We start from the raw sequence: 57,019 nt of genomic DNA, 5'->3' as shown, positions 1-57,019 counted from the left end.
CATTTTATATATGTTTCTGCTGTTGCTTTTAGTGGACTTAATGGCTCTCCACCAAACACATAGTCTAATGCTTGTAATGGATTACTTGTTCCTTTTACTATTACCTTACAATATTCATATTTTAGAGCCTTACTTTCATTATATGCTATAGGATTGAAAACCCATATTTCATGACTTTTTAAGATTTAAATTTAATTAAAATAAGGATATATATTTGTGAAAGAGTCCTTGATTGAAAAATTAAAAAAAGATATTGTGGACCTACTAGGAACGACAGATTATTTGAGCATACTCATCGAAATTAAAAAGCTTGTTGAAGCTGATAATATTGATAATGCAGAATTAAAGAGAGGTTTATTGTCCTTAGAGCAGGTTTCAAAAGAAGTAAAATATAATAACGAAGCTGCTACAAAAGCTAAAGAAATATTAGATTTACTAACTCAAGATTTAACGGCGACTAAAAGTGATTCATTAAAAACAGCAATATTTCACGTACTACTAAATGATTGCAGCGACTATTATAGAAATAATGAAGATGTTAAATGGCTTAAAGAAATTGACGTAAGATGGAGTAGTGTCTTACCCCTAGAATCAGGTGAAGAAGTATTTTTACAGTAAAATAAATCGATATCAAAATATTTTACAGAAGTTAATGAACAAGTTATATTAGCGTCAATAGGAATAGAGCTAACTCAAATATTAAAAATGTTAGGTTTTGTTGAAAATAATTCTGATATTAACGATTTAAGCGTATCATAACTTCCCTTGCTTCATAAGATAAGTTATGATACGCTGATTTATCTTATTTATAACTTAAGTTATTTTAGCGTATCGCTATGGTTTGGAAATTGTACCAAATTTTCCTATGTCATTCCCGCGAAAGCGGGAATCCAGTTCTAAAAAAATACAAATATTATAAACGTAGATTATTTTATGTTTTTCTAGATTCCCGCTTTCGCGGGCATGGCATAGAGGCAAAGAATAACACAGTGACCGTCCTAATCCTGTTATTTTCCTTCCTCTTCTTTTCAAATTCGGCTATTGCCGATCCTGAAATAACTGAATCCTTTAAATGCTCTAAACTTTTCCCTTATTTTGAAAAAAAATTTAATATTCCCTCTAATACGCTACATTCAATAGCTTTAAAAGAATCCGGTAAAAAACACAAAACTCGTAAAATTAGAGTAGTATGGCCTTGGACTGTAAACGTCGAAGGGAAAGGCTATTATTTTAACAGCAAAAGAGAAGTCGTAAGTTTTGTTAGAATAGAGCTTATAAAAGGGCGAGAGAGTATTGATGTCGGATGTATGCAGATTAATTTAAGACATCATTTAGGAGCTTTTAATTCCCTTGAACAAGCATTTGATCCAAATAATAACGTTCATTACGGTGCAAAATTCTTGCGTTCAAAATATGATCAGCTAGGGAGTTGGCACAAAGCGATAGCACATTACCATTCAGCCACTCATTCTTTAGGGTTTAAATATAAGCAAGATGTAGTTAAAATAGCAAATAACATGGTACTTTATAAAGCATCCTTACATAGTTATCTAAATAATAATGAAGGGGTTTTAGAAGATAAAATTTCGGTAAATAATAACAAAGTTCAAAAAAAGTCACTTTTTAGTGGTAATAAAAGATACAGAAGTAGTATTATGATACCGATTCCTGCTAAAATTAATTAAATTTATGAATATTAAATTAATGACATGTTTTTTAATATTAGTAAGTATGGTAAAAGCAAATGCCGATTTTAACAATATTCAAGATAATTTTGAATATCAGGAAGAGCAGCTAACAATAAAATTACCTTGGAGTGATTGTACTGAAATTCATAAATTCTTAGAAGAAAAATTATCTTTTTCAGAACAACAAATAAAAAAAGAAAATAAAATTCACGAGAAATATAAGCAATTTTATTTAAAACATAACAATCCTACTAATTTTTCTATGCAATTTCTTGAGAAAAAATCCGAGACTAATAGAATAGAAACCTTAATATCAGGTCTTTTTAAATTTTGTGAAGATAATTTTCAAACTAGCAAAAGCAAATCTAACTCTCTAAATTATTATATTAAAAAACAACAAGACCAGTGGTTTAATGATATAAGAAATGAGAAATATAAAATATATTACAAAAAGAAATATGGAGATGGTATTTTTGTCTTTTCGCCAAGAAGAAATTAATATTTGTATATTATATTATATTATATTATATTATATTATATTATATTAACTATATAATAATATACAGGTTTATTTGTGTTAAAGAAATTTATATTAGTATTGTTGTGTATAAGTAGTTATAAATCTCTAGGGGAATCTAATAATATAGAAAAAAGGGAATAGTAATCTTGTAGATTTTCAAGAAAATTTAAGTGATACAAATTATGATCTAGGGAAACCTTCAATTTTTATTAAGGATGAATAATTAAAAGAATATAAAGAACTTTATATTCTAAATAAAAATCAGTGGGATTCAAATCTTTTATCGCCTAATAAAAATACGAAGCCTATAGTTATCGGTATTCAGGATAATTTCGGAGAGCTACATAGAGCTAAAGGGGATGATATTCACACCGAAAGACAGAGAAAATTTATTCAAAATAGCTGGCTAAAAGATGATTCTTTTAATTATCGGCCAGTAAAAGATGGAAAAACTATAGGAATAGAGGACTTAATTAAGGATTTTAATTCTAAACAACAAATGAGGGAATTATATATTCAACAGATTAAAGCTAAAAAATCATCGAAATAGTGCAGTAGAGGGGATAAGTAACAGCTTATTTATAAAACATGCAGTTGATGATATAATAAATCGTTTGAGAATGGTTGATAAAAACTTTGATTCTATTTTAGAAATATCTGCAAAGTGCGGTTATCTTACAAATTTACTAAAAACTACCTACAGAAATGCCGATATTACTGCAACCGATATGTCGCCTTTATTGCTTGATTCTTTTGAGCATAATCATAAATTATTAATTGATGATGAAGATTTAGAATTTCCTCCGAATTCTTTTGATTTAATTGCTTATTCATTAGGATTGCACTGGATAAACGATGTGCAGCGTTTTCTATCTAATATAAGAACATTTTTAAAGCCTGACGGTATTTTTATCGGTAATTTTGTCGGCGGAAATAGCCTAAAGAAGTTACGAAAATCCTTAATAGATACTGAAATAGCAAGCAATTTTAAACACTCTCCACATATCTCTCCTTTTATTCATTTTGACCATGTCCCAATACTATTATCACAAGCAGGATTTGCTGAAGTAATTGTTGATTATGAAAATATTAGCCTTAAATTTGATAACCCTTTAGTTTTAATGAGAGAAATAAAAAATATCGGTGAATCAAATTCACTGAATCTTCGGCATAATTACGCCGTTTCTAAAAAGATGTTTTTTTTACTACAAAATTATATAGTTGATTCAGCCCCATTTGGTGACAGACATGAGGAGCGAATCTTATATACTAATAAGCGAGACGACGAGCAACGAAGCACCAAGTGGGAATCAATTGACTACACAAACGGTTTTGAAGATAATATTACTTTAATTAGTTTTATTGCTTCACCAAATAAGAATAATATAAGATTAAAGTTGTTATAGGGGTGATAGTGGTGTATTTTTAGCAGTATTACGTCATTGCGAGCTATTCATATGTCTTCTATGTTGTTCCCGCGTAGGCGGGAATCCAGTAAAGCATATAAAAAATTTTATCAAATATGTAGCTTCCGTAATATATTGAAGTTATTTTTCTGGATCCCCGCTTTCGCGGGGATGACATATGAACGATGCAATGACGATCCAACAATTTATTAAGGTCAAACAAATATGCAAGAATTTGATTTAGTGGTAATAGGTAGCGGTCCGGCTGGTTATACAGGCAGTATTAGAGCAGCTCAACTAGGTATGAAAGTAGCGTGTATTGAGAAAAATGATACTCTTGGCGGTACTTGTTTAAATATCGGTTGTATACCGTCGAAAGCTTTACTTAATTCCTCCGAAAAATATGAGGAAGCTCTAAAGCATTTTGAGAGTATAGGTATTACTACAAATGTAAAATTAGACTTACAAAAAATGCTCGCTAATAAAGATGAGGTAGTTCTTGATCTTACAAAAGGTATAGAAAGCTTATTTGTTAAGAATAAGGTTACTAGGATAAAAGGCGCAGCTAAAATTATCGCGAGCAACATCGTTGAAGTAAATAATGAGCAAATTAAAGCTAAAAATATCTTAATTACTACAGGCTCTAGCGTCATAGAAATGCCGAATATCAAAATAGATGAGGAGTTTATTGTTTCATCAACCGGTGCTTTGAAGCTTTCTAAAGTACCTGAAAACTTAATAGTAGTCGGCGGGGGATATATAGGTTTAGAGCTTGGTTCAGTTTGGCGTCGTTTAGGAGCTAAAGTAACGGTTATTGAGTATGCCGAAAGCATTGTACCTATGCTTGATAAAGAGATTGCTATGCAATTTATGAAGTTACAGCAAAAGCAAGGGATAGAGTTTAAACTAAGTACCAAAGTATTATCAGCAGAAGTAAAGTCAGGAAAAGTAAATCTGACAATAGAGGGGGGTGGTAAAAGCTTAGTAATAACTAGTGATGTTGTTTTAATGGCAGTGGGCAGAAAAGCCTATACCCAAAACCTAGGGCTTGAGTCTGTCAGTATTGCTACGGACAAGCAAGGTAGAATTGAGATTAATGATCATTTTCAAACAACAGTTTCTAATATTTATGCAGTCGGTGACGTTGTAAAAGGAGCGATGCTTGCTCATAAAGCCGAAGAAGAAGCTGTAGCTGCCGTGGAAATTATGGCAGGGCAGGCAGGGCATGTTAACTATAACTTAATCCCAAGCGTGATATATACTTATCCTGAAGTAGCAAGCGTCGGTGAAACGGAAGAACAGTTAAAGGAAAAGGGTATTAATTATAAAGTAGGTAAGTTTCCATTTTTAGCAAATAGTAGGGCAAGAGCTATCGGTAGTACGGAAGGGATGGTTAAGATTCTTGTAGATAGTAAAACCGATAGGGTTTTAGGAGCACATATTATAGGAACTGATGCAGGTACACTAATTGCCGAGCTTATCGCTTATATGGAATTCGGAGCAGCGGCTGAAGATATAGCTCGAACCTGCCACGCCCACCCGACTTTAAACGAAGCTATAAAAGAAGCGGCTCTTAGTGTAGATAAAAGGACAATCAATATGTAAATATTCAAATTGTCATGCCGTGGTCATGCCTGCGTTGTTGCATGGCTCGCAAAACCCACTCGATGTCATTCCCGCGTAGGAGGAAATCCAGCGTAAAGCGAGATAAATCGAGCTATTAAAAAATATTTTAGATCAGGATTTTATTCAAATAAAGCTTTTTAAAAGCTTTAAAGTACTGGATTCCCGCCTACGCGGGAATGACATAAACGAGCCATGCAACAAGCTGGGTCAAGCCACGGTATGACAATGATATGACAAAACAAGCACTACGTCTTTATTTCAAAGATTTTTTAATCAAAAACCAAGATAAGATAAATTCCGATTTAGTAAGAAGCTCCTTAATAAATAAAATTAGTCGGTTATTAAAGAAGTTAAAAATACAGACCGTTGGTCTCTATTATCCTCTAAAATACGAAATTAATTTACTTGAAATATCAAACTTACATCCTGAAATAAAATTTTTCCTACCAAAAGTTATACAACTAAATTCAGAAAGCTTCAGACAAGATGAATTTAAGAGTAAGCTTGCGGAGCGTACAAAAGTACGCGAGCATAGACTTAACTCTAAAAATTTGCTTGTATCAAGCTTTCTGAATGACGCTGTAGCAGATGAAATCAAATATTGTTCATATAAATTCAATGATGAGCTGGTGCTAGGTGGTTTTAAAACCTATGAGCCTATAAATAATAATTTTTATAAACCGGAGTTGATTATTATTCCAGGATTTGCGTTTAGTAAGGACGGTTATAGACTTGGATACGGCAAAGGACATTTTGATAGATATTTAAATAATAACCGAGATATATTAACAATCGGAGTTTGTTTAAAAGAACAATTAATAGATAATTTTCCGATTGAATCACATGATCGTAAGCTTAATTTTATGATTTCAGTATCAGCATAATTCAAAAAGCTTGATACAAGAGAATTTTGCAGGATTCGCCTGTGTTCACGTATTTTTAACGGCTTTCGCAGGCTAACCTTTAAATTCACCCTGTCTAAAACTTTTTGATTATGCTGTACGGTTTTCTTAATTTTTCTTAACTTTTTTATTTGATAAAAATATAATATTTGCATAATATTATTCTGATAATCAGACAAAAATAAGCTTCAAAGTGAGTTAAAGGCTAGTAAGATATGGTTAATATAATAAAGAGAATTGTCGTATTGAGCGGTGTACCCTTTGTATTTTTTTTTTTTTTTTTTTTGCACAAGCAGTTGGAGATTTGCTAGAAACAGGACAAGTATCCGGCGATACCCAGACTGGAAATATCGCTTTCAGTTAGCATTTTTTTGTAAAAGTCAAGATCTAATCCTACAGACACTATAAAAACTATATCTGAATGTCTGATAAGTTATGACTGTCAGATGAGTATTCAAGATATAAGATTTCGTTATTCTTTTCAACATCTAACTTTTTACTATCCATAAAAGTCTGCATAGGCGTTTTACCATAGCGATATTTACCGGAATGTGATCTTTCGTTATTGTAATGCTCTAACCAAATATCAAGATCTAGTTGTAGATCATCAAGATCAGTATAAATCTTTTTACGCATAGCTGTATCAAAGAATTCTTGTTTCATAGTTTTATTAAAGCGTTCACACATACCATTTGTTTGAGGAGAATATGCTTTAGTAGTAGTATACTCAATACCCTCAATGCTTAAGAACAATTCAAAAGCATGATACTCTATATTGCCCTTATATTTACCACCTCTATCAGTTAGAATACGAAGTACTGGTATTTGCTGACTCTCATACCACGGCAGTACTCTATCATTAAGCATGTCAGTAGCGGTAAGAGCTGTTTTATCAGTATATAATTTAGCATCTGTAACCCTAGTATAGCTATCAATAAATACCTGAGAATATACCTTGTCTATACCTTTAAAATTACCTACATCATATGTGTCTTGGCATCCTAGATAATCTGGATGCTGTGTATCTATTTCTCCATGAGCTTCTTTCTCGCTACGCCGTTTCTCTAATACTTGTAACTGAGCTTCGGTAAGAACAATACCATCCTGAGCCATTTTTACTTCTAATGCTTTAAGTCTTTTATTGATATTATTTAAATCATTACGTAGCCAAATTGATCTAACCCCCCAGGTGATACAAGAATACCAGTCTTTTTAAGCTCATTTGATACTCGCATCTGACCATAAGCTGGGTATTCTACCGCCATATCTAATACTGCTCTCTCTACCGCAGGATCAACTCTATTTGCTATAATTAGCTTCTTCCGGCTAATCTCATATAACGCCTCTTCTCCCCCAGTTTCATATAGCTCTTTGAACCTATAATAACTGTCCCTGCTGTATCCCATAGCTTTACACGCTGACGATATACTTCCAAGACTCCTAGCTAATCCCAGTAATCCTATTTTTGGCTTTATTATTTTTTGATTTAGATTCATTTCTAATCCTCTATTTAATACTTATCTTATTTTACTAAATGTAAGATTGAATCTCAGCTATTACAGATTATGCTCTATGAAGATTTCTAAAAAGATTTAATTTTGGCTCTTTTTTGCTGCAAATTATAAGATTTTTCTGAAATATGAATAACTACCCCAGCAAAATCTTATTAATTTTCGCTAAAAAATATCTCAAAATAAAAGATCAATTAGAAATCTTCACAGAACCTAGACTACAAGTTATCTAATTTGTAGCTTTTTTCATATAAGTTATTGCACAAACTTATTATTTCATCCCTATATTTTTGTTTGTGTAAATATTTGCTTTTTAAATTTAGATTTTTAAAATCTTTATCTGTTAATGGCAGATATTTACAAATTTTCATTAAATCTTCGTCTAAAATAAAATGTTTTCTAGGAATATTTAAAACTTGAGTATTCTTTTCACGATAAGCTGCAAGTATTTGAATTTTGCGGTTAAAGCTCTCATCATCACTCCTATATTTTATTTTTCTCCAAGCATCTCTTGGTTCAACCTTATAATTTCTAATATCTAGCAAAGAGCTAAGAGTAGTTTGATATTTATTAGTTAAATTATTTCTAATAATTATACTATTTAGTTCTTTATATATCTTATATAAATATTCTACGTCTAACATAGCATAATTTAACATATCACTAGTGATAGGGCGTTTTAGCCAGTTAGATTTTTGATGAGTTTTATCAATAGTAATACCACAGAGCTTATAACAGAGATCATCATAGCTTAGCTGTTTACCGAATCCGCAAATATTTGCGGCAGTCTGTATGTCAAAAACATTAGAAGGTAGTGTTTTAAACAAATTATAGAAAATCTCTAAATCTTCACGAGGAGCGTGGAATATTTTAATAATATTATTATCTGCAAGCAGCTTATTAAAAATATTTAGATCCAAGTTACTTAGTACATCAATTATTCCGCAATAACTTTCTGCTTTAACTTGAATTATACTAAGCTGAGCATAATAGGTATAGCGACGCTCAAATTCCGTATCTATACTTAAGCATGCCTTACTTGCTAACCGGTTACAAAATTCTTCTAATGTTTTTTGATTATCGATAATTTGCATAGAAGAGATTTTATAAAGCTCCTATAATTTTTAAGAAAAGATTAGTATGAGATAAAGATAAAACCACTTCAAGACCTATTAAAATAATAATGATCCACTCAAGTTTGGTAGAATGCTTATAATTAAGATCGTTTGAAAGAATGTCTAAAAGCTCATGAATCATATTAAGACGATGATTCATTATATTTTGCCGTATTTCTATATCTTGAAATTCTGCCGTCATGAGATATAGAGGTTCATAGCTCGGACGACGCCAAAAGAATTCCGGAGTATCAAATATATCGCTATGCAAGCTAATAGAATAACGTTCGGTGAATAATATACCTATTTGTTGTAATATCTCCTTTTTAGAAAGTGAGACACTACCGGTTCTAGCTAGTTCCTGCTGTATAGGAGTTGTCTGAACAATCAAATTACTAACGGATTGCTCAAGAACACTAAGTTTAACCGATTGTGCAAGAGCATGAGAAATAGAGAGTTTGACAAAAACCGATTTATCAGCTAAGATTATTTTATTTTTTTCTTCATCAATAAAGGTTTTCTCGACTTCCGTATTATATTCAAAATAAATATAATCGGATACCGGTTCTTTAAGCTTGTTCACAGTTACTAAATCAGTATCGCTTAAAACTATTTTTTCTTGAATTTCATCGCCGCCCCAAATGGTTACGCAGCCAAACGGAAAGAAAAATATCTCTATAAAATCAGAATCTTTATTTATTTCTTTCCGAATATATAAAACATCGTCAAAATGCTGAGGTTCAAGACCGATCTTTTTTAAATTAGTAATTAGATCACTCATCTTATATTCAGAGGAAGTACAGTAAGATGAACATCTCATGATTTATTTTAAGTTTAATTTATATAAATTTAGAGTATAGTAGTTAGCAGCGTATAAAGTCAATCATTATAATTATGTACGAAATATTGAATAATAGAACAGTTATTAAAATAGTAGGCGGGGACTCGATAAAATTTTTACAAAATCTTGTTACTAATGATATTTGTAAGAGCAGCTACTGCTATACCTATTTACTTAATAATCAAGGAAAATATCTATTTGATTTTTTTGTGTATGTCCATAATCTTGAGGAAATTTATCTTGATATTGATAAAAGTAATAAAATTGCTTTGCTAGATCATTTAAATTTCTATAAACTTCGTTCCAAAATACAAATAATAGATTGTAGTGAAGAATATAAAATTGTATATTCGTATCAAAAATTAGATATAGATACGTTAATTACGGTTCGTGATCCGAGATATAAGTTATTGGGTTTTCGTTCAATAAATGAACTGGTTGTCATCCCGCGGCTTGACTGCGGAATCCAGAAAACAATTAAACAAGATCAGATCCCGCGATCAAGTCGCGGGATGACAGGAACGGAATCGACCCATGCAACAACATATCCCCGCGAAAGAGGGAATCCAGATTCCTTTAATAAAAAATTATACCTAGGAGACAAATATAATTTTGCAATAATAGATGGTGTAGAAGATTTAACTTTTGATAAATCTATTCCGATTTTATACGGCTGTGAAGAATTAAATGGCGTTAGTTATGATAAGGGTTGTTATGTTGGTCAGGAAGTTATTTCAAGAGCCAAATATCAAGGGGTTATAAGAAGAAGAATATATAAAATTACGTCCGAAGAAGATTTATCCTCATTAGTTAAAGATGAAGAAATACTCGCAGATAACGATAAAATCGGAGTAATATGCTCAAGTTATCGTAATAAAGCTATTGCTTTAATTAGAGAAGAAAAATATCTCACCAATAAAGAAGCTGATATTGTTGCTAAGGGAATTAAAATAAACTTATCTCTTGCTCCATGGTATTAAACAATAGTTTATTTTTTAATAATTTGCTTGACATTCATTAAGTTTTCATGTATTACGGTATTTTTATTAAATATAAATATTAGAGCTTTTATGTATACGCCTTTTTAATTGTTAAATTCAGGAAATATACAAAACATACAACAAATATCGATTATATTAAACGGAACTAATGTTAATGATATTAACAATAACCTTAATATTTTTGAAACTCTTTGTAATTTAATACCTAAACAACAGGGTAAGAATGCTAAAAGTATTTTAGAAAATATAATAGCCTTAAGGTGATGGATGTATTTCATAATAATCCTCCAAACCCAAATGGATAAATATTATAAAATAACTGAGAATCTAGTTAAATTTGGTGCTAATCCCTCGCTTGAAGCAAATAATACATTAAATTTATTAGCTACCGGTACTTTACAAATACAAATGTCCGATAATGGTCATAAATATTTAGCTACGACAAATTTTAAAACATTAACTGAAAATGTACATAAATTAGTGGAAAAAATATTAGAAAATTATGATCTAAGTACTTCTAATATTGGTAATAATGTAGGTCGCACCTCCATTTTACAGATGTGGATATTAAAAGGCTATACGTTCAATAAGAGTTCCGATGACTTTATCATGAATATCCAATGACTTGGAAAAACAAATTGTTTTACGTGCCAGTCTTTTGCATCTTGTTCTAAGATTTAAGTTACCCCGTTCTATCCGTTGAGTATATTTTTTACTAACAATGTGTTTTTTGGGATCTAATAACCCAGCATAACTTCCCTATCCATCTGTAAAGTAAAAAATAACCTTACTGTTTGAGGATTATAGACTATTCACGCTAAACTGCAATACGGAGGCACGACCCAACTTTATTTAAAGAAGATGGTTTATTAAAAGAACTAACCAAGCGTCTTGTAGAGAAAGCTTTACAGTCTGAGATGAATAATCATTTAGGATATAGCAAGTATAATCAAAGTGATGCTCAAAATGCACGTAATGGTTATAACACAAAAAATCTGATTACAAAGAATGGTGCTGTTGAGATTGAAGTGCCAAGAGATAGAAATAGTAGTTTTGAACCATCATTAGTAGCAAAGCGTCAAAGAAGACCTGGGCACTATCTTTGTATGCTAAAGGGATGAGTTTATTAGATATAAAATTACAGCTTCAGGAGTTATATGGAGCTGATGTAAGCGAGTAGATCCAGTATATGCTAAGTATTTTTGATTGTTTAATACGGTTAGGATTGTGAGTCAGTGAGAATGAGGGAGCTAAATTTTTGCTTGGTAATTTTACTAAGATGAGAAATAAAGGTATGCAGGACATACTGATAGCATGTAGTTAATGCTTACAAACAATTGTTCTATAATCTATATTATGGAAAATAGACTTTATAAGGTATGGGAACTATGCCACAAGTTTCGCAGTGAATCATAGGAATCGGACAACCCCAAAAACGCTGTCTTGAAATCCCCCAATCTTCCAATTTTCTCTAAAATAGATATAAGTTGGTTAAAAACCTTTTGCTGGTCTTGCGGCGAGTCCTCACTTAATTTCAATAGCCCATAACCACCTAATAGCGCATGCGTTAGACCGCTATCTCTAATATAAATTTTTGGTGATTTAACAAGTCTTTTCCCAATATTTGAATGAAAAGGATTTAATCTTCTGACAAGTAATAAATCAACTGAAGGATCAACATATTTTGTAATAGTAGGAGCAGTAACGGATAATCCTGAAGCTAGCCGTGATGCATTTAATATCGTACATTGATTATTAATAATGCCTCTAAGCCTGGAGTCAAGGCTCAGATAGTAGATATGTCAATCAATGGCTCTGGAGTTAGGGATACAGTAAGAGTATTAAAAGTGGGTATCAATACGGTTATCCGTGTTTTAAAAAAAATCTAGCGTTAAAAAAGATAAATCATTCTATCAATACGATAGAAGTAATTATTGCTCCTGAAATAGATGAACAATGGTCTTATGTACAGAATAAATCCAAACAAAGATGGCTTTGGTATTCTTTGGATAAGATTTTGTTAAAAGTAGTTGCTTATACTTTTGGTACAAGATGTGATAGCACATCAGAATCATTACTGAAAAAAACCGGAGGATTTTAAGGTTACTTTTTACTTTACAGATGGATAGGGAAGTTATGCTAGGTTATTAGATCCCAAAAAACACATTGTTAGTAAAAAATATACTCAACGGATAGAACGGGGTAACTTAAATCTTAGAACAAGATGCAAAAGACTGACACGTAAAACAATTTGTTTTTCCAAGTCATTGGATATTCATGATAAAGTCATCGGAACTCTTATTGAACGTATAGCCTTTTAATATCCACATCTGTAAAATGGAGGTGCGACCGGGTCATATTTTATTTGTTCGTCATTGCAAGGAAAGGCGAAACCTTGACGTGGCAATCTCAGGAATCTCGTACGACTTCATGAGACTGCCATGTAGTCTACGACTGCCCGCAATGACGTTTTTTCCTAATTCCCCGCTTTATTATACGGATTGTCATTTGCTACTTTAACATCCACTATTTTTCGTGTATTATCGTCAAAGAAAAAGGTTATTTGAAACTCATCTCCTACATTTAAATCTATTTTTGGGTCATTAAGCATAACATGCATGCCACCGGGCTTAAAATCAACGTTAATATTACCGGCAATTGAAAATGGATAATCCACTTTTACCATTTTACTAATCCCCTGATCATTAATTGTTTGATGAATTTCTATTCCACTTATTTTATCTGAAGATATATTCACTAAATTATAACTCTTACTTCTACTATTTATTAATGTAAAATACATAGCAGAATTGCTAACTTTACCTTGCACATTTGTTGTAGGTCTTGCCCAAGGCTGTGCAAAGTTAACCGCCGCCTCTGCAGGCAATAGATCATCAGGATGATCAGAAGAAGAATTTGTAGAATTAGAATTTTGAGCTGTTTGATTATCGGCATAACTTACTGTACAAATTAAAGTTATGAAACCGATTAATAAAGTTCTTAGCATAATAGTACCTTTGACAAATTAAAATAGAATACTAGCATAAGTTATTTTTTTTGCAAAATATAATTCTTACGCACCTCTTCATGAAATTTCTCTATTGCATAACGAACTGCGGTTCTTGGCATTTGTGGTATATAACAATCCAAAAAATCTATCAATTGTCTTTCATCCTTTTTGCCTGCTTCACGTAGCACCCAACCTACTGCTTTATGCATTAAATCATGTTTGTCGTTTAAGAGTAATTTTGCTATTTCAAAAGTTGTATCTAATTCATTATTTTTGATAATCTAAATTATAATAACTTTTAGCTATTTTACGTAAAACCGGCACGGTAACCCCAATAAACCAGTCATGCTCTCCATATCCTTCTTCCTTAGTTTTATAGAACGGCGTTCTACGTTCTACAGGAATAGTAGCATTCTCAAGTAAAATATTTCTAATTTGTTGTAAATTTTCTTTCATGTCCAATAAGCCATTTTTTACGATGTAACCCCCACCATATCCTCCAAGTGCACCATTGCTATTAATAATACGATGACAGGGAACAATTATTGCTAACTGATTCATGTCGTTAGCATTTGCGACAGCTCTATAGGAAGTAGGTTTGCCTAAAGCTTTAGCTTGATCTAAATAACTTCGTGTTTCACCGCACCAAGAGGGGTATCTAGCCAAGCCGCTTTTAAAATATTTAAATGCCGGTTAAATTTTGTCGGCGTTCCTTCCATTATTTTAGAAAAAGCATCTCGAAAACCGCTACTTGACTCATAGCCCATATCAATCTTGCTCTTGCATATTCTACAAATGTCATACCGAAACGTTTTTTAAATTGGCGACGTGCTGTAGAAGCATCTACAGATAGCTCATCAAAATCACTATCTTTCCACCTTTTAGCAGGCTCAAGCTCAATGGCATCAACAAGAGTACGAACTAAATCTGAAGCTTCGTAAGGATGAGAAAGAGGCTTGCAACGCTGACAAGGTCTGCATGAAGCATGCAAAGCTTCCTTAGCAGTTTTATAAAATTCACAATTTTCAAATTTAGGCTTTCGCGCAGGACAAGTCGGTCTACAAAATACCCCTGTTGTTTTAACTGCTACAAAAAAGATATTTTCATATCTGTCATCTTTATTAATTAATGCATTATAATATTCTTGCCTTTGAACCTCATTAAACATATTAATTTATCCTATAATATAAATTTATAATTATATTATAGGAGCTTTTTAAAACCCCTGTAACCGAAATTCAGGCATTGATTTTTTATTTAATAGCCTCTACCTTTATAAATTCTGCCTCCCATGCCCGATAAGCCATTTTTTACGATCTAGCACTGAACCGTAGCCGCCAAGCTTACCGTTATTATTGATGATGCGGTGACACGGAATAATTATAGCAAATTTATTTGCTCCATTAGCATTTGCAACAGCTCTATAAGATCTTTCCCTACCTATTAACTTAGCTTGAGCAAAGTAACTTCTTGTTTCATCATAAGGTACATTCATTAGCTCTTACCATACTAATTTTTAAAATTCACTTCCTAGAAGATATACGGGTGTATTAAATTTTTGTGAAGTACCGTTAAAGTATAATTTAAACTCCTCCTCTATTGATGAAATCGGTTTAGTGCGTTCTTCAGTAATAGCTGATTTTGTTTTAATCTTGAGTCTTTTAATTTTATGCTCTAACCCTTTACTTTCAGCAAAATCGAGCAAATAAAGCCTCTCTTCATCACTAATTGCTAACATTGAACCAAGAGGCGTATCAAGCCAAGCTGATTTTAAACTCATTTTTTACTCTAAATATAGTTTCCCAGTATTATAATATTGACTCTTTTATTTAACAATTCTATATTTTTAAAATTAACAATTTATAGGTAATTATTATGAAAAAAGCTCATGTTTTTAAATATTCGCAAGTAATTTTAACTAAGAGAGAACTCGCTGTAATAAAATTTAGCGAATATAGTGGAATAGGTATACCGGATATTGCTACTATAGCCATAAATGAGGAAAAACAAAACGGGGTAATAGATCAATATAAAACCGGTAAAATCACTACCGAAGAATTTCGTACAGAAATGAATGAATTAATTAAAAAAGCAGGCGGCACTCCTATTACAAATCTCGAAACATTCTATAAATGCTGGAATGCTATGTGTAAAGTAGAACCTGAAGAGCTAGCAGAGCTATATAACTTACAACAATCACAAAAACACAATTTTCATATTCATATTGTAGGCGGTACAAATGAATTACAGCATAATTATATTCAACAAGAAATACAAAAAGCTCCGATTAAACCTGATATCTCTTATACGCTTTCACATGAACTCGGTACATTAGATGAAAAGAAATTAAAACATTATACAGAAAGTGTTTTAACAGCTCAAAATTATGAACCGGTATGGCACACTGATAATCAACAAAACTATGAGCAAAACGCTTTAGATATATTAGGAGAATATTACGATAATCCGACTACAAATATTATATAAATATTGATAGCTTAAAAATTCTACAGTAGCGGATTATACAATAATTCGCTATTTTGCGTTATTTAAGCCAAATCATTTAGCTTCATGATCTTTAGCAAAATCAATTAAACTCTCCGCGACTTCGTTTAAATCTTCAGGCTTAAAAATGATACCCATTTTTCTCTCAACAACATCAAGAAAATAATCATCTAGCGAATTTCTCATCTCGTTTATGGCTTTAGTGTTTTTTGTCCAATGAACAATTATTTCCTGCTTAATTATGTCATAGGTATCAAGAGCAATTTGAATGACATTTTCACGCTGATTTTGATCTTTTCGATACTGTAAGAAGCTAAGTGATTTTCTATAAAAAGCTATTACTGTTTTGTTAGTGCTGAGCTCACTTGGCACATCATTTTTAAATTCAGCTCTTATTTCTGTAGCATTATTTAAAAAATCACTACTTGATAAACGTTTATTATAATGTTGTGTTATTGTTTTATTTATAAGTGTAGAAAATTTTTGGTAAAATGCAGGATTGATTTTAGCATAGTTGTTAATATTATCTTGTATCTGAGTATTAATTTGACTAGTCTTATCAGTGTCTGTAATGTCTGTTCTCGCAATAAATTGTTCATAGACATCAAACGGTTAAATTTTTCTAACAATAAATAAAAATTATTGCGTATAGTTTCATCGGATAAATGTTGTTCAAGCTGTTCAGAATCCTCGTTACTAGGTACATTTATAAAAATATCTTTAATTTCTTGCAGTAACGGAAAAAATTCTTCTATTTTATCGGCTACGGAAAATATAGCACCTTTTCTAACCCTTCATAGTCAATTATGTAGCCGTATTCTTTAACTTTTCCTTTTTCGGTCGTGCCTCCGTATTGCAGTTTAGCGTGAATAGTCTATGACTTTATCATGAATATCCAATGCCTTGGAAAAACAAATTGTTTTACGTGTCAGTCTTTTGCATCTTGTTCTAAGATTTAAGTTACCCCGTTCTATCCGTTGGTCGCACCTCCATTTTACAGACGTGGATATTAAAAGGCTATACGTTCAATAAGAGTTCCGATGACTTTATCATGAATATCCAATGACTTGGAAAAACAAATTGTTTTACGTGTCAGTCTTTTGCATCTTGTTCTAAGATTTAAGTTACCCCGTTCTATCCGTTGAGTATATTTTTTTACTAACAATGTGTTTTTTGGGATCTAATAACCTAGCATAACTTCCCTATCCATCTGTAAAGTAAAAAGTAACCTTAAAATCCTCCAGTTTTTTTCAGTAATGATTCTGATGTGCTATCACATCTTGTACCAAAAGTATAAGCAACTACTTTTAACAAAATCTTATCCAAAGAATACCAAAGCCATCTTTGTTTGGATTTATTCTGTACATTTTAACGCTAGATTTTTTTAAAACACGGATAACCGTATTGATACCCACTTTTAATACTCTTACTGTATCCCTAACTCCAGAGCCATTGATTGACATATCTACTATCTGAGTCTTGACTCCAGGCTTAGAGGCATTATTAATATATTACAGTTGAAAATATCGATTACACTGCTTGCATTGATATCTCTGTTGTTTTGAAATTGAATATCCCGCCTTTACTACTTTTTCTGTGTCGTTACAATATCTACACTTAACATCTATTCTTGATCTACACTTAACATATATTCTTGCCATAACTCCTTAACTATAATTCTCTCTTATTACTGTTTGAGGATTATAGACTATTCATGCTAAACTGCAATACGGGGGCACGACCCAAATCTAAAAGCAGCAAATCTAGCTGGAATTAATAAAGGAGGGAGCAGATTTTGATAAAGCAAAAACCGACGATGCTACAAAGATGCATGATACTAAAGGGAAGCTAGGGGGAATTTAGATCATCAAGATAAAGGCGGTAAAAAAACATCTGTCAATGTTAATGAACATGCTAAATTACAAGATAAAATTCATGCAAGAGAAAAAAGTGGTTGGTTTCTGAAAACCGGAGTAGGACAGCTTTGTACAAAACTTGCTAAAAGTACTACATCAGGAATTAGCAGCGTAACAAATTTTTTAACAAGTAAGAAATTTTTAGTAAGACTTGCCGTAGTAGCTGGTCTTGCAGTAGCAGCTGCACCTTTCGTAGCGATGCCTGTATTATTGGTCACCGACACGGCACTAGCTGCTAAAGCCGTTATTCTAGGAGCAGATATTTTAGCCGGAGGACTAGTAGCCACCGGAATTTATAAATTTACTCAAAAACTTTTACGAAATCTTCAGAAATCATTTAAAAACTTAACTAGTAGTATAGATAAATATATCTCACCGCCTCCTGAAAATATTGATGAATTAGTAACAGAAAAACAACAAGCAATACAAAAGGCTGATACAGAAAAATCTAAAGAAAGAGAAGAAAATTTAAATAATGTAAATAATAATATTGATAAAGCTAAGGAATGAGGTATTTTAAAACAAGCACAAAATAATTTAAACCAAGAAACGCCAAAAGTAGAAATAAAAGAAAAGAAGGGTAAAACTGTAGAAAAACAACAAACAAAATCTAATACATTCACAGCAAAATTTAATCCTAACACTAACGACAAAGGATTTGCTGCACGGGAAAAAGAAAAACAAATAAAATCATCACAACAAGCAGGTGGTAGAACTAAATAAGTGTTAAAAATAATATCCGGTAAATATAGAAACCACATTATACCTACCGCTAAGAATATCAAATATCGCCCTTCTACCGGTAAGATCAAAGAAGCAATATTCAGTATATTAACTTCCGGTGAGTTTACCGGTAATAAATTATTCAATGAGGGTACGCACATACTTGATTTATTTGCCGGTAGCGGTAGCCTTGCTTTTGAGAGCCTGTCAAGAGGAGTAGGTTTTGCCACCTTAATTGATATTGATACATCCTCATTAAAAATAGCAGAAGAATTTGCTAAATCCCTAAATATCAGTGATAAAGTTAATTTCGTTAATATTAATGCCTTAAATCTACCGAAAGCTACTAGACATCTTTTTAAACCAGCTTATAGAGAGGAATTTAAAGGAGACACGGAAGCACTTTCCACCGCAGCGTACATAGAAGTACGTGAGGATGCGAGTACCGGCTCGACGTCTAAATTAGCTCTAGAAGCGAAGTTTGGGAAGATGTCTAATAAAGCTTTTGATCTTGTCTTTATAGACCCTCCTTATCATAAGGATATAGTACCTAAAGTAATGAAATTACTTATAAACAATAATTGGCTTAAAGACGGTACTATCATAGTTATTGAGATGGCTAAACTAGATGATTATGTTTTAAATGAAAATATTGAAATATTACGCGAAAAACTATATGGTAAGAGTAAGCTGTTGGTTTTGAGGTATGGTTGTCATCCCGCCTACTTGTAGCGGGATCCAGTTAAAAATACTAAATTTATTAGTATTTTTTGTTTTTCTGGATGCCGCGGTCAAGCCACGGCATGACAAAGGAAAAATTTAACATGACCAAAGACAGAAAGCATTATATATGTTCTAATTGCGGAAATATTAGTCCTAAATGGTCAGGGCAATGCTTTGATTGCGGAGTATGGGGTAGTATTGTTGAAGAGATAGTAAGCGCGAATAAAGCAATTGTTAAAGTCGGTAGTAAACAAGATTTTGATAAGCTTTCTAATAACATAATGGAGCAGTTACGCATCCCTACCCCTATAGGTGAATTAAATAGAGTGCTTGGCGACGGTTTAGTACTTGGCTCTGCTATATTAATAGGAGGTGATCCCGGTATAGGCAAATCTACTTTGTTACTGCAGTTAGCAGCAAGTAACTTTGCATCAAAGATGAAGTGCTTATATATAACCGGTGAGGAGTCGCTTGATCAGATAAAACTCCGAGCTATAAGACTAAATCTTGCTAATAACAGTACAAATATTTTAGCAGCTACTAATTTAGAAGATATTATTGCAAGTATAGAAGCTAATAAGAATAATATTGATTTAGTGGTGATTGACTCTATTCAAACAATTACCACAAAAGAATTATCCTCATCTCCGGGTACTGTTTCTCAAATTCGTACATGTGCAAATGAGCTTGTTAATTATGCTAAGCAAAATAATATAATTATTTTATTAAGCTGTCACGTAACTAAAGACGGGCAGTTAGCAGGTCCTAAGATACTTGAGCATTTAGTTGATACTGTGCTATATTTTGAGGGAGATTATAATAATCACTTCCGTATTTTACGCTCATATAAAAACCGTTTTGGCGGTGTAGGCGAAATAGGAGTATTTGAGATGAGCGGTAGCGGGCTTATTGAGGTAACAAATCCGTCAGGACTCTTTTTAATGAAGCGAGAGCAAAACGTTATAGGTACGTCTATTTTTGCAGGAATTGAAGGTTTAAGACCGTTACTTATGGAAGTACAAGCCCTCATAGTCCCCTCAAATATGGTAACTCCTAGACGCTCTGCGGTGGGCTGGGATGCTAACAGGCTATCAATGATACTTGCCGTGCTTAGTAGTAGGATAGGTCTAAATCTTGCTAATTATGAAGTATATTTAAGCATTGCGGGAGGGCTTAAAATTGTCGATCCTGCTTCGGACCTTGCAGTAGCAGCGAGTTTAATATCTGCTGCAACCGGTAAGCCTATACCTGAACATAGCGTCTTTTTCGGCGAAATAAGCTTATCGGGTGAAATAAGAAAAACTGCAAAAGCAGAAACGAGGATAAAGGAAGCTGTAAAACTTGGATTAAATAAGATTATCTGCTCTAAACTTGAAAATTTAACTTATGACTTTATATCTTCCGTCTCACATTTAAAGGACTTAAAAGAGATAATTAAATGAAAACTTATACTGTAGTAAATTTGGAAGAAGCGCGTGATTTTTTATCTAATGTAGAAGAAAAGCCGATATTAACAAATCATGCCTCTAGTGTGAAGTATTACGGTATGCTAGTAATTGATTATATGTTTAAAACGTTAAGTAAAGAATTTCCGGAAAAAGTTTTAGATCTTACTGTAGATATAGGAGATGATCACGTCGCTTTATTTACTGCAATCAAGCTAGGGTATAAGAATATAGTATATACAGGTAATTCTGGGGAAGCTAGGAGATTGTTGTGCGGAGTGGAAAAACATTCTATGTCATACCGTGACTTGACCACGGTATCCAAAAAAAAATTAAAAGGGACTGAATCCCGCGATCAAGTCGCGGGATGACAAAGAAACCATGATTATCAAAGATATAGGAGTAATAATTGCTAAAAAACCCCTGAAAGAAAATATTTTTATTATTACGGTTTTTACTAAAAAAAATGGTTTATATTCAGGAGTTGCAAAAGAATCTTCTAAAAAAAGCAAATTTATATATCAAGAAGGGAATATTGTAGATTTTCTTTGGCAGGCAAGACTGCATGAACATATCGGAATGGCTAAATGTGAACTCATCAAATCTTACACCGGTCATTTTATTACAAATAAAGCTAAATTATATGCATTTAATTCCGTTATATCTTTAATTAAAGAGTTATTTCACGAAAGAGGAGGGTATTCTAATTTTTTTTCATTTCTAATTAACTATTTAGATAATTTATCAAAGAATTTTTGTTTTCGTGATTATATTAATTTTGAGCTAGCATTACTTGATATAGCAGGTTATAAACTCGACCTTAGCAAGTGTGCAGTTAGCCATACAACAACTGATTTAACCTATGTATCGCCTAAATCAGCTAGAGCATTATCACATGAAGTAGGAAAACCTTATAAAGATAAATTATTGATTTTACCAAGATTTTTACTATCAGATAATAGCGAAATTACATTAGAAGAAAAGAGACAAGCTTTAACTCTAACAAACTATTTTTTTAATAGATATTTATTGCATAATAATAGACAGGTTGAAGCACGCCAAGCTTTTATGAGGTACGTACTTAATCGGTGTCATACCTAGCTAAAAGCGGTCTTGTTGTATGAATCGGTTTTTCGTCATTGCGAGAAGAATTACGTAGTAATTCGACGAAGCAATCTCAGAGGATATTTGACGAGATTACCACGCAGCCTAATAAGGCTGCTCGCAATGACGATTAAGTATCGACGCAACAACGCTTTTACAGGAATGACATGTAGCAACAAATAATATAATAATCTATGAAAATACTAGCATTTGACACAGCCAATAATACTGCGTCGGTAGCAATATCTGAAAATGAGAATATCCTTGCATATACGGAAGAACTACGCCCTTCTATGCAAGCAGAAAATCTAATGCCGATGATAGAAGAAGCCTTAAAAGAAGCTAAATGTTCATATGATGATCTAGATTATTTAGCGGTAACTCTAGGTCCCGGTAGCTTTACCGGTATTAGAATAGGACTTGCTAGTGCTAAAGGTATATTATTTGCCAAGGAAAATATTAAAGCAGTAGCGGTTAGCAATTTTGAATATGCCTATTTTAGAGCCATAACTCAAGTTAAAGACCATGATAAAATATATGTCTTTTTAAATGCTTATCGCTCACAGCTTTATATGCAAGTTTTTCATAAATCAGGAAAAATAGAGGAGCCGTTATTGATAGATTTCGAGTATGCTATAAAGCTGCTTGCAAATGAGAAGGGGAATATAGTTTGTTGCGGTAGCGGACTTGAATTTATTTATCCTCAAATTACTCATTTATCGAGTATAATAACCTTGTTGCGTTTTGCACGAGTTAAAGCCTGGGTTATTTGTAGATATATTACTAGTAGGTTGCTTAGTGGTATAAAGTTAAATAGCTCTATCGAACCGCTTTATGTACGTCCGCCTGATGCTAAACTAGCAATCAATTACGTCATTCCTAGCTAAAAGCAGGAATCCATTTTTTAGTTATCCCGCGGCTACGACCACGGGATCTTGTATCACAGGCTGTGCTGAGATTCTGCAATCAAGTTGCGTGATGACAATAATTTCGCTTTTTACTAGATTCCTGCGGTCAACGAAATGACATAATAGCTTTATTATACGTATACTACATCATCTTCACAATCAAAGACCCCAAAATCATTATAAGATAATGTGTAGAGGATTAGAGATGAATCTAAATCAAAAAATAATAAAGCCAAAAATAGGATTACTGGGATTAGCTAGGAGTCTTGGAAGTATATCGTCAGCGTGTAAAGCTATGGGATACAGCAGGGACAGTTATTATAGGTTCAAAGAGCTATATGAAACTGGGGGAGAAGAGGCGTTATATGAGATTAGCCGGAAGAAGCTAATTATAGCAAATAGAGTTGATCCTGCGGTAGAGAGAGCAGTATTAGATATGGCGGTAGAATACCCAGCTTATGGTCAGATGCGAGTATCAAATGAGCTTAAAAAGACTGGTATTCTTGTATCACCTGGGGGGTTAGATCAATTTGGCTACGTAATGATTTAAATAATATCAATAAAAGACTTAAAGCATTAGAAGTAAAAATGGCTCAGGATGGTATTGTTCTTACCGAAGCTCAGTTACAAGTATTAGAGAAACGGCGTAGCGAGAAAGAAGCTCATGGAGAAATAGATACACAGCATCCAGATTATCTAGGATGCCAAGACACATATTATGTAGGTAATTTTAAAGGTATAGACAAGGTATATTCTCAGGTATTTATTGATAGCTATACTAGGGTTACAGATGCTAAATTATATACTGATAAAACAGCTCTTACCGCTACTGACATGCTTAATGATAGAGTACTGCCGTGGTATGAGAGTCAGCAAATACCAGTACTTCGTATTCTAACTGATAGAGGTGGTAAATATAAGGGCAATATAGAGTATCATGCTTTTGAATTGTTCTTAAGCATTGAGGGTATTGAGTATACTACTACTAAAGCATATTCTCCTCAAACAAATGTATCGCACCTCCATTTTGCAGATGTGGGTATTAAATGCTATACGTTCAATAAGAGTTCCGATGACTTTATCATGAATATCCAATGACTTGGAAAAACAAATTGTTTTACGTGTCAGTCTTTTGCATCTTGTTCTAAGATTTAAGTTACCCCGTTCTATCCGTTGAGTATATTTTTTACTAACAATGTGTTTTTTGGGATCTAATAACCTAGCATAACTTCCCTATCCATCTGTAAAGTAAAAAGTAACCTTAAAATCCTCCAGTTTTTTTCAGTAATGATTCTGATGTGCTATCACATCTTGTACCAAAAGTATAAGCAACTACTTTTAACAAAATCTTATCCAAAGAATATCAAAGCCATCTTTGTTTGGATTTATTCTGTACATAAGACCATTGTTCATCTATTTCAGGAGCAATAATTACTTCTATCGTATTGATAGAATGATTTATCTTTTTTAACGCTAGATTTTTTTAAAACACGGATAACCGTATTGATACCCACTTTTAATACTCTTACTGTATCCCTAACTCCAGAGCCATTGATTGACATATCTACTATCTGAGTCTTGACTCCAGGCTTAGAGGCATTATTAATATATTACAGTTAAAAATATCGATTACACTGCTTGCATTGATATCTCTGTTGTTTTGAAATTGAATATCCCGCCTTTACTACTTTTTCTGTGTCGTTACAATATCTACACTTAACATCTATTCTTGATCTACACTTAACATCTATTCTTGCCATAACTCCTTAACTATAATTCTCTCTTATTACTGTTTGAGGATTATAGACTATTCATGCTAAGCTGCAATACGGGGGCGCGGCCAAATTGTTAATACTGTTGGTCCTCTTAGTATTTCACATTTCGGACAATTACCTTCGGTTACGGTATCATTTAACATACAAGATGGATATTCAATTAGTGACGCCGTTCCAAAAGTTAATGAGGCTTTAAGAGAGCTACAAATGCCTGCAACCATAACAGGCAGCTTCCAAGGCGCAGCTCAAGCACTTCAGTCGTCTTTTTCCGATCTTGGCTTATTGCTCGGACTTGCCGTTATAGTTATTTATATAATTCTTGGCATGTTATATGAGAGTTTTGTACATCCTATAACAATCCTTTCGGGGCTACCTACGGCTATATTTGGAGCATTACTTACCTTGCTAATATTTAATAGCGAACTTGATATGTACGGATTTGTTGGGCTGATTATGCTAATTGGTATAGTTAAGAAAACGCTATCATGATTATTGACCTTGCTTTAGAACTTGAGAGAACCGGCAATAAATCTTCGCATGAAGCAATCTATGAAGCATATATAATAAGATTCAGACCTATTATAATGACTACCTTAGCTGCATTAATGGGAGCTATGCCCATTGCTCTTGGAGTCGGAGCAACAGGAGCAGAGCGAAGGTCGCTAGGGCTTGCCATAGTCGGTGGTCTACTCACTTCACAATTAACTTACTCTTGGTCGCCCCCCCGTATTGCAGCTTAGCATGAATAGTCTATAATCCTCAAACAGTAATAAGAGAGAATTATAGTTAAGGAGTTATGACAAGAATAGATGTTAAGTGTAGATCAAGAATAGATGTTAAGTGTAGATATTATAACGACACAGAAAAAGTAGTAAAGGCGGGATATTCAATTTCAAAACAACAGAGATATCAATGCAAGCAGTGTAATCGATATTTTTAACTGTAATATATTAATAATGCCTCTAAGCCTGGAGTCAAGACTCAGATAGTAGATATGTCAATCAATGGCTCTGGAGTTAGGGATACAGTAAGAGTATTAAAAGTGGGTATCAATACGGTTATCCGTGTTTTAAAAAAATCTAGCGTTAAAAAAGATAAATCATTCTATCAATACGATAGAAGTAATTATTGCTCCTGAAATAGATGAACAATGGCCTTATGTACAGAATAAATCCAAACAAAGATGGCTTTGGTATTCTTTGGATAAGATTTTGTTAAAAGTAGTTGCTTATACTTTTGGTACAAGATGTGATAGCACATCAGAATCATTACTGAAAAAAACTGGAGGATTTTAAGGTTACTTTTTACTTTACAGATGGATAGGGAAGTTATGCTAGGTTATTAGATCCCAAAAAACACATTGTTAGTAAAAAATATACTCAACGGATAGAACGGGGTAACTTAAATCTTAGAACAAGATGCAAAAGACTGACACGTAAAACAATTTGTTTTTCCCAAGTCATTGGATATTCATGATATATACTAAAAGACTTGTATAAGTTCTTTATAAAATCGCTATCTGAATTTGAAAGCATAAAATATACACCTTCCTTATTTAATTCTCTGCATTTTTTGTAAAGGTTAACCTGATCTGCCTCTGTAAAGCCAAGCTTTGTATATTTTTATAATTTTTAAATGACTATCAGAACAATATTGACTACCTCTATCAGTATGCCAAATAAGCCCTTTTGCTGGTTTACGTTGCCATATTGCCATTAATAAAGCATTATTAACCAAATCAGCTCTCATGTTATTACTCATAGACCATCCTATAATTTTTCTAGAAAATAGATCAATAACAGTTGCTAAATATAGCCAGCCTTCACCAGTTGGCACATAGGTTATGTCTCCAACCCAATAACAATTAGCAGCATAAACTGTAAACTCTCTATTTAATAAATTAGGAGCAATTTGCTTATTATGATTAGAGTCAGTAATGGCTTTAAATTTACGTTTAGTTTTACATAGCAAATTAGCTTCTTTTATTAGTCTTGCAATGCGTCTCCTACTAGCAGTTATATCTTGCCGTGATAGTTCCTTTTTAATAGGTCTAGTTCCATAATTACCTCTACCTTCTTTAAAGATAATTTCAATTCTGTTTGTTAATTCATTACCTTCTTTAACCCTATTACATCCAAGATTATTTAACCATTCATAATAACCATTACGTGATACTTTCATAAATTTACACATAGCAGAAATGGAAAAATTACCTCTGTTTTCCTTTATCCATGCGTACCTTATTGGGATTCTTTTGCAAAGTACGCGGCAGCCTTTTTAATAGATCACGTTCTTGTGTTACTCTATCTAGTTCTTCTTCAATCTCCTTAATTCATCATACAGATGTTCTTCATATCTCATTACTTCCTTGAGTTTTGAATGTTTATTAACCCAATTATATAGACTATACTTCGTAATTCCTAGTTCTCTAGCTGCTTGAGCAAAAGGTTGCTTAGACTCAATAGCTAATCTAATCGCTGATTCTTTAAATTCAGCTGGATATATCTTTGGCTCTATATCCGGCATTTTTATCCCTACTGTTAATATCGTCTATTATTAACTTTCTGGAAAACTATAGCCGCATCAGTCTTGTTAAGGTATATGAAACGTGCTGCTATCTCAATAGGGTTATCGCTATTTGCGTTCTTTCTAACAGCATAGTAATAATCTTTAGAGTGATTAGCTTTATGCTTAGCTAACAGCTCAATTAATGGTCGAGCTCCATCCTTAACTGCCTTGTAATGAGTGCAAAAAAGTGCCCCTCCTATAAAAGGCTAATAATAATTATTGTAATTAGTAGGTAAGCGTAAGCACAACTCTTTAATAAGACTTCTTTTCCCCCTTGCCCATTTTATAAATGGTTTAGGGACTTTGTCTTCTTCAATCTCTGGAGAATTAATTTTTAACGGAGCTTGACCCACAATTGCTAAAGCCTCGTTAAAAGATAATTCTTCGTTTTTAACTACTTTGAGTTTCGTACCGACTTACCAATGCTTTATAAGATAAATAATTACCTGTATTTAAAAATATAGCATAAACATATTGCTTACATTATAGTTTTTATGGTTGTACCTAAATACAAACTTGTTTAAATATCTCCATGTGTGTTTTTTCTAATAAAATGGTAATATCACGCTTAAACATCACTCAAAAGCTTTCTATCGTGTTTGTGGACACAGATTCTCTTAAATATTCATGATTATATAACTTTTCTAATACCTTATAATCTCCCCATTCATCAGATAAAATAGTTTACTCTATTAGAATATTATTTAATGGTCAAGCTACGGTATAACACCAAATGCGTTTTTTTGAGCCACGCATATTAATAATATTAAAAAGCTGAAAAACTGAGAACGCTCACGAATACGACGGTCAATTTCAAAAAGAGCAGGGAGTCTGCAAGTCGAGGAGCGAAACGTATACTTAATACGTGAGCACCGCAGCTCTTGCTAGACGACACCGCCAATTTTTGAAATTCACCGAGTATGAGCATCCCTAATTTCTTTAACTATATTTAGTAATTGTGGAAAATCTATTAGCCCCGGTATTAATTTTGAATCAATTATATATGCCGGGACTCCTTGGATTCTAAGGCTTCTAGCTATTTTCATATTTTGAGTAATTAAATCTTTAATCTCAGTGCTATCAGCTATTTCTTCAATTTCTGTAGTATTTAAGCCATTCTCAGTTAATAATTCTTCTATGGATTCCTTAGAAACATTTCTTATTTTTATTAATTCATCATGAACAGCTTTAAATTTACTTGGATTAACCTTATAAACGGCTAAAACTATTCTTGCAAGATATTCGGAAGCACCTCCAAGGATAGGGAGCGGTCGTAATACAACTTTAACTTTTGGATCATTTTGCAATAATTCGTTTATAGAAACATCACCTTTTTTACAAAAAGAGCAATTATAATCATAAAAAGCAATTATTGTTATATCACCGTCTTTGTTGCCTATGATAGGAAAGCTTGTGCTATCTTCAATATCTAACTTATTATCTTTTAGATAGTTATTAACTTTAGTCTCATTTTCCTGTACTTTACGTTTTTGCAAACCTTCAATTGATTCTATTATTATTTCCGGAGTTTTAAGCAAATAATCTTTGATTATTTCTTGTACTCTTTCCTCTTCACATTTTCCTCCATCTTCGTTTTGTTTAACCTCTATGGAAATCGGCTTTGTAGAATAAGTTTTCATCGTTTTGAAAACAAATAAAACTCCTATCACAACTACAAATATAACCAATATTTTACCTATAATATGCTTCATAAATATCCTTTAAATTTTATATCGTTTTTACTTTATTGTATTTATATGTCATTCCCGCGTAGGAGGGAATCCAGTACCTTTGTCATACCGCAACTTGATCGCGGTATCTAATTTATTATTTTAAATCCCGTGGTCAAGCCACGGGATGACACCACAAAATCTGGATTCCCGCCTACTCGGGAATGACATATAGAAATAAAACCCATTACTTCTGTCTTATTAATCTACCCTGATCTCTTTTCCAATCTTTTTCTTTTATAGATTGTCTTTTATCATGTAATTTCTTACCTTTAGCAATACCAAGCTCAACTTTTACTTTATTTTTTTTATTAAGATACATAGAGAGAGCAACTAGAGTATAGCCTTTTATTCTAATTCTACCGATAATTTTCTTTATTTCTTTAGTATGCAACAATAATTTACGAGGTCTTCTAGTAGAATGATTAAATCTATTCGCTTTTTCATATTCCGCAATATGGCAATTATACAAAAATATCTCATCTCCGGTATCTGCCGCATGACTTTCTTCTATAGAGGCTTTACCCTGACGCAAAGACTGTACTTCACTACCCTTTAATACAATACCCGCTTCTAATCTTTCTTCAATAAAATAATTAAAAAGTGCTTTCTTATTTTGCGCAACAACTTTCTTATGTTCGGTCATATTTTTATGGATAGTGATGTTATGATGTTTTCAATTTGTTTTTTAGCGCTATCACTTGCTTCAGTTAATGGGAACCTAATTTCATTTTCACATAAACCTAAATAATGTGCGGCATATTTTATCGGAATCGGATTAGATTCTATAAATAATGCTTTATATAAAGGCAGTAATTTCTGATGGATTTCTAATGCTCCTTTAATATCGTCCTTATTCCATTTTTTTAATAGCTCTTTACATATATTGGGAACAATATTAGAGGCTACAGAAGTCCACCCTACCCCACCTTGAGCGTTAAAAGCTAAGACTACTTCATCATTACCGGTTAAAATGCTGAAATCCTTTTTGGCTGTTGCTCTAATCCGCAATGGACGTTCTAAATCTACCCCACAATCTTTTAATGCTAAAATACGTGATAACTTGCTAAGTTTTAATATCGTCTCATCAGAAAAATCTACTCCGCTTCTAGTCGGTGCCGAATATAACATAATAGGTAAATTGCATGCTTCATGTATAGCCTCAAAATGCTTATAAATCCCGTGTTGGGTAGGTTTTACATAAGAGGGAGGACTAGCCATAAAACCATCTACCTTGATTTTTGCAGATTCCGCTGCAAGCTCGCACGCATAGGCAGTATTATTTGACGAACACCCGCTTATTACAGGAATACGCTTATTAACGATTTCTACGCTAGTTTGCAGTAATAATTTATATTCTTCAAAGCAGAGGCTACTACCTTCTCCGGTTGAACCTGCAATTAATACTGCATCGACTTCATGCTTTATTTGGTGTTTTAAACTTTTCTCTAAAGCATATAAGTCTAACTTATTATCTTTAAAAGGCGTTATAAGTGCGGTAATTAAACCTTTAAATATATTGCTCATAGTTTTTTTTTGATAGATTTTAAATTTTATTATATTTGTATGTCATTCCTACGAAAGCAGGAATGACATCAAGTCTTAAGTTAACACTCAGGTGCCAGTGCTAGAATGACATATTCACTACTCCCTAACCAAACGATCATATTCTTTTTTTAAGGTATTTGCAATTTGATGATCATCGAAAATAATCTTTTTACTGCCGAGATCTATAGAATCAATATTTTGTACCTCGATTGCCGTACCTGTAACAAAACATTCGGTAAAATTCTCTACTTGCTCTAATTTCAAACGCTCTTCCTTTACTTCTAGACCTAAATCTTGTGCAATTTCAATAATAGTTTGTCTTGTTATACCGTTTAAAAACCTATCGGCAATCGGAGTATATAATGTTTTATCTTTAACAAAGAAAATATTTGTTGTAGTGCATTCAGTGATATAACCTTCATAATCAAGTAATAATGCATCATCATAGCCAAGAGCTTTAGCCTCTTTTTTACTCGTTATTGCCATATTATATTGAGCGGCAGATTTAGATTGTACCGGCGTGCTATCAGGCATTGCTTTACGCCAGCGGCTTATATGCAAATTTATACCTTTCTCAAAAGACCTTGGTATTGATGGAATACCGGCAATTAAAAGATTAGTAGATAACTCAAGATTAGTAATATTTAACGATTCGTCTCCGCACCAAATAAGCGGTCTTATATATCCATCCTTAATATTATTTTGTTTTATTACAAGTTCATGAGCTTTTATTATCTCATCCACACTATAAGGTACTTTCAAACCTAATGCTTCTGCTGATTTTACTAACCTTTCCGTATGTTCTTTTAGCTTAAAAACTTTGCCGTTATAAACTCTCTCACCCTCAAATACCGATCCTGAATAATGCAGGCTATGAGTCAAAACATGAATTCTTGCAAATTGATAAGGAACTAAATCACCGTTAATCCAAACATGCCAAAAAATTTGCTCTAGTTTTATCATTGTCATTAATTTATTTTTATATTAAAGTATTGTCAGTCGTCATTGCGAGCGACTGTAGGCCTTGTTGCATGGCTCGAGAAACCCGTTCGATGTCATACCGTGGCTTGACCACGGTATCCAAAAAACAACTAAAATACTAATAATTTTAATATTTTTAACTGGGCCACGCGATCAAGTCGCGGGGTGACAATGGAGAAACCGAGCCATGCAACAAGGCGCTTCGCTCCTCGCAATGATGGAAAAGCTAACACCAATTTTAAAATTAAACGAGTATGCATGCAGCCACATAAAGCACATATTTTAATTGTTGATGATGATAGCAGAATATTAGCACTTTTACAGCAATTTTTAAATAAAAATGAATTTTTAGTATCAACAGCAAACTCAGTCATAGAGGCTAAAAATCTATTAAAAACTTCTAATTATGATTTAATTATTTTAGATGTTATGTTACCTGAAATAACAGGGCTTGATTTTGCTACTACTATAAGGGATGCCGGTAATAATATTCCTATAGTTATGCTTACTGCTTTATCGGAAGCAGGTGACCGTGTTAAAGGACTTGAAGCCGGTGCCTCTGATTATATAACTAAACCTTTTGAACCAAGAGAATTATTACTTCGGATAAATAACTTAATCAATAATTATAATAACTTTAAAAAAGAAGCAAGTGTAATTAAATTCGGCAATAATTTCTATAATTTTGATACAAAAGAATTTACTAAGAATAATCAAATTGTATCTCTTAGCTCTACCGAACAAAAATTACTTGAAATATTAATAAAAAATTCCGGTAAATCCACTAGTCGTTTTGAACTTTCAAAAATTATGGGTGGGCTTAGTATGCGTTCTATAGACGTAAAAATTACAAGAATAAGAAGTAAGATAGAAGACAATCCAAAAGAGCCGAAATATTTAAAAACCGTGCGTAATGAAGGCTATGCATTTTATATCTAAATTATTACCAAGAACGCTGTTTATACGATTCATGTTCATTATAATCATTCCGATTTTAATAGGACAAATTGTTGCTATATTCTTGTTTTACGATCGTCATTGGTATAATGTTTCATATTATACCAGTACTATTATTATCAATGAAATAGAATCGTTGATTAAAGAACATAGAAATAATTCAAGAGGGATAACCCATTTATCGGAAAATTATCTTAATTTATCCTATCAGTTTCAGATTAATAAAAAATTATCTATAAAACAGCCTAAATTAGGTGAGCCTTTAATTATATTTAAAAATATTTTAGCTACAAAAATCCATGAAAAAAATATAGTTAAACTGAATAAGGGAAATAAAATTGAAGTATTTTTAGAATTAAAAGATGGAGTATTATGTATTACTTTTCCTGCAAAATTACTACTTAATCCTACAGTATATATATTTGTTTTATGGATTATATCTTTAACTATTATATTACTTTCCGTTTCTATTATTTTCTCCAAAAATCAAATTAAATCAATACTCGCTCTTGCGGATAGCATGGATAAATTTGGTCAAGGTGTTTTAAAAGGTAAGAATTTTAAACCTTCGGGAGCCTTAGAAATAAGAAAAGCAGGACTAGCTTTTTTAAAAATGAAAACCCGTATTGAAAAACAAATTACTAAAAGAACCACTATGCTTGCTATGATCTCGCATGACCTTAAAACCCCTTTAACAAGGATGAAGCTACAACTTGAATTGATGGAAGAAAGCGAAGAAACAACAGGATTAAGGCAAGATATATTAACTATGCAGCAAATGATAAATTCTTATTTAGATTTTGCTAAAGGCGAAAATACAGAAGAATTTGAAGAAATTTTATTATTACCTTGGATGGAAAAATTTTTAAACAAATGGTCACATGTAAATATTGAATTTATAAAACCTGCTAATTTAGATAAAGTGCTAATAAAACCGAATTCTTTTGAAAGAGCCTTGTCTAATTTAATAGGTAACGCTATAAAATATGGAACTAAAATTAAAATATCTTTAAAAGATAATTCATCTACCGTAGCCATAATTATTGAAGATAACGGTATTGGTATAGATGATACGGAAAAACATCTCGTATTTAAACCGTTTTATAGATCGGATAAAGCAAGACAGCTTGATAATGCAAGTAACGTAGGACTTGGGCTTGCTATTACTAAAGAAATAATAAACGATCACAGAGGTTTTATTTATCTAGAAGACAGTAAAGATTTAGGCGGACTATCGGTAAGAATTGAAATACCTAGAATATAGGCTTTGTTTCCTATGGCTTGTTTTATGTCATTCCTAGCTAAAAGCGGGGCGTTGTTGCATGGCTCGTTTTATGTCATTCCCGCGTAGGCGGGAATCCAGGAAAAAATATAAATACATCAAATTTTTAAAATTAAAAGCTCGATTTATCTGGATTCCTACTTTCGCAGGAATGATATCTTGAACGTTCGTACACTAGCCGTTCAAACCACGGTATGACAAAAGAATTAAAATATAAAATAATGACTAGCATAAAGCATTTAGCAATAATAATGGACGGTAATGCTCGTTGGGCAGATCGGCATAACCTAGCAAAATCTGAAGGGCATAGAGGAGGAGCCGATAAAATTCGTGAATTACTACCTGAATTTATTAACCTTGGTATACCTTATGTAACTTTATATACTTTCTCTTCAGAAAATTGGCAACGCTCAAGTACGGAAGTAGATTTCTTAATAAAGCTATTAAGTATTTATTTAAAAACCGAATTAAACAATTTACATAAAAACGGCGTTAAGATAAAAGTAATAGGTAGGCTTAATTTATTAAGTAGTTCATTGCAAAAACAAATAAATAATGCTATAGAATTAACAAAAAATAATAATAAAATAACGCTTTGTATAGCTTTTAGTTATGGAAGTCGCCAAGAGATAGTTGATGCCTGCACAAAAATTATTGCAAGCGGTAAAAAAGAAGTAAGCGAAAGCGATATAGGGTACGCTTTATATGACCCTGAAATGCCAGATGTAGATTTATTAATAAGACCAGGTGGGGTTTATCGCATCAGCAATTTTTTACTTTGGCAAGCAGCTTATGCTGAATTATATTTCTCATCCAAATATTGGCCTGATTTTAATAAAGATGATATACAGAAAGCTATAAATGATTACTCAAAAAGGAAAAGAACATTTGGCAAAAGATAAACAAAATATATATTTAAGAATCCTGTCCGGTATAGTTTTAGCGCTGTTATTTGTCGTAGCTATATTATGGTTTAAGCCTTTATTCTATATTCTAATGATATTAGTAGGTATGGGAATGTTAAGTGAGTGGTATAATATGACCTACTCTTCTATTCCTTATCAATTAATCGGACTAATTATTATTCCAATCCCTGTAGCTCTATTAATATTATTGGAAGATACTAATAGCCAGCTTATAATGTTGTATTTTTGCATTATTTGGTCCGTAGATACTTTCGCTATGATTGGCGGCAAAGCTTTTAAAGGAGCAAAATTTGCTCCAAAAATCAGTCCTAAAAAAACTTGGAGCGGCCTGATTGCGGGAGTATTATCGGCAGGTATAGTTGCGGTATTAGTTAATTTTATACCAAGCTTTCATATTGAAAATTACTATTTTTCAAATAAAGTTTATTTGTTTATAATTAGTTGTATATTAGCATTAATAGCACAACTAAGTGATTTATTTATTTCATATTTTAAGCGAAAATTTAACATTAAAGATAGCGGTCACATAATACCGGGTCATGGAGGAGTGTTAGACAGATTTGATAGTATTATTTTAACTGCCCCGGTATTGTTTCTTATAAGTATACCCTAATCGTCATTGCGAGCAGCCGTAGGCTGCGTGGCAATCTCGTCAAATATTCTGAGATTGCTTCGTCACTACGTTCCTCGTAATGACGAAAAATTTGGTCCATTATAACTTATGATAATACATTTAAATAATCATTCTAAAAAAATAATTTTAAATATATTTTTAGCGTTACTGCTTGGATACTTTGTTTTTCATTGCATATATGGTAATAAAGGTATTATTGCATATTTAAAAGTAAATAGGAGGCTTGAAAAAGCTTATGATGAATTAAAAACCTTACGAGCAGAAAGAGTAGAGCTTGAACATAATGTCAAATTACTCCGCACGGAATCGCTAAATAAAGATATGTTAGAAGAACAAGCAAGGAAAGTTTTAGGAGTAGCGGATCCTAAAGAGCAGGTGTTTACAATAAAAGATATTCCTAAGTAAAGACTGGTGTCGTCATTGCGAGGAGCGAAAGGCGTTATTGCATGAAGCTTATGTCATTCCCGCGTAGGCGGGAATCCAACATAAAGCGAGATAAATTGAGCTTTTAATTTTAAAAACTTATTGTATATAACCTTTAAAATGACTGGATTCCCGCTTCCGCGAGAATGACATAGAATAAATAGAAAATAACATCCAAAACAACATGATTAAAGGGAATTGAATGTAATTTATGACTATAAAAATTTATCAAAACGACCTACCAAATAATTTTGAACTTGAAGGGGATATCGCTATAGATACCGAGACAATGGGGCTAAATCTACAGAGAGATAGACTATGTTTGCTACAATTTAGTAACGGTAACGGTGAAGCCCATCTTGTTCATTTTGTAAATCAAGATTATACTACTCCTAATTTAAAAGCGTTATTGCTAGATAAAACTAGATGCAAGATATTTCATTTTGCTAGATTTGATTTAGCAGCCATAAAAAAATATTTGAGTATAGATTTAGAAAATATATTTTGTACTAAAATATCTTCAAAACTAGTTAGAACCTATACCGATAGTCATGGTCTTAAAGATTTATGCCGAGAACTACTTTCCATAAATATTTCCAAACAACAACAATCTTCTTACTGGGGAGCTGAAAATTTATCTCCGGAACAGCAAGAATACGCAGCCAAAGATGTGCTTTATTTACATCAGTTAAGAGATATTTTACAAAAAATGCTACTTAAAGAAAATAGGCTCGAACTCGCTCACGACATCTTTCGTTTTCTACCGATAAGAGCTAATTTAGACCTTATCGGTTGGAATGAAATTGACATTTTTATGCATTAATTTAAATTAAGATAAATTAATAAAAATATTAAATTATTAATATAATAAATTGACTCTGGGTATAAAATCAGACACTCTATTTAAAGAGGCTATAGATATAGTACCTTATGATTTTGACTTTATGTCATTGCTGTAAAAAGGCGTTGTTTCATGGCTCGATGTCATTCTCGCGTAGGCGGGAATCCAGTAATTAAAACGTGCATATACAACAAGTTTTTAAAGTTAAAAGCTTGATTTATCTCGCTTTACACTGGATTCTCCGATTTCGCGGGAATGACATTAATCGTCAGGAAGAAACAGAACCCTCACCAAAAAATGAAAATGCTTTAAGTATTAATATTGTTATCGCATTTTGTTGGTTGGCAGTAAATTATGTAATGGAATCACTAGCAAAAAGTATGGGTAATTACCTTAAAGAGAATCTAGGACATTATGACAATTCGCAGCAGAAGAAGAATATACAGAGCAACATTTAAGTTTAATCTTATGGGCATGAAACTCACTGAACCGGCTACTTTTGAGGTGATTGAAATTGGAGCAAACATGACTCAGATGGTCGGGGTAAACTAAAGAGTAATAAGTTATTATATAACTCTTGAGATATTATTGTCATACCGTAAGCTTGTATCGGTATCCAAAAATACAACTTAAAAATACTAAATTTTAGTATTTTTAACCGGACCCCGTGGTCAAGCCACGGGGTGACAACCAACATCATACTATAATATTCACAATTTTGCGAGGGACAAGAATAATTTTCTTAGGTTCTTTTTTTTCTAAGAATTTTTGTACCTTTGGCAAATTAACGGTAATTTGCTTTACTTCATCATCGCTTGCAGAAGTTTTAAACTCATAGGTATCGCGGAGTTTGCCGTTAACCTGCACTGCCATAACATATGTGTCTAACTCTAGCATCGATTCATTAAATGCAGGAAAAGCTGAGTTATGTAACCGCTCTTTATTACCAAGCTTTTGCCAAATTTCTTCCGTAGTATGCGGGATAAAAGGATTTAGTAGTTGTACTAAAACATTAAAGCCATGCCTTACGGTTTTTACATCCATCACTTCTTTACTAAGCTCAGCAGATATAGCATTAGAAAGCTCACGCATACGTGCTATTGCTCTATTTAGGGCAAAATGTTTTATATCTTCAGCGACGCGCTTTGTAGTCAAATGAACTAATCTACTAAGTTCTTTATTAATTTCGCCATTCACACTATCTTTTAAAGAAGCTATCGCTTCAAACATATGTTCAAGCTTATTAATAAAACGTGAGCATCCTTCAATGCCACTTGCCGACCATTCTAGATCTTTTTCGGGCGGACTATCCGACAGCACAAAAAACCTAATTGCATCTGCCCCATATTGCTCTCGCATTGTCTCAAGATCGATGAGATTCTTTTTAGATTTACTCATCTTCTCAATACGACCTTGTACAACTAAGCTACCGCTTTCTTTATGAAAAAATTTATTACCTTTTTTAACTACTTCTTCAGGATATAACCAATTATTATGCTCATCTTTATAAGTAGCATGCAGCACCATACCTTGAGTAAATAGCCCTTTAAAAGGTTCACGAACACTTATGTAATTTTGTTCGTTCATTACCTTAGTAAAAAACCTTGCATATAACAAATGCATTACTGCATGCTCTATGCCGCCTATATATTTATCGACCGGTAGCCAGTAATCACAAGCTTTTTTATCGGTCATCTCTGTAGCATTGCTATTGCAATATCTAGTAAAATACCAAGATGATTCAAAAAATGTATCAAGGGTATCAGTTTCACGAATAGCGAGCTTATCGCATTTCGGACAATTAACATGTTTCCAACTAGGGTGATGATCAAGCGGATTACCGTGACCGTCAAAGTTTACGTCATCAGGTAAAGTAACAGGTAAGTCTTTGTAAGGTATGGGAACTATGCCACAAGTTTCGCAGTGAATCATAGGAATCGGACAACCCCAAAAACGCTGTCTTGAAATCCCCCAATCTTTCAAACGATAATTTACGCTGCGTTTGCCTATCTCTAATTTTTCAAATTCCTCGATTACTTTTCGCTTTGCTTCATTAATAGTTAAGCCATTTAGAAAATCTGAGTTAATTAAAATCCCGTCTTCCGTATAAGCAGTTTTTTGTACATCAATATCTGCTTTGATTACTTGTTTAATAGGTAAATTCATTTTAACAGCTAATTCATGGTCACGTTCATCATGAGCAGGGCAGCCAAAAATTGCACCTGTGCCGTAATTCATTAGCACGAAATTAGTAATAATAACCGGTAGTATTATATTTGGATCAAAAGGATGAATAACATAAAGACCTGTAGCTACACCCTCTTTTTCAGCTTTGTCTAATTCTGCAGAGCCGCTTATATTTGAGCATTTAGCTATAAAGTTTGATATTTCAGGAGTTTCAGAAACTAGCCTTTCTATTATCGGATGATTAAAGGCAATTCCTATAAAGCCAGCGCCAAAAATAGTTTCGGGTTTGGTTGAGAATACTTCTACAGTAGTATCTTCATTAGACCTCTTTGGAAACTCTACTTCTAGGGGTAATTTGTACGTCGCTTCAGTACTCGAATCCTCACGTACGCTTGTGTACGCTGCGGTTCTGTGTTCCGTGCCTCCTTCAAATTCCTCCCTATAAACGAGTTTCTTAAGAGGTCTATTATCCTTAATTTTGAAATGAAAATTAGCACCTATCGATTTACCGATCCATTTCTCTTGCATAGAGCGAACTGCTTCAGGCCATTCTGTTAAATTCTGAATTTCATTTAATAACTCTTCGGCATAGTTAGTGATTTTTAAGAACCATTGCTTTAGGTAGCGTTTTTCGACTATTGCACCTGAACGCCAACCACGTCCGTCAACAACTTGTTCATTTGCAAGCACGGTATTATCAACCGGATCCCAATTAACAAGCGATTCTTTTTGATAAACAAGATTCTTTTCATAAAGTTCCAAAAAGAATTTCTGCTCATGTTTATAATACTCAGGATCGCAACTATTTATCTCTCTAGACCAATCATAAGAAAAACCCATGGATTTTAGCTGCTTTTTCATATTCTCGATATTAGAATATGTCCAATCTTTCGGGTGAGAATTATTTTTTATTGCAGCATTTTCGGCAGGTAAGCCGAAAGAATCCCAGCCCATCGGATGAAGCACGTTAAAACCTTGCATAGTCATAAATCTAGCAATCACATCACCTATAGAATAGTTTCGTACATGACCTACATGGATTTTACCGGAAGGATAGGGCAACATTTCAAGTACGTAATATTTGGGCTTATTACTCTCGTTTAATACCTCAAAAGCTTTTTCTTCTTGCCAGATTTGTTGCCATTTTTGTTCTGTTTGGTTCATATTTTTTTATAATTTATATACTGCATCGTCATTGCGAGTGGACCTTGTTGCGTGGTTCGAAAAACGCACTCAGTGTCATCTCTCGACTTGACCACGGGATCCAAAAAACAATTTAAGATATTAATAATTTTAGCATTTTTAACTGGACCTCGTGAATAAATTACAGGGTAACAGGAAGAAAATCGAGCCATGCAACAACGCCAACTTGGCCATGGGGTCTTGTGTCACAAACTGTGTCCTGAGATACCGTGGTCAAGCCACGGTATGACACTGAGTGGAATATTACCTCGCACTATTAATATATATCTCTCTAGCTTTTCTTAAAATTTTATCCTCAAGCGTAATGGCAAGATTTGAAGTATTCTCATTAAGTACCCATTGCTTGTTCTTAAGCATTTCTTCAAATACTTTCACTTCAATTGAATCAGGGCTTATTACATCGTCTTTGATAAATATATTTATTTTAAATCGAAAATTAGGATTAGCGCGTGGGCTATACCATTCCATAATGATCACACCGCCGTTTGAGTCCGCTGATGCAAGAGGAGCAAAACTTATAGTCTCTAATGCTGCTTGCCAAAGATATTTATTAACTGAACCTCCTACAGCCTTAGTAGATTCGTTTTTTACCCTGCCCGGTCTAAAAACTAATCCTTCTTCACCTGCTATAGAACCTACTTCGTCCCATTTCTGCTCTCGCTCTGTTTTTGGATAATCATACGCCACAATGCTAGTACTTACTGCACTAAGTACAATTACAAAAAATAATCCGATAATTTTTTTCATAACCAATATTTAATTAGGGTGCTTGAGGGAAATAATAGAGAAGCTTTAGCTATTAGTCAAAAATTATTTGAACTAAATAATACGTTCTTCCCATTGTCCTTTGGCGTTGTTGTATTACTCAGAAAACCCACTCGATGTCATACAGCGACTTGATCGCGGGATCCAGTTAAAGATACTAATAATATTAGTATCTTTTATTGTTTTTATGGACCCCGTGGTCAAGTCACGGGGTGACATAATGGATTTTACCGTTCCACGCAACAATTCCTTCGCGGGAATGATATAGGGCAGGTTTAATTATTTCTCAGAAATAAATTCAAAACGCGAAATATTTTTGCCGTTTAATAAAACCTTTCCGTTAAACATTTCAAGCGGTCTTACCCAAAGCTGAAAATCATCATATAATGCTTTATAAACTACTAACTCTTTCAAAGTTTCGGTATGTTTTGCGGTATCTATAACTTGGTATAGTTTTCCTTCGTAATGCTTATATATTCCGACTTTCATAAAACTTATACCTTAATAGGCATGACGACAAAAATATCTTTAGGATTCTCAGGAAATTTAATAAGTACCGGTGCTGAAACATCTGAAAAATATAATTCCACTAAATCCGATTTCACAGCTTTTAATACATCTTCTAAATATTGCGGATTAAAGCCTATAATTAAAGACTCATCACTATTATATTCATAAAAATTTTCCTTATTTTGTGAAGAATTAATAACTTCTTTTGCATTGCCTCTTGCTTCGCCGACAGCACTAATCTCTAAGGTTTCACAAGATAATGATAATTTTATCGCTCTAAATTTTTCAACGGTTATTATCGCTATTCGTTCAATGCTATCTGCAAATATTTTTCGATTAATTACTAATTTTGAACTGCTGCTTTCCGGAATAAAAGCACTATAATCAGGAAAAGTACCGTCTATAAGCTTTGATAACATAATAGTATTTTCATTACATATAAATTTAACTTTATTGCTACTTAATAAAATTTCTATATCTGCATTTATATTTTTAGGATCTTTAACTATTTTTAAAATTTCCTCTGCACTTTTCTGTGGTAATATAACTCCAAAATTCTTTATTTGTTTCTCTAATGTTACCCATGAAATCGAAAGCCTATGCCCATCGGTACTTGCCGAACAAAACTCTTTGTCTTTTATATGTAAATAAACACCGTTTAAATTATAACGAGTTTCATCTAAAGAAATCGAAAATTTTGTTGATTCGATTATTTTAGCAAAATCCGTGCAGGAAATTTTAAAACCTGCTTCAGGGTTAATACCGTCCATTACAGGAAAAGAACTAATCGACAAAGTAAATAAATTAAATTTACAATTTTTTCCTTTGATCTCAAGTCCCGTTGTACCTAGATCAGTTAATGTAAGCTCAGAATCCGGAATTTTTCGGACTATATCATTTAGAGTTTTTGTAGAAACGGTAAGTTCACCCTCACTTACTACCTGTACTGCTATTTTTTGACTTAAGTACAAATCCATATTAGTAGAACTAAGCTCTAGATTGCCGTCTTTTGCCGATAATTTAATGTTCGCATATTCAGGTATTACATTACGTTTTTCAACAACGGAACTTGCAAACCCTAAGGACTGAACTAACGTTTTTGTTTCAACTATTAATTTTAACATATTGTTATTCTCTTAATGTTCCTTGAAATTTTTGCGATATAGCAGCAATTAAATCTTTACTGAACGAATTTAAATCAGTATCAGACAACGTGCGATCATCTGCTTGTAGCTCTATTTTAATCGCTATAGATTTTTTACTTTCAGGTAGTTTATCACCGCTATAAATATCAAATAATATAACTGATTTGACAAGCTTTTTATTAAAATTATTTATATATGATATTATTTCACCACTCGCTTGATCTTGATCAACAATAAATGCGTAATCTCTAAAATTAGCTTGGAAATCCGATACTGTAAGTTCGTCTCTTTTACCGAATTTAGCTTTAAATAAAGGCAAATTCGTAATATTTAACTCGAATGCAAATATTTCCTGGTTAATATCGTAATATTTCAAAATTTTAGGGTGTATCTGCCCAAAAGAGCCAAGTAAATTTTTACCAAGCCCTATATTTACTGCTCTGGTTGGATGATAATATTGTGGTACTGCTGTCCTATTTGTGGTTATACATTTATCTATAGATAATCCTGCATAATCAGCTACAAACTCTAAATCACCTTTGATATCAAAAACATCATAGCTCCGCCCTAACGAATGAGAGTTCTTATTATTATATGAACCGGTTATAATTGCAGTTAAATAAGTTGCTTCTGTATTTAAATCTATAAAACTCGGACCTACTTCAAAAAACGCTATATCTTTTATAGAGCGTGCTAGATTTTTACTTACTATATTTAACAAATTCGGTAATATAGTAGGGCGCATATAATTGTCCTCTATACTTATAGGATTAAGCAAAAATAACTCTTCTTTCACTTCCGCAAACAATTTTGCATCTTCACTATTCATAAAAGAATTAGTTACTACTTCATCATAACCTTTGCTTGCTAATATCCTTTTAAAACTAGAGATTCTTTTATGCTCTCTTAGCTTATTATTATCTTGGTCTAGTTCGGGTAATTTTATACTCTCTATTTTATCATAACCATAAATACGAGTGATTTCTTCAGCTATATCTTCTAAAATAGTTATATCGTGACGCCAAGAAGGAGCTATTACCTTTATAATCTCATCTTTAACATCCGTAATAAATCCTAATTTATTTAATATAGTTTCTATCTCTTCGATATTTAGTTTAATTCCTGTAATTTTTTCTAAATAGCATGTTGAAGAATCCAAAGGTTTTTTTTTCGACTCTTTTTCACCTACTTTCACTACTTCCGATACTTCACCGTTTCCACATATTGACAAAATAAGATTAGTTGCTATGTCCAAAGCCTTTTCAGTAAAATTTCTATCGATGTTACGCTCATTACGATATCTAGCATCCGTATCAATTTGGAATCTTCGTCCACTAGCTGCAACAATTTTAGCATTAAAGCAAGCAGCTTCAAGTATTATATTAGTCGTACTATCTAGACAACTACTATCAGCCCCGCCAATGATACCGGCAAGACCATGGATGCCACTTTCATCTTTTATAACTAAATCATTTTCGGTAAGTAAATATTCTTTGCCGTTTAGGGCGTGGAATCGATCAGTGTCATCTCGCGGCTTGACCGTGGGATCCATAGAACAATTTACAGCACTAGTAATTTCATTGGATCCCACGGTCAAGCCGCGAGATGACAATTGTCTATCATCACAATGACGACCTACGCTAATACCCCCCCGTATCTTATCCGCATCGTAAGCATGCATTGGTTGCCCGAAGCTATAGGAAATGTAATTTGTTACATCGACTATGCTTGAAATAGTTTTTACCCCAACATTTTTTAATAATTTCTGTAACCAATCAGGGCTTGGTTTATTCTTTAAATCTCTTATTTCTCTAAATGTAAATAAAGGACAAGCTTCTTTATCCTGTACGTTAAGCTGCATTTTAGAAGTAAATGTACTCTTTATTTCCGGAATTTCTAGCTCTTTAAGTATTCCTATTCCTTTAGCTGCTAAATCTCTTGCAATGCCGTAAACTCCAAGTGCATCACCACGATTAGGAGTAACATTAATTACAAATATAGGGTCATCTAAACCGTAATATTTAGTAAAAGATTCTCCAACGACAGCATCTTCAGATAGCTCCATAATTCCTTCAGACTCTGAAGCAAGCAATAATTCCTCTTCAGAGCAAAGCATACCGCAGCTTTTTTCGCCTCTAATAACAGATTCCTTAATCTTAAACTTACCGTTTGGTATCTCAACTCCGATATTTGCAAGCACTACTTTTATACCTACTCTTGCATTGCTTGCCCCGCAAACTATTTGTAGCATTCCACCTCTAGTCTCAACGTCACAAAGCTTTAATTTATCAGTTGACGGGTGAGGTTTAGTACTTGCAATATGTGCTACTTCAAACTTTTGTAACTCTGTCGCCTTATCTATCATCTCTTCTACTTCAAGACCAATAGCTGTTAGAGCTTCGGCAATTTCAGTAACTGAAGCCGATGTCTCTAAAAATTGCTTTAACCATGATAATGTAAATTTCATTTCGTTAGCCCTCCTGCTAAATTCGGTATATCAAAGCCTTCGAAATTATAATGTTTAAGCCAGCGCATATCTCCTTCAAAAAACTGTCTTAAATCTTTAATATTATATTTTAGCATTGCAAAACGCTCTACCCCAAGCCCGAAAGCAAAACCTTGATACTCATTGCTATCGATGCCGACATTCTTAAGCACGTTTGGATGAACCATCCCGCATCCCAACACTTCAAGCCATTTATCGTTTTTATTCATTCGAATATCAACTTCGGCAGAAGGTTCGGTAAAAGGGAAAAAGCTAGGTCTAAAGCGTAATTCAATATTAGAATTTTCAAAAAAGCTTTTTATAAATTCCGTAATAACGTATTTTAAATGCCCCATATTGATATTTTTATCAATAACAAGCCCTTCTATTTGGTGAAACATTGGTGTATGAGTCATATCCGAATCTGATCTATAAGTCCTACCGGGAGCTATAAACCTAAAAGGTGGTTTACCATTTTTCATTGCTCTAATCTGCACTGTTGAGGTATGAGTACGTAGCAACATCGGTTTATCGTTTTCTTGCCCTTTTAAATAAAAAGTATCATGCATTTGTCTTGCCGGATGGTCATCTTCAAAATTGAGAGCGGTAAAATTATGGAAATCATTCTCAATATTCGGTCCGTTTTCTATAGTAAAACCAAATTGTGAAAATACTTGTATTAATTCCTCACTACATTGTGTTATTGGATGAATAGAACCTTGTTTATATCTCCTTGCAGGGATTGTTAAATCAATTTTATCGGCAGCAAGTTTAAAATTTAGTTCCTGCTCCTCTAAAATTTCTTCTTTTGCTTTTATTATACTCTGTATTTTATCTTTTAATTTATTGATTTTAAAACCAAATTCTTTACGCTCTTGTTCGTTTAAACTACCTAGTTTTTTAAGCTCACCGGTCACTATACCGTTCTTGCCTAAAAATTCTACTTTATATTCTTGTAGATCTTTTAAGTTTTGTACTAATAAGATTTTTTCCTCAGCAAGCCTTAATATTGTTTCTATATTTTCCATGATTTTTTGTTTTTTTAACTATAGTTTATATGTTATTCACACAACCTTTTATGTCATTCCCGCAAAAGCTGGGCGTTGTTGCACGGCTCGTTTATGTCATTCCCGCGTAGGCGGGAATCCAGAAATACACTTGCCTAAATCTTTCCAACTAGGATTAAGGTTTTCTATTAATTTTATTTTCCAAGCACGATTCCATTTCTTTAACGCTTTTTCTCTTGCAAGAGCTTCTTTAATATCAGCAAATTCTTCTGTATAACAAGCTTTATAACATTATATTTTGTCGTAAAACCCTTGATTATTTTTTGCTTATATTCATAAGTACGACGTAGTATATTATTAGTAATACCAATATACAGAGTACCGTTACGATCAGAACATAATATATATACCCCAATACATTTTTATTATTTATTTTTTCTGGATTCCCGCGTAGGCGGGAATGACATCGAGCAGATTTTTTGGGCCACACAACAACACCGATTTGACCATAGCATAACATAATCCTAAACCAACATACATTTCATATGCCCTTCCTCTATCTCCATCAACTTCGCTTTAAATATCTGCCCTATTTCTAAAGGTTCATCCAGCTTTACTGGAATAAAATTTTCGGTATGGGCAATATTATTATTCTCTACTAATAACTCCACTTTCTGCCCTATATGCTTTTTAAAGAATTCGGTCAATTGATTTTGCCCCTCTTGCCTTAAAATCTCTGCTCTTTCTTTCCTTATATCTTTTGGTACTTGCGGCATTCGAGCTGCGGGTGTCCCTTCTCTTTCCGAATAAGGAAAAACATGTAAATATTGCAGCTCTGCTTCCGTGATTAGTTTTCTAGTATTTTCAAACATTTCAGGAGTTTCCGTCGGGAAACCAGCTATAATATCAGCTCCAAACGATACTTCGGGTCTTATTGCCCGTATCTTCCGGCAAAACTCTATTACATTTGCCCTATTATGCCGTCTTTTCATACGCTTCAATATCATATCGTCGCCTGCTTGCAAACTAATATGAAAATGCGGCATTATCCTCTCACTATGAGCTATAAGCTCAAAAAGTTCATCATCTATTTCAGCTACATCTATCGAAGATAAACGAAGCCTTTTTAATTCAGGGACTAAATTCAAAACTCGTTTAATCATTTGTGCGAATGTTGGACTTCCCGGTAAATCACTACCGTAAGCCGTAACATCAACACCCGTAAAAACCACTTCCTTAAAGCCGTTTAATACTAATAACTTTACCTGCTCTGCTATAGCTCCTATCGGTACTGACCTACTTTTACCTCTACCGTAAGGGATAATACAGAAAGTACAAAAATGATCACAACCGTTTTGTACCTGAATAAAAGCACGAGATTTACCGTCAAAATTACTTACCAAATGACCTGCCGTCTCTTTCACCGACATTATATCGTTAACTATTATTTTTTCACCTGTAATTTGATAATAGCTAGGCAATAATTTCTCTTCATTACCTATAACCTTATCAACCTCCGGCATATCACCGTACATTTTTGGCTTAGTTTGAACACTGCAACCTGTAACAATAATTTTTAAATCAGGATTAATTTTTTTAGCTCTGCGAATAGCTTGTCTTGCTTGTTTCTCAGCTTCTTTAGTTACGGCACAAGTATTAAATACCGCCACATTATCGATACCCGATAATTCCAAGTTTTTTCGTATTATCTCACTTTCGTAAATATTAAGCCGACAACCAAATGTTACTACTTCTTGCTTCAGATTATTGCTCATAATAATATACTCCTTCGGCTACTATTGCAGCAGGTCCTTGCTTTATTATATTGCCGTTTTCTTCTTTCATAGTAAGGCTACCGTGCTTAAACACTACCATACTTGGTGGATGGATGAAACCGAGCTTTAAACCGGCAGCAAAACTGCCACAAGCCCCGCTTCCGCAAGCAAGCGTTAGCCCTGCCCCTCGCTCCCAAACAGATAGATAAATTTTATTGTCTTTAATTTCGACAAAATTAACGTTTACCCCATCTGCGAATAATTCCTTAGCCTGCAATTTTTCACCGACAATTTTTTGATCTTGGAGTTCTAATTTACTAAAAATAACCAAATGCGGATTACCAACATCAACACAAATAGTTTCCTTTAAATCAATCATATAACGCTCTACGAATTTCCAAATCTTATCACGACTTGGCATCCAAGGCTCGTTAAAACTAACGGTTCCTACATTAACGCTAATCTTATTTTCATCTTCCACATTACATAGCAATTTTTTATTACCTACCATTATGGTAGTATCTTTCTTCCCTGTATCAAGATAAATTAACTTGGCTAAACATCGTGTAGCATTACCGCATAATTTAGCACTAGAGCCATCTATGTTATATATAATCATTTCATAAAAATCATCACGCTCTTCATAAATAATAAACTGATCACAGCCTATACCCATATGATGATCCGATATATTTTTTGCTAACTGCGATAGATCTGAAGTTGCTAAATCCCGTTTATTAACGATCACAAAATCATTACCCAGACCCTGCATTTTTACAAAATTAATTTTACTAATCATAATCAATTATAATATTTAAGATTGTATTATAGTAAATTATAGCAAATTTGCTATAATGAAGTTATTATATATAAAAAATAAAAATGAAAGTACTTAATATTATGTTAAGCCGTGATCTTGGCGGAATTCAACAAGCATTTTTAGATTATAGTACTGCTCTTGAAATGCAAAAAATTGAGGTTATTAACGTCACTTCTTACAAAGCAAAAATAAATTCTTTTTTACTCTCCATACGATGTCATTCCCGCCTACGCGGGAATGACATCGATAGAAACTTCAAATTACTTAACTTAAGCCCTTTTGACTTAATCTCAATTCTTATTCTTAAATATATAATCTATAGAACTAAACCCGATATAATTATAGCTCACGGTAATAGAGCAATAAATTTCAGCAAATTTGCTAAATCACAAAATATAAAATTAATCGGTATCGCTCATAATTATGGTCTAAAGGGACTACGTAAATGTGATTTTGTTATTGCTCTAACACATCATATGAAAGAATTCTTACTAAAAAATAACTTTGCAGGGTCTAGGATATTCATTCTACCAAACATGATAAATATTACTAAAGACTTTATTCCAAATAAAATAGACTTCCCGCATAAGTCATCTTATAAAGAGGAATTTGAGAGAGACACTTCACCTCGAACCGCAGCGTATATAGACATACGTGAGGATTCGAGTACCGGATTGACGTACAAATTGCCTTTAGAAGTGACTTATGTAGGAAGTCTAATATGTAGAAAACCTGTCATAATTGGTGTATTAGCAAGATTTGTGGCTAAGAAAGGTGTTGATGTTTTTATTAATGCTATAAAAATTCTAAAAGAAAAAAAATATAGTATTCAAGCAGTTATAGGTGGAAGCGGCGAAGAAGAAGATAATTTAGTTGCTTTATCTAATAAACTTAATTTACAAAATCAAATATTATTTACAGGATGGGTTAATGATAGAGATAACTTCTTTAAACAGATCGATATTTTTTGTCTCCCGTCACTGCATGAACCGTTTGGCATTATAGTGCTTGAAGCAATGGAGGCAAGCGTACCTATAGTTAGTACAGATACTGAAGGACCTACAGAGATTATAACAAATATGAAAGATGGGCTTATTTGTAAAGCCGGCTCGATGGAAGATTTAGCAGAAAAAATTGCCTATCTAATAAATAACCCCTTAAAAGCAGGAGAATTCCCTAAAAATGCCTACCTTACTCTCAAACAAAATTATGATATTAAAGTTGTTTCCAAGAAGTTAGCAGCATTATTACGCAGTTACAAAAATAGTTAGTTGAAAAAAGATTACAGTATATCGACATATTAGTTTAAAAATTATAATTAAAATTAAGCAATGTTAATTTATTTTGGTCGCGCCCCCGTATTGCAGCTTAGCATGAATAGTCTATAATCCTCAAACAGTAATAAGAGAGAATTATAGTTAAGGAGTTATGGCAAGAATAGATGTTAAGTGTAGATCAAGAATAGATGTTAAGTGTAGATATTGTAACGACACAGAAAAAGTAGTAAAGGCGGGATATTCAATTTCAAAACAACAGAGATATCAATGCAAGCAGTGTAATCGATATTTTTAACTGTAATATATTAATAATGCCTCTAAGCCTGGAGTCAAGACTCAGATAGTAGATATGTCAATCAATGGCTCTGGAGTTAGGGATACAGTAAGAGTATTAAAAGTGGGTATCAATACGGTTATCCGTGTTTTAAAAAAAATCTAGCGTTAAAAAAGATAAATCATTCTATCAATACGATAGAAGTAATTATTGCTCCTGAAATAGATGAACAATGGCCTTATGTACAGAATAAATCCAAACAAAGATGGCTTTGATATTCTTTGGATAAGATTTTGTTAAAAGTAGTTGCTTATACTTTTGGTACAAGATGTGATAGCACATCAGAATCATTACTGAAAAAAACCGGAGGATTTTAAGGTTACTTTTTACTTTACAGATGGATGGGGAAGTTATGCTAGGTTATTAGATCCCAAAAAACACATTGTTAGTAAAAAATATACTCAACGGATAGAACGGGGTAACTTAAATCTTAGAACAAGATGCAAAAGACTGACACGTAAAACAATTTGTTTTTCCAAGTCATTGGATATTCATGATAAAGTCATCGGAACTCTTATTGAACGTATAGCCTTTTAATATCCACATCTGTAAAATGGAGGTGCGACCAAAATAAGTATATTCCCCGGTAGCATCACTCTCATAATTTGTATAAACTACAAAAACTTTTTCTGGGGTTTTTCTATTTAGGATTTTGTCTTGTAATTTGTCTGCAAAAAATCGGTGCATTGTTGCTCCTATTTTTGTAGTATCAGCGTTCATTTCTGCTGTGTTTGAGGTACGAGCTGTAATACCAACTAATTTAATTTCTGATAATTGTATAATTACTTTATCCATTTTATAGCCCCTTAATTAACTTAGTGGATGTTAGGCGTGAAGATGTTTGGCATGTTTGGAAAGATATTAATAACTAGCTAAGTTTACATTGTAGAAAGCTCTGTGAATTTAGCTGTATTTATAAATTTATCGAAAATTTTTGATTGGTGGAGCCAGAGGGAATCGAACCCTCGACCTCTTGAATGCCATTCAAGCACTCTACCAACTGAGCTATGACCCCGATATAGTCAATTGATTTGGACTCGCCTACATCGTTACTCGTCGCTCTCCTATTAGTTATAGACCTCACTTCTCGTTCCTTGTATGCAAATCCTACTGAATTGACTATAACAAATTAATTTCCTTATACTATAATAATCAAATTAAATCTATAAGATTTGTTGTAAAATTCTTTAAGCATTGCTAACTAAGTATAGATTAATTAAAAATTAACGTCTGAGCTACGGAAAAATTAAAAATTTTGACGAAGCAATCCAGTAAGAAAATGTTAAGGTTAGCACTTTTTATTATTTTTCTGGATTGCCACAGCCACTTCGTGGCTTCGCGATGACGAATCTATATTTAGTTAGCAATACCAATCCTTTATTTTGTTAACAGCGTCATAGCATCTCTGGAAGAAATTATATTATCTACTAATCCAAATTTTTTTGCTTCTTCCGGTGACATGAAATTATCGCGTTCCATACTTTTTTCTACATATTTTATATCTTGACCGGTATGCTTACTATATAACCCGTTAATTAACCTTTTGATTTTCATAGTTTCTTGAGCATGAATTTCTATATCAGTAGCCTGTCCTTGGTAACCTCCTGACGGTTGATGGATCATAATACGGCTATTAGGTAAACTATAACGCATTCCTTTTTCACCTCCGCAAAGTAAAAATGCCCCCATAGAGCAAGCTTGACCTATACATAATGTAGCCACTTTAGGTTTTATATATTGCATTGTATCATAAATTGCAAGACCTGCGGTTACAACTCCTCCAGGGGAATTTATATACATATATATATCTTTTTCGGGACTTTCTGCTTCAAGGAACAATAACTGTGCAACGATTAAGTTTGCCATGTGGTCTTCAACAGTACTACATACAAAGATTACACGCTCTTTTAACAATCTTGAATATATATCATAAGCACGCTCACCGCGTGATGTTTGTTCGATTACTATCGGTACGTACGACATTAATATTTTCTCCTGAAATTTGATTAATTAAGATGTCATACCGTGGCTTGACCACGGTATCTAAAAAACAATAAAAAGTACTAAAATTATTAGTATTTTTAACTGGATCCCGCGATCAAGTCGCGAGATGACAATCAGAGGGTCGACCCACGCAAGTAAGCCTGTAATAAAACTTCTACTTCTTATCTTCTAAAGCATTCGCAAGTATATCTCCCATATTGGTAGTATTCTCACTAGACCCGTATTCTTTGAGAGCTTTTTGACGTTCTGCTATTTTATGAGCTTTTAACGATAATAAAATTCTACCGGTTGATTTCTCAATAGAAGCAACTTTAGCTTCTATTTCTTCGTCTACTTTAAACATTTCAGGTTTCTGTTCATCTTTTTCATCCGATAGTTCAGTTCTTTTAATAAAACCTGCTACTTTATTGTTTAATAGTACTTCGAGTCCATCATCTTTAACTTCCGTTATAAGGGCTTTAACTATTGTGCCTTTTTTATATTCGTCATTGATTTCTTGATATGGATTCGGTGATAATTGTTTTATACCTAAACTGACTTGTTCTTTTTCAATATTAATGGCTAAAACTTTGCATTCTATTTCGTAACCTTTTTTATATGATTTTAGAAGTTCTGTTCCCTTATCCTCCCAGCTAATATCACCTTCATGAATCATACCATCCATATTATTACCGAGTGCAACAAAAATACCGAAATCCGTAATATTTCTAATTGGTGCTTTAATTATAGTACCGACAGGATTATTTTCAGCGAACTTTATCAAAGGATTTTCTTGGCATTGTTTAATACTTAAAGAAACACGATGCTTTTCAGTATCAACCTCTAAAACTACGAATTCTATTTCTTGACCGATAGTTAGCGTTTTTCTAGGATTCTGATTAGATTTTAACCAACTGATTTCACTTGAATGAGCAAGCCCCTCAAGTCCGTCTTTTAATTCTATAAATACGCCGTAATCAGCAAAATTTGTAACTTTCCCGATCATTTTTTTACCGACAGGGAATTCTTCTTTAATTTTTTTCCATGGGTTAGAATCAAGTTGTTTTATACCTAGTGATATTCTTTTGGTTTTTTCATCAAACTTAATAACCATTACTTTAACCTTTTGGTTAAATTCTAGCACTTCTGAAGGATGGTTAACTCTACCCCAAGAAATATCGGTTAAATGTAATAAACCATCAACGCTTCCAAGATCGATAAACGCACCATAATCAGTAATATTCTTCACTGTTCCTTCTAACACCATTCCTTCTTTAATTTTGGATAGCATCTCGTCTCTAGCTTCGGAACGCGATTCTTCTAAGATAGCTCTTCTAGAAACTACTATATTACCAAGCTTTTTATCCATGCTTAAAATTTTAAACGGTTGCTTAATATTCATTATAGAAGTAGGATCTTTAATAGGTCTTACATCAACTTGACTTCCAGGTAAGAATGCTACTACGCCCGATAAATCTACGGTAAAGCCTCCTTTCACACGACCGAAAATCGTACCGTCGACAAATTCACCCTTGGAACACATAATCTCTAGTTGTCCCCATAATTCTTCTTTAATTGCTTTTTCACGGCTCAATATCGTTCTACCGTTACGCCCCTCAATTTTCTCGATGAAAACTTCAACTACACCCCCAACTTCAGGTAAAGATAAAAATTCAGATTTAGGTATTCTGCCTTCGTTTTTTAATCCAACGTCAACAATAATCATATCGTTTTTTATTTCGATTACTTGACCTTTAACTACCGTTTTTTCTTTTATATGGCTTGTATCAACGGTTTCAAGCATCTTAGAAAAATCTTCTTCAAATTCGTGATTAATTGCTGCAAGCTGTGGAACAAATCGTTGTTTTAGTTTTATTGACATATTTTTCTCGTAATATTAGCTAAAGTGCTTAGGCTAATAAGGTTTTTTTAAAGGGTTAATAAAATTGGATGCTATTGCATGGTCAAAAAAAAGCGTTCTTGCCATTCCCGCGAAAGCAGGAATCCAGTGTAAAGCGAGATAAATCGAGCTTTTAGTTCTAAAAATTCAAAATATTTGTACTTTTTTATTACTGGATTCCCGCCTACGCGGGAATGACATACTAACCATGCAACAACGCCATAAAATGGAATAAAATAACCTAGTACTTATTTCAAGTTATTTTATTCTTTAATGTAATTTATTACTTCTTCTACGACTTCCATAGCCGAAAGCTCTGAAGTATCGATAATTAAAGCATTTGAAGCCGGTAATAACGGTGCAACTTTTCGCTCTTTATCTCTTTTATCTCGCAAAATTATTTGCTGTAAAATCTCATCGAGTATACATGCTTTCCCTTTTGCTTGCAACTGCTTATATCGTCTTTCAGCCCTAACATAAGGATTTGCAGTTATAAAAATCTTTAAATCGGCATCAGGTGCAACAACAGTACCTATATCCCTACCCTCCATAATAATTCTTGGCGTTGTTTTTACTAGATTAATCAGATATTTATTTAGATTATTTCTAACCTCACCTATTATAGCAATTTGCGATGCTATATCTCCTATATTCTCGTTCGCTAAGTAAAGATTATTATCGAGTTTTAATTCTTTAGATAAAGCAATTACTACATCTATATTTGTGACATTTATTTTTTGACTAATACAGTCAAAAGCAAGCTGCCTATAAACAATACTTGACTGAAAATATTTAAGAGAAAATTTCTCAGCCAGTATTAAACCGATAGTCCCTTTACCTGAAGCAGCAGGACCATCAAGAGAAATAGTAAAATTTTGAGAAACATCAAAGGCTTTAGTTTTTAAATTCGCCATAAAATTATAGATTAAATAATAAAATATTATAAATAGTGTAAATAAAGCTTGAAATCTAGTATATTATGCAATAAATATAGAATTTAAAATTATTAGAGCCTATCAGTAAATAAATTTTAACCGATAATTTAATTCTTTTTTGCTGCAAATTATAAGATTTTTTTAAAATATGGATAACTATTCCTACAAAAATCTTATAAATTTTTGCTAAAAAAAGCTCTTTAATTACTAATTAAAATTTATTTACTGATAGGCTCTAAGGGTGGTTAGCTCAGTTGGTTAGAGCATTACGTTGACATCGTAAAGGTCGGTGGTTCGAGTCCACTATCACCCACCATTCTTTATTTTTATGTTATTCTGCACCATCACTCAGGATCTGCTCCTAATAAATTAACATCTTTATCGTCTAGTAACGTAGTATCCCAACTATTAGAATTATCTTGAGAGTGTTTAGAATTCTCATTATATCGCTTATAAATATAACCTATTAAAATTATTAATGCAGCCCCTCCTATAATGAACTCTACAAAATCTAAGAGTAATGAATTATTATCTGAAGTACTATCACCTATAGAGCGAGGTTAGAAGGATTTAAAGTATCGCCTTGAGCGTTATGAAGCAAGCTTGGCTCATTTAGCTCTATATGCTACATCTTCTGTCTCTGTTGGTTTATTACCAGAGTAATCTTCTAATAAATATTTTAAGTTTTCAGCTTTACCTTCATTTACTAACATTTTCCAGTTTTGTTCTAACTCATCCCAATTTCTATCTTCTTTTATTAGGCCGCGCCCCCGTATTGCAGCTTAGCATGAATAGTCTATAATCCTCAAACAGTAATAAGAGAGAATTATAGTTAAGGAGTTATGGCAAGAATAGATGTTAAGTGTAGATCAAGAATAGATGTTAAGTGTAGATATTGTAACGACACAGAAAAAGTAGTAAAGGCGGGATATTCAATTTCAAAACAACAGAGATATCAATGCAAGCAGTGTAATCGATATTTTCAACTGTAATATATTAATAATGCCTCTAAGCCTGGAGTCAAGGCTCAGATAGTAGATATGTCAATCAATGGCTCTGGAGTTAGGGATACAGTAAGAGTATTAAAAGTGAGTATCAATACGGTTATCCGTGTTTTAAAAAAATCTAGCGTTAAAAAAGATAAATCATTCTATCAATACGATAGAAGTAATTATTGCTCCTGAAATAGATGAACAATGGTCTTATGTACAGAATAAATCCAAACAAAGATGGCTTTGGTATTCTTTGGATAAGATTTTGTTAAAAGTAGTTGCTTATACTTTTGGTACAAGATGTGATAGCACATCAGAATCATTACTGAAAAAAAACCGGAGGATTTTAAGGTTACTTTTTACTTTACAGATGGATGGGGAAGTTATGCTAGGTTATTAGATCCCAAAAAACACATTGTTAGTAAAAAATATACTCAACGGATAGAACGGGGTAACTTAAATCTTAGAACAAGATGCAAAAGACTGACACGTAAAACAATTTGTTTTTCCAAGTCATTGGATATTCATGATAAAGTCATCGGAACTCTTATTGAACGTATAGCTTTTTAATATCCACATCTGTAAAATGGAGGTGCGGCCTTCTATTACTGTATCAGCTTCTTCTATTGGTGGCTTAATAAGATTAAGCTCTTTTAGTAATTTATATAAGTTTTTAGCTTTTTGCTGCATTTTTATTAACTTCCGGTTATTTTCAGGCTACTGCAATTCGGTCTGACAAAATCGTTATGGTATTGTGATATTTCTATTATATTTCTATCTTCTTGTTGAGCTTCTAACAATGCTGCAATTATTTCAAGGTCTGCAACGCTAATTATTGGAGAATAAGGGAAAAAATCTAGTTTGTCTAGAGTTGGTTCTTTTTTTAAAATATCATTCCTGGTTTTGTGTACATTTTATTAGGATTTAAAAGCTTATAATTTAATGCTTCATTATTGTTTGTTCAACGAGCTTATAAATTTGAGGATTTTTTTCAACTATTATAGAAAAATCTAATAGATTATTAAGCTGTCTAGCTTCGTCAATTAAAATTGCTTTTTCTTGAGGAGTTAAGTCATTTAAATTAATTTTAGG

58 protein-coding genes, 2 tRNA genes and 15 pseudogenes (2 of these 75 running past the window's edge) are annotated in these 57,019 nt (G+C 33.0%); 35 read left to right on the top strand and 40 right to left on the bottom strand.

Features of this window, described 5'->3' with window-relative positions:
- Positions 1-59, bottom strand: partial view of a hypothetical protein gene (locus tag AAGD46_RS04230; protein ID WP_341786661.1) — the start only. 115 nt of this gene lie to the left of the window's left edge; 59 of the gene's 174 nt are visible here — the first part of the coding sequence; it begins with the start codon at positions 57-59; the stop codon falls past the left edge of the window.
- A gap of 157 nt (positions 60-216) precedes the next feature.
- On the opposite strand from AAGD46_RS04230, the gene AAGD46_RS04225 reads away from it, so the two are divergent.
- From AAGD46_RS04225 to AAGD46_RS04200, 6 genes are all read left to right on the top strand, one after another.
- Positions 217-618, top strand: a complete 402-nt coding sequence (locus AAGD46_RS04225; protein ID WP_341786660.1) for a hypothetical protein — start codon at positions 217-219, stop codon at positions 616-618.
- Positions 619-836: 218 nt separating this feature from the next.
- Positions 837-1,685, top strand: coding sequence for a lytic transglycosylase domain-containing protein (locus tag AAGD46_RS04220; RefSeq protein WP_341786659.1), 849 nt, complete (start codon positions 837-839; stop codon positions 1,683-1,685).
- Positions 1,686-1,689: 4 nt separating this feature from the next.
- Positions 1,690-2,187, top strand: coding sequence for a DUF2532 domain-containing protein (locus tag AAGD46_RS04215; protein ID WP_341786658.1), 498 nt, complete (start codon positions 1,690-1,692; stop codon positions 2,185-2,187).
- Between the two features lie 641 nt (positions 2,188-2,828).
- The gene (locus AAGD46_RS04210) at positions 2,829-3,614 is read left to right on the top strand and encodes a methyltransferase domain-containing protein (protein WP_341786657.1); all 786 of its coding nucleotides are present in this window, start codon (positions 2,829-2,831) and stop codon (positions 3,612-3,614) included.
- A gap of 225 nt (positions 3,615-3,839) precedes the next feature.
- On the top strand, positions 3,840-5,219 hold the full coding sequence (lpdA, locus tag AAGD46_RS04205) for a dihydrolipoyl dehydrogenase (protein WP_341786656.1): 1,380 nt from the start codon (positions 3,840-3,842) through the stop codon (positions 5,217-5,219).
- Between the two features lie 251 nt (positions 5,220-5,470).
- Positions 5,471-6,124 carry a 5-formyltetrahydrofolate cyclo-ligase gene (locus tag AAGD46_RS04200; RefSeq protein WP_341786655.1) on the top strand — a complete coding sequence of 218 codons (654 nt, stop codon included), beginning with the start codon at positions 5,471-5,473 and terminating at the stop codon, positions 6,122-6,124.
- A gap of 429 nt (positions 6,125-6,553) precedes the next feature.
- On the opposite strand, the pseudogene AAGD46_RS04190 reads toward AAGD46_RS04200, so the two are convergent.
- The 3 genes and pseudogenes from AAGD46_RS04190 to AAGD46_RS04180 form a co-directional block, all read right to left on the bottom strand.
- A pseudogene (locus tag AAGD46_RS04190) lies at positions 6,554-7,638 on the bottom strand (IS481 family transposase).
- 233 nt (positions 7,639-7,871) lie between these two features.
- Positions 7,872-8,747 carry a ribonuclease D gene (locus tag AAGD46_RS04185; protein ID WP_341786654.1) on the bottom strand — a complete coding sequence of 292 codons (876 nt, stop codon included), beginning with the start codon at positions 8,745-8,747 and terminating at the stop codon, positions 7,872-7,874.
- A 10-nt stretch (positions 8,748-8,757) separates the two neighbouring features.
- Entirely contained in the window at positions 8,758-9,549 is a 792-nt protein-coding gene (locus tag AAGD46_RS04180; protein ID WP_341786653.1) for an RMD1 family protein, read from the bottom strand.
- A 113-nt stretch (positions 9,550-9,662) separates the two neighbouring features.
- On the opposite strand from AAGD46_RS04180, the gene AAGD46_RS04175 reads away from it, so the two are divergent.
- Together AAGD46_RS04175 and AAGD46_RS04170 are read left to right on the top strand one after the other, a co-directional pair.
- Positions 9,663-10,589 carry a folate-binding protein YgfZ gene (locus AAGD46_RS04175; RefSeq protein WP_341786652.1) on the top strand — a complete coding sequence of 309 codons (927 nt, stop codon included), beginning with the start codon at positions 9,663-9,665 and terminating at the stop codon, positions 10,587-10,589.
- 318 nt (positions 10,590-10,907) lie between these two features.
- Entirely contained in the window at positions 10,908-11,234 is a 327-nt protein-coding gene (locus tag AAGD46_RS04170) for a hypothetical protein (RefSeq protein ID WP_341786651.1), read from the top strand.
- Here AAGD46_RS04170 and AAGD46_RS04165 read toward each other — a convergent pair.
- Complete coding sequence (locus AAGD46_RS04165; protein ID WP_410525971.1) at positions 11,178-11,333, bottom strand: IS1 family transposase; 156 nt, start codon at positions 11,331-11,333, stop codon at positions 11,178-11,180. The genes AAGD46_RS04170 and AAGD46_RS04165 overlap by 57 nt on opposite strands.
- 104 nt (positions 11,334-11,437) lie before the next feature.
- Here AAGD46_RS04165 and AAGD46_RS04160 point away from each other — a divergent pair, with 104 nt between their 5' ends.
- Positions 11,438-11,731, top strand: a complete 294-nt coding sequence (locus AAGD46_RS04160; protein ID WP_341787894.1) for a transposase — start codon at positions 11,438-11,440, stop codon at positions 11,729-11,731.
- A 248-nt stretch (positions 11,732-11,979) separates the two neighbouring features.
- On the opposite strand, the pseudogene AAGD46_RS09010 reads toward AAGD46_RS04160, so the two are convergent.
- A pseudogene (locus AAGD46_RS09010) lies at positions 11,980-12,078 on the bottom strand (class I tRNA ligase family protein); the annotation flags it as partial.
- Between the two features lie 130 nt (positions 12,079-12,208).
- Positions 12,209-12,352, bottom strand: a pseudogene (locus AAGD46_RS09005) (DUF4143 domain-containing protein); the annotation flags it as partial.
- Positions 12,353-12,409: 57 nt separating this feature from the next.
- Between AAGD46_RS09005 and AAGD46_RS04155 the strand changes: the two are divergent.
- From AAGD46_RS04155 to AAGD46_RS08995, 3 genes are all read left to right on the top strand, one after another.
- Entirely contained in the window at positions 12,410-12,499 is a 90-nt protein-coding gene (locus AAGD46_RS04155) for an IS1-like element transposase (RefSeq protein ID WP_341786649.1), read from the top strand.
- Positions 12,500-12,510: 11 nt separating this feature from the next.
- Positions 12,511-12,711 (top strand): IS1 family transposase, encoded by a 201-nt coding sequence (locus AAGD46_RS09000; protein WP_410525965.1) that lies wholly within the window; start codon positions 12,511-12,513, stop codon positions 12,709-12,711.
- 64 nt (positions 12,712-12,775) lie between these two features.
- Positions 12,776-12,931 (top strand): IS1 family transposase, encoded by a 156-nt coding sequence (locus AAGD46_RS08995; RefSeq protein WP_410525951.1) that lies wholly within the window; start codon positions 12,776-12,778, stop codon positions 12,929-12,931.
- A gap of 155 nt (positions 12,932-13,086) precedes the next feature.
- Here the strand turns inward: AAGD46_RS08995 and AAGD46_RS04150 are convergent, their stop codons facing one another.
- The 6 genes and pseudogenes from AAGD46_RS04150 to AAGD46_RS04125 form a co-directional block, all read right to left on the bottom strand.
- The gene (locus AAGD46_RS04150; RefSeq protein WP_341786647.1) at positions 13,087-13,617 is read right to left on the bottom strand and encodes a copper chaperone PCu(A)C; all 531 of its coding nucleotides are present in this window, start codon (positions 13,615-13,617) and stop codon (positions 13,087-13,089) included.
- 41 nt (positions 13,618-13,658) lie between these two features.
- A pseudogene (locus tag AAGD46_RS04145) lies at positions 13,659-13,898 on the bottom strand (DNA alkylation repair protein); the annotation flags it as partial.
- Entirely contained in the window at positions 13,888-14,076 is a 189-nt protein-coding gene (locus AAGD46_RS04140; protein WP_341786645.1) for a DNA alkylation repair protein, read from the bottom strand. The pseudogene AAGD46_RS04145 and the gene AAGD46_RS04140, both read right to left, overlap by 11 nt.
- Positions 14,051-14,262, bottom strand: a pseudogene (locus AAGD46_RS04135) (methylated-DNA--[protein]-cysteine S-methyltransferase); the annotation flags it as partial. The pseudogene AAGD46_RS04135 and the gene AAGD46_RS04140, both read right to left, overlap by 26 nt.
- 76 nt (positions 14,263-14,338) lie before the next feature.
- Positions 14,339-14,788, bottom strand: a complete 450-nt coding sequence (locus tag AAGD46_RS04130) for a bifunctional transcriptional activator/DNA repair enzyme AdaA (protein WP_341786644.1) — start codon at positions 14,786-14,788, stop codon at positions 14,339-14,341.
- Positions 14,789-14,893: 105 nt separating this feature from the next.
- Positions 14,894-15,400, bottom strand: a pseudogene (locus AAGD46_RS04125) (methylated-DNA--[protein]-cysteine S-methyltransferase).
- A 95-nt stretch (positions 15,401-15,495) separates the two neighbouring features.
- Here AAGD46_RS04125 and AAGD46_RS04120 point away from each other — a divergent pair.
- Positions 15,496-16,107, top strand: a complete 612-nt coding sequence (locus tag AAGD46_RS04120; RefSeq protein WP_341787963.1) for a hypothetical protein — start codon at positions 15,496-15,498, stop codon at positions 16,105-16,107.
- A gap of 72 nt (positions 16,108-16,179) precedes the next feature.
- Here the strand turns inward: AAGD46_RS04120 and AAGD46_RS04115 are convergent, their stop codons facing one another.
- The 3 genes and pseudogenes from AAGD46_RS04115 to AAGD46_RS04105 all read right to left on the bottom strand — a co-directional run bounded on the left by AAGD46_RS04115 (position 16,180) and on the right by AAGD46_RS04105 (position 17,753).
- Complete coding sequence (locus AAGD46_RS04115) at positions 16,180-16,629, bottom strand: hypothetical protein (protein ID WP_341787893.1); 450 nt, start codon at positions 16,627-16,629, stop codon at positions 16,180-16,182.
- Positions 16,630-16,985: 356 nt separating this feature from the next.
- On the bottom strand, positions 16,986-17,099 hold the full coding sequence (locus AAGD46_RS04110) for an IS1 family transposase (RefSeq protein WP_410525970.1): 114 nt from the start codon (positions 17,097-17,099) through the stop codon (positions 16,986-16,988).
- Positions 17,100-17,134: 35 nt separating this feature from the next.
- A pseudogene (locus tag AAGD46_RS04105) lies at positions 17,135-17,753 on the bottom strand (IS1 family transposase).
- A gap of 117 nt (positions 17,754-17,870) precedes the next feature.
- Between AAGD46_RS04105 and AAGD46_RS04100 the strand changes: the two are divergent.
- The 7 genes and pseudogenes from AAGD46_RS04100 to AAGD46_RS04070 form a co-directional block, all read left to right on the top strand.
- Positions 17,871-18,764 (top strand): annotated as a pseudogene (locus AAGD46_RS04100) (hypothetical protein); the annotation flags it as partial.
- Positions 18,765-19,496, top strand: coding sequence for an RsmD family RNA methyltransferase (locus AAGD46_RS04095; RefSeq protein ID WP_341787855.1), 732 nt, complete (start codon positions 18,765-18,767; stop codon positions 19,494-19,496).
- A gap of 92 nt (positions 19,497-19,588) precedes the next feature.
- Positions 19,589-20,929: a DNA repair protein RadA gene (radA, locus tag AAGD46_RS04090; protein WP_341787892.1), complete on the top strand. Its 1,341-nt coding sequence runs from the start codon at positions 19,589-19,591 to the stop codon at positions 20,927-20,929.
- A complete protein-coding gene (locus tag AAGD46_RS04085; protein ID WP_341787854.1) occupies positions 20,926-21,303 on the top strand; it encodes a hypothetical protein in 378 nt (125 codons plus the stop codon). Before radA ends, AAGD46_RS04085 begins: the two co-directional genes overlap by 4 nt.
- Before the next feature lie 10 nt (positions 21,304-21,313).
- A complete protein-coding gene (gene recO / locus AAGD46_RS04080; protein WP_341787853.1) occupies positions 21,314-22,033 on the top strand; it encodes a DNA repair protein RecO in 720 nt (239 codons plus the stop codon).
- A 197-nt stretch (positions 22,034-22,230) separates the two neighbouring features.
- Positions 22,231-22,923 (top strand): tRNA (adenosine(37)-N6)-threonylcarbamoyltransferase complex dimerization subunit type 1 TsaB, encoded by a 693-nt coding sequence (tsaB, locus tag AAGD46_RS04075; RefSeq protein WP_341787852.1) that lies wholly within the window; start codon positions 22,231-22,233, stop codon positions 22,921-22,923.
- Positions 22,924-23,149: 226 nt separating this feature from the next.
- A pseudogene (locus AAGD46_RS04070) lies at positions 23,150-23,955 on the top strand (helix-turn-helix domain-containing protein); the annotation flags it as partial.
- A gap of 42 nt (positions 23,956-23,997) precedes the next feature.
- Here the strand turns inward: AAGD46_RS04070 and AAGD46_RS04065 are convergent.
- Positions 23,998-24,704: pseudogene (locus AAGD46_RS04065) on the bottom strand (IS1 family transposase); the annotation flags it as partial.
- 81 nt (positions 24,705-24,785) lie between these two features.
- Between AAGD46_RS04065 and AAGD46_RS04060 the strand changes: the two are divergent.
- The 4 genes and pseudogenes from AAGD46_RS04060 to AAGD46_RS08980 form a co-directional block, all read left to right on the top strand.
- A pseudogene (locus AAGD46_RS04060) lies at positions 24,786-25,459 on the top strand (efflux RND transporter permease subunit); the annotation flags it as partial.
- A gap of 254 nt (positions 25,460-25,713) precedes the next feature.
- Entirely contained in the window at positions 25,714-25,857 is a 144-nt protein-coding gene (locus AAGD46_RS08990) for an IS1-like element transposase (protein WP_341786690.1), read from the top strand.
- Entirely contained in the window at positions 25,814-26,014 is a 201-nt protein-coding gene (locus AAGD46_RS08985; RefSeq protein ID WP_410525969.1) for an IS1 family transposase, read from the top strand. The genes AAGD46_RS08990 and AAGD46_RS08985 overlap by 44 nt, the downstream gene beginning before the upstream one ends.
- 64 nt (positions 26,015-26,078) lie before the next feature.
- Complete coding sequence (locus AAGD46_RS08980; RefSeq protein ID WP_410525968.1) at positions 26,079-26,195, top strand: IS1 family transposase; 117 nt, start codon at positions 26,079-26,081, stop codon at positions 26,193-26,195.
- Positions 26,196-26,300: 105 nt separating this feature from the next.
- Here AAGD46_RS08980 and AAGD46_RS04050 read toward each other — a convergent pair whose 3' ends face one another.
- The 7 genes and pseudogenes from AAGD46_RS04050 to AAGD46_RS04020 form a co-directional block, all read right to left on the bottom strand.
- Entirely contained in the window at positions 26,301-26,921 is a 621-nt protein-coding gene (locus tag AAGD46_RS04050; RefSeq protein WP_341787891.1) for an IS3 family transposase, read from the bottom strand.
- Between the two features lie 105 nt (positions 26,922-27,026).
- Positions 27,027-27,245 carry a transposase gene (locus AAGD46_RS04045; RefSeq protein WP_341786680.1) on the bottom strand — a complete coding sequence of 73 codons (219 nt, stop codon included), beginning with the start codon at positions 27,243-27,245 and terminating at the stop codon, positions 27,027-27,029.
- 238 nt (positions 27,246-27,483) lie between these two features.
- A pseudogene (locus AAGD46_RS04040) lies at positions 27,484-27,694 on the bottom strand (hypothetical protein); the annotation flags it as partial.
- Positions 27,695-28,198: 504 nt separating this feature from the next.
- The gene (locus AAGD46_RS04035; RefSeq protein WP_341787851.1) at positions 28,199-28,999 is read right to left on the bottom strand and encodes a DsbA family protein; all 801 of its coding nucleotides are present in this window, start codon (positions 28,997-28,999) and stop codon (positions 28,199-28,201) included.
- Positions 29,000-29,204: 205 nt separating this feature from the next.
- Positions 29,205-29,663 (bottom strand): SsrA-binding protein SmpB, encoded by a 459-nt coding sequence (gene smpB, locus AAGD46_RS04030; protein ID WP_341787850.1) that lies wholly within the window; start codon positions 29,661-29,663, stop codon positions 29,205-29,207.
- Positions 29,660-30,544: a 4-hydroxy-tetrahydrodipicolinate synthase gene (gene dapA / locus AAGD46_RS04025; RefSeq protein WP_341787849.1), complete on the bottom strand. Its 885-nt coding sequence runs from the start codon at positions 30,542-30,544 to the stop codon at positions 29,660-29,662. The genes smpB and dapA overlap by 4 nt, the downstream gene beginning before the upstream one ends.
- A 117-nt stretch (positions 30,545-30,661) precedes the next feature.
- Positions 30,662-31,534 (bottom strand): branched-chain amino acid transaminase, encoded by an 873-nt coding sequence (locus AAGD46_RS04020; protein ID WP_341787848.1) that lies wholly within the window; start codon positions 31,532-31,534, stop codon positions 30,662-30,664.
- A gap of 270 nt (positions 31,535-31,804) precedes the next feature.
- Here AAGD46_RS04020 and AAGD46_RS04015 point away from each other — a divergent pair, with 270 nt between their 5' ends.
- The 7 genes from AAGD46_RS04015 (at position 31,805) to AAGD46_RS03985 (ending at position 37,161) form a co-directional block, all read left to right on the top strand.
- Complete coding sequence (locus tag AAGD46_RS04015; RefSeq protein ID WP_341787847.1) at positions 31,805-32,485, top strand: response regulator transcription factor; 681 nt, start codon at positions 31,805-31,807, stop codon at positions 32,483-32,485.
- Entirely contained in the window at positions 32,469-33,767 is a 1,299-nt protein-coding gene (locus AAGD46_RS04010) for a sensor histidine kinase (protein WP_341787846.1), read from the top strand. Before AAGD46_RS04015 ends, AAGD46_RS04010 begins: the two co-directional genes overlap by 17 nt.
- A gap of 212 nt (positions 33,768-33,979) precedes the next feature.
- Entirely contained in the window at positions 33,980-34,687 is a 708-nt protein-coding gene (uppS, locus tag AAGD46_RS04005) for a polyprenyl diphosphate synthase (protein WP_341787845.1), read from the top strand.
- A complete protein-coding gene (locus AAGD46_RS04000) occupies positions 34,647-35,324 on the top strand; it encodes a phosphatidate cytidylyltransferase (protein WP_341787844.1) in 678 nt (225 codons plus the stop codon). Before uppS ends, AAGD46_RS04000 begins: the two co-directional genes overlap by 41 nt.
- Before the next feature lie 108 nt (positions 35,325-35,432).
- Positions 35,433-35,750, top strand: a complete 318-nt coding sequence (locus tag AAGD46_RS03995) for a septum formation initiator family protein (protein WP_341787843.1) — start codon at positions 35,433-35,435, stop codon at positions 35,748-35,750.
- A gap of 229 nt (positions 35,751-35,979) precedes the next feature.
- A complete protein-coding gene (locus AAGD46_RS03990; protein ID WP_341787842.1) occupies positions 35,980-36,591 on the top strand; it encodes a ribonuclease D in 612 nt (203 codons plus the stop codon).
- Between the two features lie 432 nt (positions 36,592-37,023).
- Positions 37,024-37,161, top strand: a complete 138-nt coding sequence (locus AAGD46_RS03985) for a hypothetical protein (RefSeq protein ID WP_341787841.1) — start codon at positions 37,024-37,026, stop codon at positions 37,159-37,161.
- Between the two features lie 144 nt (positions 37,162-37,305).
- Here the strand turns inward: AAGD46_RS03985 and leuS are convergent, their stop codons facing one another.
- The 9 genes and pseudogenes from leuS to dapF form a co-directional block, all read right to left on the bottom strand.
- Complete coding sequence (leuS, locus tag AAGD46_RS03980) at positions 37,306-39,960, bottom strand: leucine--tRNA ligase (RefSeq protein WP_341787840.1); 2,655 nt, start codon at positions 39,958-39,960, stop codon at positions 37,306-37,308.
- A 282-nt stretch (positions 39,961-40,242) separates the two neighbouring features.
- Positions 40,243-40,746, bottom strand: coding sequence for a DUF3576 domain-containing protein (locus AAGD46_RS03975; protein WP_341787839.1), 504 nt, complete (start codon positions 40,744-40,746; stop codon positions 40,243-40,245).
- A gap of 297 nt (positions 40,747-41,043) precedes the next feature.
- A complete protein-coding gene (locus AAGD46_RS03970; protein ID WP_341787838.1) occupies positions 41,044-41,253 on the bottom strand; it encodes a DUF1653 domain-containing protein in 210 nt (69 codons plus the stop codon).
- Positions 41,254-41,258: 5 nt separating this feature from the next.
- On the bottom strand, positions 41,259-42,398 hold the full coding sequence (gene dnaN, locus AAGD46_RS03965) for a DNA polymerase III subunit beta (protein WP_341787837.1): 1,140 nt from the start codon (positions 42,396-42,398) through the stop codon (positions 41,259-41,261).
- A gap of 4 nt (positions 42,399-42,402) precedes the next feature.
- Positions 42,403-44,886, bottom strand: coding sequence for a phenylalanine--tRNA ligase subunit beta (gene pheT, locus AAGD46_RS03960; protein WP_341787836.1), 2,484 nt, complete (start codon positions 44,884-44,886; stop codon positions 42,403-42,405).
- Positions 44,883-45,932 carry a phenylalanine--tRNA ligase subunit alpha gene (gene pheS, locus AAGD46_RS03955; protein WP_341787835.1) on the bottom strand — a complete coding sequence of 350 codons (1,050 nt, stop codon included), beginning with the start codon at positions 45,930-45,932 and terminating at the stop codon, positions 44,883-44,885. Before pheS ends, pheT begins: the two co-directional genes overlap by 4 nt.
- Positions 45,933-46,028: 96 nt before the next feature.
- Positions 46,029-46,331, bottom strand: a pseudogene (locus tag AAGD46_RS03950) (GIY-YIG nuclease family protein).
- A 104-nt stretch (positions 46,332-46,435) separates the two neighbouring features.
- The gene (mtaB, locus tag AAGD46_RS03945; RefSeq protein ID WP_341787834.1) at positions 46,436-47,686 is read right to left on the bottom strand and encodes a tRNA (N(6)-L-threonylcarbamoyladenosine(37)-C(2))-methylthiotransferase MtaB; all 1,251 of its coding nucleotides are present in this window, start codon (positions 47,684-47,686) and stop codon (positions 46,436-46,438) included.
- Positions 47,676-48,485, bottom strand: a complete 810-nt coding sequence (gene dapF / locus AAGD46_RS03940) for a diaminopimelate epimerase (RefSeq protein WP_341787833.1) — start codon at positions 48,483-48,485, stop codon at positions 47,676-47,678. Before dapF ends, mtaB begins: the two co-directional genes overlap by 11 nt.
- Before the next feature lie 83 nt (positions 48,486-48,568).
- Between dapF and AAGD46_RS03935 the strand changes: the two genes are divergently transcribed.
- Complete coding sequence (locus AAGD46_RS03935; RefSeq protein ID WP_341787832.1) at positions 48,569-49,777, top strand: glycosyltransferase family 4 protein; 1,209 nt, start codon at positions 48,569-48,571, stop codon at positions 49,775-49,777.
- Positions 49,778-49,934: 157 nt separating this feature from the next.
- Positions 49,935-50,654 (top strand): annotated as a pseudogene (locus tag AAGD46_RS03930) (IS1 family transposase).
- On the opposite strand, the gene AAGD46_RS03925 reads toward AAGD46_RS03930, so the two are convergent.
- The 5 genes from AAGD46_RS03925 to cmk form a co-directional block, all read right to left on the bottom strand.
- Positions 50,598-50,912, bottom strand: a complete 315-nt coding sequence (locus tag AAGD46_RS03925) for a GyrI-like domain-containing protein (protein ID WP_341787831.1) — start codon at positions 50,910-50,912, stop codon at positions 50,598-50,600. The pseudogene AAGD46_RS03930 and the gene AAGD46_RS03925 sit on opposite strands and share 57 nt — an antisense overlap.
- A 144-nt stretch (positions 50,913-51,056) precedes the next feature.
- Positions 51,057-51,132 (bottom strand) — tRNA-Ala (locus AAGD46_RS03920).
- Positions 51,133-51,494: 362 nt separating this feature from the next.
- Positions 51,495-52,100: an ATP-dependent Clp endopeptidase proteolytic subunit ClpP gene (gene clpP / locus AAGD46_RS03915; RefSeq protein ID WP_341787830.1), complete on the bottom strand. Its 606-nt coding sequence runs from the start codon at positions 52,098-52,100 to the stop codon at positions 51,495-51,497.
- A gap of 175 nt (positions 52,101-52,275) precedes the next feature.
- Entirely contained in the window at positions 52,276-53,982 is a 1,707-nt protein-coding gene (locus tag AAGD46_RS03905; protein WP_341787829.1) for a 30S ribosomal protein S1, read from the bottom strand.
- Between the two features lie 281 nt (positions 53,983-54,263).
- On the bottom strand, positions 54,264-54,914 hold the full coding sequence (cmk, locus tag AAGD46_RS03900; protein WP_341787828.1) for a (d)CMP kinase: 651 nt from the start codon (positions 54,912-54,914) through the stop codon (positions 54,264-54,266).
- Between the two features lie 260 nt (positions 54,915-55,174).
- On the opposite strand from cmk, the gene AAGD46_RS03895 reads away from it, so the two are divergent.
- Together AAGD46_RS03895 and AAGD46_RS03890 are read left to right on the top strand one after the other, a co-directional pair.
- Positions 55,175-55,251, top strand: a tRNA-Val gene (locus AAGD46_RS03895).
- Between the two features lie 526 nt (positions 55,252-55,777).
- Positions 55,778-56,497, top strand: a pseudogene (locus tag AAGD46_RS03890) (IS1 family transposase).
- On the opposite strand, the gene AAGD46_RS03885 reads toward AAGD46_RS03890, so the two are convergent.
- Positions 56,441-56,617, bottom strand: a complete 177-nt coding sequence (locus tag AAGD46_RS03885; RefSeq protein ID WP_341787827.1) for a hypothetical protein — start codon at positions 56,615-56,617, stop codon at positions 56,441-56,443. The pseudogene AAGD46_RS03890 and the gene AAGD46_RS03885 sit on opposite strands and share 57 nt — an antisense overlap.
- 249 nt (positions 56,618-56,866) lie before the next feature.
- Positions 56,867-57,019, bottom strand: the end of a protein-coding gene (locus tag AAGD46_RS03880; RefSeq protein WP_341787826.1) for a hypothetical protein. It continues 399 nt past the right edge of the window; only the last 153 of its 552 coding nucleotides appear in the window; its start codon lies off the right edge, out of view; its stop codon occupies positions 56,867-56,869.

The organism is Rickettsia endosymbiont of Cantharis rufa (assembly GCF_964026445.1).
Classification (GTDB): domain Bacteria; phylum Pseudomonadota; class Alphaproteobacteria; order Rickettsiales; family Rickettsiaceae; genus Rickettsia.
Note: the sequence above shows the minus strand (reverse complement) of the source record. Positions and strands in the feature narration are given on the sequence as shown.

Bases quoted from the DNA above. Each gene is read 5' to 3' on its own strand.
- AAGD46_RS04220 (WP_341786659.1), top strand. From the start codon at position 837: ATGGTTTGGAAATTGTACCAAATTTTCCTATGTCATTCCCGCGAAAGC.
- AAGD46_RS04215 (WP_341786658.1), top strand. From the start codon at position 1,690: ATGAATATTAAATTAATGACATGTTTTTTAATATTAGTAAGTATGGTA.
- AAGD46_RS04210 (WP_341786657.1), top strand. From the start codon at position 2,829: ATGGTTGATAAAAACTTTGATTCTATTTTAGAAATATCTGCAAAGTGC.
- lpdA (WP_341786656.1), top strand. From the start codon at position 3,840: ATGCAAGAATTTGATTTAGTGGTAATAGGTAGCGGTCCGGCTGGTTAT.
- AAGD46_RS04200 (WP_341786655.1), top strand. From the start codon at position 5,471: ATGACAAAACAAGCACTACGTCTTTATTTCAAAGATTTTTTAATCAAA.
- AAGD46_RS04185 (WP_341786654.1), bottom strand. From the start codon at position 8,747: ATGCAAATTATCGATAATCAAAAAACATTAGAAGAATTTTGTAACCGG.
- AAGD46_RS04180 (WP_341786653.1), bottom strand. From the start codon at position 9,549: ATGAGTGATCTAATTACTAATTTAAAAAAGATCGGTCTTGAACCTCAG.
- AAGD46_RS04175 (WP_341786652.1), top strand. From the start codon at position 9,663: ATGTACGAAATATTGAATAATAGAACAGTTATTAAAATAGTAGGCGGG.
- AAGD46_RS04170 (WP_341786651.1), top strand. From the start codon at position 10,908: ATGGATAAATATTATAAAATAACTGAGAATCTAGTTAAATTTGGTGCT.
- AAGD46_RS04155 (WP_341786649.1), top strand. From the start codon at position 12,410: ATGTCAATCAATGGCTCTGGAGTTAGGGATACAGTAAGAGTATTAAAA.
- AAGD46_RS04150 (WP_341786647.1), bottom strand. From the start codon at position 13,617: ATGCTAAGAACTTTATTAATCGGTTTCATAACTTTAATTTGTACAGTA.
- AAGD46_RS04140 (WP_341786645.1), bottom strand. From the start codon at position 14,076: ATGAAAGAAAATTTACAACAAATTAGAAATATTTTACTTGAGAATGCT.
- AAGD46_RS04130 (WP_341786644.1), bottom strand. From the start codon at position 14,788: ATGTTTAATGAGGTTCAAAGGCAAGAATATTATAATGCATTAATTAAT.
- AAGD46_RS04120 (WP_341787963.1), top strand. From the start codon at position 15,496: ATGAAAAAAGCTCATGTTTTTAAATATTCGCAAGTAATTTTAACTAAG.
- radA (WP_341787892.1), top strand. From the start codon at position 19,589: ATGACCAAAGACAGAAAGCATTATATATGTTCTAATTGCGGAAATATT.
- AAGD46_RS04085 (WP_341787854.1), top strand. From the start codon at position 20,926: ATGAAAACTTATACTGTAGTAAATTTGGAAGAAGCGCGTGATTTTTTA.
- recO (WP_341787853.1), top strand. From the start codon at position 21,314: ATGATTATCAAAGATATAGGAGTAATAATTGCTAAAAAACCCCTGAAA.
- tsaB (WP_341787852.1), top strand. From the start codon at position 22,231: ATGAAAATACTAGCATTTGACACAGCCAATAATACTGCGTCGGTAGCA.
- AAGD46_RS08990 (WP_341786690.1), top strand. From the start codon at position 25,714: ATGTCAATCAATGGCTCTGGAGTTAGGGATACAGTAAGAGTATTAAAA.
- AAGD46_RS04045 (WP_341786680.1), bottom strand. From the start codon at position 27,245: ATGCCGGATATAGAGCCAAAGATATATCCAGCTGAATTTAAAGAATCA.
- AAGD46_RS04035 (WP_341787851.1), bottom strand. From the start codon at position 28,999: ATGAAGCATATTATAGGTAAAATATTGGTTATATTTGTAGTTGTGATA.
- smpB (WP_341787850.1), bottom strand. From the start codon at position 29,663: ATGACCGAACATAAGAAAGTTGTTGCGCAAAATAAGAAAGCACTTTTT.
- dapA (WP_341787849.1), bottom strand. From the start codon at position 30,544: ATGAGCAATATATTTAAAGGTTTAATTACCGCACTTATAACGCCTTTT.
- AAGD46_RS04020 (WP_341787848.1), bottom strand. From the start codon at position 31,534: ATGACAATGATAAAACTAGAGCAAATTTTTTGGCATGTTTGGATTAAC.
- AAGD46_RS04015 (WP_341787847.1), top strand. From the start codon at position 31,805: ATGCAGCCACATAAAGCACATATTTTAATTGTTGATGATGATAGCAGA.
- AAGD46_RS04010 (WP_341787846.1), top strand. From the start codon at position 32,469: ATGCATTTTATATCTAAATTATTACCAAGAACGCTGTTTATACGATTC.
- uppS (WP_341787845.1), top strand. From the start codon at position 33,980: ATGACAAAAGAATTAAAATATAAAATAATGACTAGCATAAAGCATTTA.
- AAGD46_RS04000 (WP_341787844.1), top strand. From the start codon at position 34,647: ATGATTACTCAAAAAGGAAAAGAACATTTGGCAAAAGATAAACAAAAT.
- AAGD46_RS03995 (WP_341787843.1), top strand. From the start codon at position 35,433: ATGATAATACATTTAAATAATCATTCTAAAAAAATAATTTTAAATATA.
- AAGD46_RS03990 (WP_341787842.1), top strand. From the start codon at position 35,980: ATGACTATAAAAATTTATCAAAACGACCTACCAAATAATTTTGAACTT.
- AAGD46_RS03985 (WP_341787841.1), top strand. From the start codon at position 37,024: ATGACAATTCGCAGCAGAAGAAGAATATACAGAGCAACATTTAAGTTT.
- leuS (WP_341787840.1), bottom strand. From the start codon at position 39,960: ATGAACCAAACAGAACAAAAATGGCAACAAATCTGGCAAGAAGAAAAA.
- AAGD46_RS03975 (WP_341787839.1), bottom strand. From the start codon at position 40,746: ATGAAAAAAATTATCGGATTATTTTTTGTAATTGTACTTAGTGCAGTA.
- AAGD46_RS03970 (WP_341787838.1), bottom strand. From the start codon at position 41,253: ATGAAAGTCGGAATATATAAGCATTACGAAGGAAAACTATACCAAGTT.
- dnaN (WP_341787837.1), bottom strand. From the start codon at position 42,398: ATGTTAAAATTAATAGTTGAAACAAAAACGTTAGTTCAGTCCTTAGGG.
- pheT (WP_341787836.1), bottom strand. From the start codon at position 44,886: ATGAAATTTACATTATCATGGTTAAAGCAATTTTTAGAGACATCGGCT.
- pheS (WP_341787835.1), bottom strand. From the start codon at position 45,932: ATGGAAAATATAGAAACAATATTAAGGCTTGCTGAGGAAAAAATCTTA.
- mtaB (WP_341787834.1), bottom strand. From the start codon at position 47,686: ATGAGCAATAATCTGAAGCAAGAAGTAGTAACATTTGGTTGTCGGCTT.
- dapF (WP_341787833.1), bottom strand. From the start codon at position 48,485: ATGATTAGTAAAATTAATTTTGTAAAAATGCAGGGTCTGGGTAATGAT.
- AAGD46_RS03935 (WP_341787832.1), top strand. From the start codon at position 48,569: ATGAAAGTACTTAATATTATGTTAAGCCGTGATCTTGGCGGAATTCAA.
- AAGD46_RS03925 (WP_341787831.1), bottom strand. From the start codon at position 50,912: ATGGATAAAGTAATTATACAATTATCAGAAATTAAATTAGTTGGTATT.
- clpP (WP_341787830.1), bottom strand. From the start codon at position 52,100: ATGTCGTACGTACCGATAGTAATCGAACAAACATCACGCGGTGAGCGT.
- AAGD46_RS03905 (WP_341787829.1), bottom strand. From the start codon at position 53,982: ATGTCAATAAAACTAAAACAACGATTTGTTCCACAGCTTGCAGCAATT.
- cmk (WP_341787828.1), bottom strand. From the start codon at position 54,914: ATGGCGAATTTAAAAACTAAAGCCTTTGATGTTTCTCAAAATTTTACT.
- AAGD46_RS03885 (WP_341787827.1), bottom strand. From the start codon at position 56,617: ATGCAGCAAAAAGCTAAAAACTTATATAAATTACTAAAAGAGCTTAAT.